The sequence below is a fragment of the Bradyrhizobium sp. FW305-F6 genome, assembly GCF_058782905.1.
Map to the genome: position 1 here is coordinate 1,449,458 of NZ_JBYSYD010000002.1, position 55,170 is coordinate 1,504,627.

The following is a 55,170-nucleotide window of genomic DNA, read 5'->3' on the forward strand; positions in this document are numbered from 1 at the left end:
ATTGCCGCCGCGGCGGGTCCGGGGAACGCTGACGACGTCGAAGCGGACGTTGCGGCACAGCGGGTGACGGGCCAGCGCATGGGCCACCCGGACGCGGATTTCATCCAGCGTCGCGGCTGTCTTGCTGTTGAGATAGTCAAAATCCATCGCCTGTCCCCCTCTCGTCCTGATTGGCGGCCGTGAAGGGATTCTTGGCGGGCGATGGTTAATCTGCCGTTAAATGGGCGAGGCCGGAGAGCGCGGAATTAACCGTGATCGGGAGATGGCGGCTGGTCACGCACGGCCTGCCGTCCCCCCGCCTCACGATATTCGGCGGCTGTCCGCGCGACGAGTTCGCCGACGGCGAGCACGTCCGTCACCCCCGATGCGGAGTGGCCGGCGCTCCAGATGTCGCGCCAGCGCTTCGGCCGATTCTCGCGTGCGGCGACGTCGATGTCCTTGGCGATGTCGATTGCGCCGCGCGCCGGCAGGTCGTCCGGATCAAGCCCGGCCGCGACGATCGACGGCCTCAGCATGTTGGTCTGCAAGCCCGTGAACGCGGTGGTGAGCAGGACATCGTCGGCACTGCTGTCGACCAGCATCCGCTTGTAGCGGTCATCCGCCATGCTCTCCCGCGTCGCGATGAACTTGGTCCCCATATAGGCGAGATCGCAGCCCAGCACTTCGGCGGCATGCAGCGCCTGGCCGTCGCTGATGCCGCCTGCAAGCACGATGATGCCGTCATAGAATGCGCGGACCGCGCGGACGAAGGCGAATGGATTGAGCCAGCCGGTCTGGCCGCCGGCGCCGGCGGTCAGCAGCACCAGCCCGTCGGCGCCCGCTTCGGCCGCACGTTCGGCGTGACGGATCGAGGCGACATCCGCCAGCACCAAAGCGCCGACATCATGCAGCGGCTTCAGCACCGGCGCGGGTGAGCCGACCGAGGTGATGACGATCTCCGGCCTGTGCCGCAGCAGCACGGCGAGATCCTGCCCCAGCCGCGGGTTGGAATGGTGCACGATCAGGTTCGGGCAGAGCGGCGCGGCCTTGCTGCTGGTTTGCTCCTCGTGCTGCCGCAACCGCGTCTCAATCTCCGTGAGCCATTCCTCGAGCTGTTCCGTGCCGCGGCAATTCGCAGTGGGAAAGCTGCCGATGACCCCGTTGCGGCAGGCGGCGACCACGAGCTCGACGCCCGAGATCAGAAACATCGGCGCCGCGATCAGCGGCAGACGAAGACGGTCGCGAACGCGGTGCAGTCGATCCGGCGGCATGCATGCCTCCCTCTCGCGGGCTTTGTCGTTTGCTCCCGCATTCTCTGTGCTAGCGTGGCCCGCAACATTGGCACGCAAGAAGCCGGTGACAAAGCGACGAGGAAACATATGTCTGATCCGCTCCACGCATCCTCCCCGGCTTGTGCGCAGACGCTACGTGCACTGTCGCGCTATCCCGGCCGCACCGCGTTCGCCTGGCCCGGGGGATCGCTGAGCTGTCAGGGCACGCTCGATCTGATCGGCCGCATCCAGGGCGTGTTCATGCGTCTCGGCCTGCAGCCCGGCGCGCGCGTCGCCTTCCTCACCGCGAACCGCGCCGACACCTGGTGTGCCGGTGTCGCCGCGCAATTGGCGCGGCTCTGCATCACCTGGCTGCATCCGCTGGGATCGCTGGAGGACCAGCTGTTCCAGCTCGAGGATTCCGAGGCCGAGATGCTGGTGGTGGATGCCGCCGCCTTCCGGGATCGCGGCGGCGAGCTCGCAGCGCGGGCGGAGCGGCTGAAGGCGGTCTTCACCATGGGACCGGCCGGCTACGGCGTCGATCTCCTGGCCGCGATCGAGACCGCGGGACATGCGAGCCCGCTGTGCCTCGCCGGCCCCGACGATCTCGCGACGCTGAACTACACCGGCGGCACGACAGGCAAGTCCAAGGGCGCGCTGCGCTACCACCGCGAGAATGCCGGCGCGGCGGGCGCGATCCTCGCCGACTTCGAGATCCCCGAGGCCGCCCGCTATCTCACGGTGGCGCCGATCAGCCACGTCGCGGGCACGAAGGTGCTGCCGACCCTGATGCGCGGCGGCACCGTGCACATGCTGAAAGGCTTCGACCCCGAGGCGGTGCTGACGACGATCGCACGCGAGCGCATCAACTTCACGCTGTTCGTTCCGACCATGATCTACGTGCTGCTCGATCAGCCCGCGCTCGGCAAAACCGATCTCTCCTCGCTCGAGCTGGTGCTCTACGGGGCATCGGCGATGTCGCCGAGCCGGCTGCTCGAAGGCATCGAACGCATCGGCCCCGTGTTCTCGCAGCTCTACGGACAGACCGAATGCTATCCCGTCTCGGTGCTGCGCAAGGCCGATCACGATCCGAACACCCCGGAGCTGTTCCTGTCCTGCGGCTTCCCGATCGCGGCCTGCGAAGTCAGGATCCTCGACGACGACGACCAGGAGGTGAAGACGGGCGAGGCCGGCGAGATCTGCGTGCGCGCGCCGCACGTGATGGCGGAGTACTGGAAGCGGCCCGACATCACCGCCGAGACGCTGAAAAATGGCTGGGTCCACACCGGTGACATCGCGCGCAGGGACGAGCGCGGCTACATGTTCATCCTCGACCGCAAGAAGGACATGATCGTCAGCGGCGGCTTCAACATCTTCCCGCGCGAGGTCGAGGACGTGCTGTCGCAGCACGCTGATGTCGCGATGGTCGCCGTCGTCGGCATTCCCGACGAGAAATGGGGCGAGGCGGTCACCGCCATCGTTGTGCCGCGCGAGGGCGCAAGGCCCGACCCGGACGAGCTGATCAATCTGGTGAAGGCGCGAAAAGGCCCGGCGCATGCGCCGAAGCAGATCCAGTTCGTCAAGCAATTGCCGATGACCGGCGTCGGCAAGGTCGACAAGAAAGTGCTGCGCGCTGGCTTCTGGAGCGGGCGGGACCGGATGGTGGGGTGAGCGCCGTTACCTCTTCTCGATCACCAGGCTCTGCACCGCGCGCCCGAAATAGCCCAGCCTGTCCGCCAGCCGCGACATCGCAAGGCCGGCGCCGTCGGGGCCGATCCAGGATTCGCCGTCGAGCAGGATCCACTCGCCGACCGGCTGGCGCGCGAAGCTCACGGTGAGGTCGGCGTTGATGTAGGTCCAGGCGCGGAAGTCCAGCGTCGAGGCGGTGCCGTTGGAGAAGTCGGCGGCGACCACGGCGCGCATCGCCTGCGAGATGGCCTCGCCCTCGATCAACGGATGGTCGACGCGAAACCAGATCGCCCCGGAGCCGGCTTGGCCGAAGCGGCCGCGCGCGGCGCGCATCGAGACCGATCGCACGAACGGGCTGGTGGCGGCGTGGGCGTCCTCGACCAGCGAGTCCTCCGGCAAGGGCAGCGTGACCGGCAGCTCCTTGACATGGTCCGGCAGCGGCTGCCTTTGGCGTTTGATCTTGAGCACGGTGGCACCAACCACCTGCACGCCGTCTGCGAGCAGCTTGATCTCGCAGAGCTGGATCTTGCGGCCCTCGCGCAGTACCTCGGTCGCGATCGTGAGCGGCGCCACCGGCACCGGGCGCATCAGATCGATGGTGACGCGCGCGATCTCCATCGGCGCCGCTGTCGGGATGCGTTCTGCCGCCCACGTCACCAGCGAAGCCGGGGCCGAGCCGTGCTGCATGCGCCGGTCCCAGGGACCGGCCGCATCAGGGCTGGTGACGACGCTGTTGCCGTCGACGCGGTAGATGGCGGTCATATGTTCTCTGTGATGCACGATCGGAGTTCAGAAAAAAGTGTCGTCCCCGCGAAGGCGGGGACCCATATTCCCAGGGAGAAGTGGCGGCGCGAAACCAGTATCCACGAGTCTTCGCCAAACTACTCCCTGTGGTTATGGGTCCCGGATCTGGGCTTCGCTTGTCCGGGACGACAATAGCTCATAGCGGCGGATCGATCGCTTCCTCGTACTCCTTCTTGAAGCGCGCGATCAACTCGGCCGCCGGCACGACCTTGTCGATGCTGCCGATGCCCTGGCCGCTTCCCCAGATTTCCTTCCAGGCCTTCGGCTTGGCGCGCTCGCCGGAAGCGTCGGTGCCGAAATTCATCTTGGACGGATCCGAGGTCGGCAGGTTTTCGGGATCCATGCCGGCCGCGAGGATCGACGGCTTCAGGTAATTGCCGTGCACGCCGGTGAAGAGATTGGAGTAGACGATGTCGTCGGCGCTGGAGCCCGCGATCATCTCCTTGTACTTCTCGACCGCGTTGGCCTCCTTGGTCGCGATGAAGGCCGAGCCGATATAGGCGAAGTCGGCCCCCAGGATGCGCGCGGCGCGGATCGCCTTGCCGTTGCCGATGGCGCCCGACAGCGCGATCGGGCCGTCGAACCACTGTCGCGTCTCGGCGACGAAGGCGAGCGGCGAGATGGTGCCGGCATGGCCGCCGGCGCCGGCCGCAACCAGGATCAGGCCGTCGGCGCCCTTCTCGATCGCCTTGTGCGCGAATTTCTGGTTGATCACGTCGTGGAAGACGATGCCGCCCCAGCCGTGCACCGCCTGGTTGAGCTCCTCGCGCGCACCGAGCGAGGAGATGACCATCGGCACCTTGTACTTGGCACAGAGCTGCATGTCGTGATCGAGCCGGTTGTTCGACTTGTGCACGATCTGGTTGACCGCGAACGGCGCCGACGGCCTGTCGGGATGCGCGCGGTCATAGGCCGCGAGCTCCTCGGTGATCCGTGCCAGCCATTCGTCGAGCAGCTCCGGCGGCCGCGCATTGAGCGACGGAAACGAGCCGACCACACCCGCCTTGCACTGCGCGATCACGAGATCGGGCACCGAGATGATGAAGAGCGGCGAGCCGATCACGGGGATCGACAGGCGCCCTTTGAACAGGGCAGGCATGGACATTGCGGAGCGATCCTCTGTTGGCCGGTCAATGGAAGGTTGAGCACCATACCAACAAGGCAATCTTTCCACTGTCAAGTATTGCGTTTTGGCGTCGGGGCGAAGGCGGCCGCCAATTCCTAGCTGCGGAATTCGCCTCTCGTCATTCCGGGACGGCGCGAAGCGTCGAGCCCGGAATCCATTGGGCGTCAGCACATGCGGCAAGATGGATTCCGGGTTCGCGCTTCGCGCCCCGGAATGACGAAAGGGAGACCAGCCCCTAGTCGATCAGATCCGGATTGATCAGCCGCTCGAACGAGAACATCTCGTCCCACTTCTCCTGAGTCAGCAGCTTGCGCTCGACCACCACGATCTGGTGCAGCGACTTGCCCGTCTTGTAGCCCTCGCGCGCGATCTCGGCGCATTGCTTGTAGCCGAGCAGCGGCTTCAGCACCGTGACGATGCCGAGCGAGTTCAGCACCATGTTGCGGGTGTGCTCCTCGTTGGCGGTGATGCCGACGACGCAATTTTCGCGCAGGCTGTTGACCGCGCGCTCCATGGTGAGGATCGAGAAGAACAGCGCGAACGAGATCACCGGCTCCATCACGTTGAGCTGGAGCTGGCCGGCCGAGGCCGCGAGCGTCACCGTGGTGTCGAGCCCGATCACCAGGAAGCTGGTCTGGTTGACCACCTCGGGGATCACGGGATTGACCTTGCCGGGCATGATCGACGAGCCAGGCTGCAGCTGCGGCAGGTTGATCTCGTTGAAGCCGGCGCGCGGGCCCGAGGCGAGCAGGCGGATGTCGTTGCAGATCTTCGTCAGCTTGCTCGCCGTGCGCTTGAGCACGCCCGAGAGCTGCACATAGGCGCCGGTGTCCGAGGTCGCCTCGACGAGATCGCCGGCGAGGATGAAGTCGACGCCGGTCAGCGCGCTCAGATGCCGGACCGCGAGCCTGGGGTAACCGGCCGCGGCCGTGACGGAGGTGCCGATCGCGGTGGCGCCGAGATTGATCTCGCGCAGCAGCGCGCGGGCTTCCGAGATGCGATCGACCTCCTCGCCGATCGTGGTGCCCCAGCCGCGAAATTCCGCCCCGAGCGACATCGGCACGGCATCCTGCAGATGCGTACGCCCCATCTTCAGCACGCGGTCGAACTCGCGGCCCTTGGCGAAGAAGGCCTCCTGGAGCTGGCGCAGCGCGGTCATGTAGCTCTCGAGCCGCAGGATCAGCGCCAGGCGAAAGGCGGTCGGATAGGTGTCGTTGGTCGACTGGCCGTAATTGACGTGATCGTTCGGACTGACGTGCTGGTAGTCGCCCTTGGCGAAGCCGAGCGCTTCCAGCGCGAGGTTCGCGATCACCTCGTTGGCGTTCATGTTGGTGGAGGTGCCGGCACCGCCCTGGATGAAATCGGTGACGAACTGATCCATCATGTCGCCGGCGATGACGCGGTCGCAGCCGAGGATGATGGCATCCGCGATCCTGGCGTCGATCGCGCCGAGATCGCGATTGGCCATGGCGGCGGCCTTCTTGACGTAGCCAAGCGCCTTCACGAAGTAAGGCTCCTGGTTCATCGGAATGCCGGTGATGTGGAAGTTCTCCTTACCCCGGATGGTCTGGACGCCGTAATAGATGTCGTCGGCGATCTCACGCTGTCCGAGGAAGTCCTGCTCCGTCCGGCTCATTGGCGCTCCTTGCTGCTTGCGCGCGCGACCATCACGTCAGTTCTGACATAGTGCACTGGTCACGAAAGTATCGGTGCGGCAGTCGTCCGGCTTACGCTGCCGGCCTGGGATCAGGACCTTGGCCGAGCATTTTTCGGAGGAGTCGGCGTTCAGGGACTTGCCCTCCCTGTACCCCTTGCCCTGGCAGAGTTGATCGGCCGCCTGCTTGCAGTCGGGCGCGCCGTTGGAGGAGACCGGGCAAGCCACCCGCCCCGACACCATGGTCGAGGGCTTGGCCAGCCGCGACAGGTCATTCATGGTTTCGCTGGGGCTTTTGATCGGCGGCAAGAGCGAGGGCAGCTTGTCGAACAGCTTGCCCATCTCGTTGATCAGTCCGGGATTCTCCGCTGCCGCCGGCGGCGCAGAGGGAGCGGGTGAAGATGGTGGCGGCGCGGCCTGCGTCCCCTGCTCCCGGAGGCCGAGCGAGGGCGGCGCAGATTGCGTCCATCCCGCCCCGCCGGCACCGAGCAGGAGCGAAAGCATCGCAAGCGTCAGTGTTGCCGGTCGCAGGACCGGATGGCCGGATCGATCCGTCATGACCCCAACCGTAGCCGAACCGGATGCAGCGGCAAAGCGCAGAGCTTTAGATCAGCTTGATCGCCACGACGAAGCCGAGCACCAGCACCGCGGCGCCGACCGCCACGACAAGACCGAGATGCCGTTCGATCCGGACCCGGATCCAGTCGCCATAGCGGTTGAGCAGGATCGCCACGAGGAAGAATCGAATGCCGCGGGCAACGATGGAACACAATATAAACAGCCAGATGTTGTAACCAGCAAAGCCCGACGCAATTGTAATGAGCTTATATGGGATCGGCGTAACACCCTTACCGATAATGATAAGGGCGCCGTACGCGGCGTAGGATTCGCGAAACGCATCCATTTTGCCGCCAAGCCCATAGAAGTGGATCAACCACTGGCCGACAGAATCGTAGAGCAGCGCGCCGATGGCATAGCCGACCACGCCGCCGAGCACGGAGGTCGCGGTGCAGACCGTGGCATAGAGCCAGGCGCGCTGCGGACGCGCCAGCGACATCGGAATCAGCATCACATCCGGCGGGACCGGAAAGAAGGAGCTTTCGGCGAAAGACACCATGCCCATAATCCAGAGTGCGTAGGGTTTATGGGCGGCGTCGATGCACCAGTCGTAGATACGTTTCAGCATGGCGCCGCGATGAAGCACCACGGGACGGATTTGTCCATGCCGAGATTGAGGCGAAACGTGAGGATTCTAGTGGCGCTTGCGCGCCGCGCGCCCTTCGAGCGCGACAATTGGCCGCCTGGCCGCAACGCGCGGTGACGCGACTTTGGGCAACTTCATGGGTGATTTCGGCAGCTTCTCCGCAATGCCGAGCATGTCTTCACGCCGGCTCATCTCGCGCCAGACGTCCTCGGGCCGCACTCCGGCCGAAGCCCACAGCACGGTGAGATTGTAGAGCAGATCGGCGCTTTCCCGGATCACGGCCTCGCTGTCGCCGTTGACCGCATCGATGACGACTTCAATGGCCTCTTCGGCCAGTTTCTTCGCCATTTTGGAAGGCCCGCGCTGAAACAGCCGGGCAGTGCGCGATGTTGCCGGATCAAGATGCCTGGCCGCGAGCACAGCCAGGTAAAGCCGCTCAAGCGAATCACTCATGTACTCAAACTACTCTAAACAAATGGCGGGCGTGTTAACGCACGACAATAAAAGCAGAAAACGGGCCGCCACGGCAATCGCGACGGCCCGTTATGGTCAACCCATGAATTACCGGGGTTAGTAGCAGTTCTGATAGTAGCCCTGGCCGCAATACTCGGACGGAGCGGTGCCGCCATAGCGCTGATACTGGAAGTTCGGGCCCGGACCGTAATAGGGACCGTAGGCAGGGCGGCTGTAATAGACGGGACCACCGTAGCCATAGCCCGGACCGTAATCATAGGCGTAGGCGTCACGGGACGCGGCGATGGCAAGACCGGTGCCGATGGCAGCGAATGCCGCAGCCGCGGCCGCGCCGCCGCCGCCGCCGTGCCAGTGGCGGCCGCCTGCATAGGAAGCGGTCGGGGCAATTGCGGTCAGCGCAAGCGCCGCCGCGGTGGCCAGAACGGCCTTTCGGCCCGCAAACTTGGAGAATCGCTCGAACATGTCTTGGGCCCTCCTTTGGGACCTGAAATAGACGCCTGCGGACAGGCTCATGCCTCTCAAACCCGCATGACCTAATTTGGGTTCCCCACCCCCAACACAAGCTGAACGGGGTTGCGTAACGATGCCGCAACGCCGCTCATCCGCCGTTCATGTTGGTGCGCGCACGCTCGTTGCGGGCCGGCGCTGCGAGCGTCACGAAATCATAACAATGCGGACCGGCGCTATCGATGGCAGGATTCAAGACGATCGCCCTTCACGGCCTGCTGGCCCTCGCAATCTCGCTCGCCGCATCGACTGCGCACGAGGCCATTGCGGCCGAGAGCGTCAGCGCGGTCCAGTTCACTTTCGACCGTCCGATCGATGCGAGCGTGGCGCCATTCTTCCTTGCAGCAAAAGACGGCCGCTTCGGCGCCGAGCATCTCAACGTATCCTTCACCACCGCGTCCGGATCGCCGGAAGCGCTCGCACGCGTCGCCAAAGGCGACAGCGAGCTTGCGCTGGTCGACATCAACGAGCTGATCCGGTTTCGTGACAAGGACGACGCCATGCCGGTCAAGGCGGTGTTTGTGCTGTTCAACCGCGCTCCTTACGCGATCATCGCGCGCAAGAGCCGCGGCATTCACCTTCTGACCGATCTCGACGGCAAGTCCGTCAGCGTCGCCGATGGCGATCTGTCGATGCGGCTGTGGCCGGCGCTGGCGCAGCACAACGGCATCAACGCATCGCGGATCAAATTCCACAAAATCAGTGCGGCGGTGCGGGAGCCGATCCTGTCCGCGGGACAGGTCGATGCCGTGGCCGGCTTCAGCTATCTCTCGGCGGTGAACCTGCGCGATCGCGGCGTGCCCGGAGCCGATCTCGTCGTGATGCGCTTTTCGGACTATGGCTGCGAGGCCTACGGCTTTGCCGTGGTGGCCAGCCCGGCCTTCGCCGCAGCAAAGCCGGATGCCGTGAAGGGTTTCCTCCGCGCCCTGGTCGCCGGCATCAACGCCGCCGTCAGGGAGCCGGCGCGCGCGGCGGAAGAGGCCGCGAGCCGCATCGAGGGCGGCGACCGCAACCTCGAGCTTGACCGCCTGCGCACTGTCCTTGCCGATAACATCCTGACCGACGAGGTCAGGCGCAATGGCCTCGGCGGCATCGACCCGGCGCGCCTCGAGCGCTCGATCGGCCAGATCGCGCAGGACTTCAAATTCCGCAAACGCCCGGTCGCGCGCGATGTCTTCGACGGGCAATTCCTGCCGCCGGTCGGGGAGCGGCTGCTCAACTGAGCAAAACCAAAAGCTTCCGCTGTATGCGGCCGCGATCCCTGTTTAGACTAAGGGCTCCATTGTCCACCGATTCCTCGTCCGCATGTCCATCCTCCGTCTCTACACCCGCGTCATCGAGCTGCTCGGCAAGGAGGCGCGGCTGGGCTGGCTGCTCGCGGTCGCCAATCTGCTGCTCGCAGGCTCGCAATTCGCCGAGCCCGTGCTGTTCGGCCGGATCATCGACGTACTCTCGGGCAAGACGGTAGCAGGCTCCAACTCGGCCTGGCCGTTCCTGGCCGCCTGGGTCGCGTTCGGGCTCTTCACCATCGCGTGCAGCGCGGTGGTGGCCTTGCAGGCAGACCGGCTTTCGCACCGCCAGCGCCAGGCGGTGCTGACCGATTATTTCGAGCACATCCTGCAACTGCCGTTGACGTTTCACTCCGGCACTCATTCGGGCCGGCTGATGAAGGTGATGCTCAACGGCACTGACGCGCTGTGGCGGCTGTGGCTCGGCTTCTTCCGCGAGCACTTTGCCGCGATCCTCTCGGTCGTGGTGCTGCTGCCGTTGTCGCTCTATTTGAACTGGCGGCTCGCGATCCTGCTATTCGTGCTCTGCATCGTCTTCACCGCGCTGACGACCTTCGTGGTGCGCAAGACCTTCGGCATGCAGATGGAGGTCGAGGAGCGCTACAGCGAACTCTCCGCGCGCGCTTCGGATGCGCTCGGCAACGTCGCGCTGGTGCAAAGCTTCGTGCGCGTCGAATCCGAGGTCAAGGGGCTGCGCTCTGTCGCCGACGAGCTGCTCGCCGCGCAGATGCCGGTGCTGTCCTGGTGGGCGCTGGTGACGGTGATCACGCGCGCCTCGACCACCATCACGGTGCTGGCGATCTTCACCTTCGGCATCGCACTGCACGGCCAGGGGCTGACATCCGTCGGCGAGATCGTGATGTTCGTGAGCTTCGCGACGATGCTGATCCAGAAGCTCGAGCAGGTCGTGAGCTTCATCAACAACGTGTTCATGGAAGCCCCGCGCCTGCGCGAGTTCTTCAACGTGCTCGACGCCGTGCCCGCGGTGCACGACCGGCCCGACGCGATCGATGCCGGAAGGCTGTCGGGCCTCGTCGAGTTCAACGACGTCACGTTCTCCTATGACGGCAAGCGGCCGGCGATCGAGGACCTCACCTTTACCGCGCTGCCCGGCCAGACCATTGCACTGGTCGGCCCGACGGGCGCCGGCAAGTCGACCGCGATTGCGCTGTTGCACCGCGCCTTCGATCCGCAATCGGGCGTCATCAAGATCGACGGCATGGACCTGCGCGGGGTGACGCTGGCCTCCCTGCGGCGGAACATCGGCGTGGTGTTCCAGGAAGCGCTGCTGTTCAACCGGTCGATCGCGGAGAATCTGCGCGTCGGTAAGCCGGACGCGACCGAAGCCGAGATGCGCAAAGCGGCCGAGCGGGCGCAGGCGCTCGAGTTCATCGAGCGCAGCGGCAGCTTCGAGACCAATGCCGGCGAACGCGGCCGCATGCTCTCCGGTGGCGAGCGCCAGCGCCTGTCCATCGCCCGCGCGCTGCTGAAGGACCCCCCGATCCTGATCCTTGACGAGGCGACCAGCGCGCTCGACGCCGTCACCGAGGTCAAGGTCAACGCCGCTCTCGACGAAGTGATGAAGGGCCGCACCACCTTCGTGATCGCCCATCGCCTCTCCACCATCCGCAACGCCACGCGGATCCTGGTGTTCGAAAATGGGCGCGTGATCGAAAGTGGAACTTTCGATGAACTCGTGGCCAAGGGCGGCCATTTCGCCGAGATGGCCAAGGCCCAGTTCATGGTGCAGGAGAACGCACGGGCCAGTGTGACGGCCGCCGAGGCTGCCGCGACAGCCGTCAATTCCCCCTAGCAAGTCCCGGGAGGACCGTCGAAATTCGGCCTACTTCGTTGCGGAATACCGCACAGATCCCCTATTCTCGACGCACCAGCCGGTATAGGTTTGCGGCGCCGCAAGCGGCGGCGCTGGATTTCAGAACCGACACTCAGACCACGAGAGCCGGCCTCATCAGGCGGATCTCCAAGGACCGGAATCGGATAGTGCACGCCCTTCGCCCGCTGCTTCGCAAATCCCTATTCAACCTTTTCGCCGCGGGCCTCGCATGTGCCGCGTCGCTCGCGCCGCGTATGGCGAGCGCCGAAGCACTGCTGCTGATCGAGGCCGACAGTGGCAAAGTGCTGCAGGCCGAGAACGCGACCATGCCCTGGTACCCGGCCTCCGTTACCAAGATCATGACCGCCTATGTGACGCTGAAGGCGGTCAAGGACGGCAGGCTGACGCTCGATTCGCTGCTCACGGTATCGCCGACGGCGGCCTCGCAATCGCCGTCGAAAATGGGGTTCCGCCCGGGAACGCAGGTCACCGTCGACAACGCGCTGAAGATGATGATGGTGAAGTCGGCCAACGACATGGCCGTGGTGCTCGCCGAAGGCGTCGGCGGCTCGGTCGACGGCTTCTCCGCGATCATGAACGACACCGCGAAGAAGCTCGGCATGACGCAGACGAGCTACGTCAATCCGAACGGCCTGCCCGCCGACGGCCAGATCACGTCGGCGCGCGACCTCGGCATTCTGGCGCGCTCATTCCTGCGCGACCTGCCGGAATACGAGTACTTCGTGCACATCCCGGCGATCCGCTTCGGCAAGCGCGTCACCGGCAATTTCAACAAGCTGATCGGCCGCTATCCCGGCGCCGACGGATTCAAGACCGGCTTCATCTGCGCCTCCGGCTACAACCTCGTGGCATCGGCGACGCGCAACGGCCGCCGGCTGATCGCGGTGGTGCTCGGCTCCAGTTCCGGCACCGCGCGCGCGGTGAAGGCCGCACAGCTGTTGGAGCGCGGTTTTGCTCAGGACAATCTCACCTGGCTGCGCCCCTCGCTCGGCACCGTCGAAAATCTCGTGCCGGTCGACGCCTCACCGCCGAACCTCCGCGACGAGACGTGCGGACCGCACCGCAAGCGGCCGGCCAGCGACGACGACGGCGGACTGATTGCGGCCAATGGCAGCGCGCCCGGATCGGCCTCGGCCACGGGCGGCGAAGCCCAGATCACGTTCTTTACCGCCGGCCTCCAGCCGCCCCTGATGAGGGCTTCCGAGCTGATGGCCTCGGCCCCCGCGGCGACGGAGCCCGTGCTGGTCTATACCGGCCCGACCCGCACCGGCACCGCCCTGATCGCGGCGGTTGCCGCCGACGCCGACCAGCAGGCCGCGTCCAAGCCGCGTGGCAAGAAGTCGCGCGTCGCCAAGAAGCCCGACGCCGCCGAGACTGCGGCGGCCAAGCCGGATGCCAAGCAGACTGACGGCAAGGCGGCCAAGCCGGCCACGCCTCAATCGGCCGCAATCAAGCCTTCCTCAACCACGCCCGCCGCAAGCAAGCCGGCTGGCGCCAAGCATGCCGCGACCAAGCCGGATGCGGCGGCGAAGCCTGCAGAGAAGCCTGCGGCCGGCGATCAGGCGGCGAAGCCCGCCAAGCCCAAGGCGGCCACCAACCCCGCCGCGACGAAGCCTCCCGCCGCGGCCAAGCCGGCCAACAACAGTTAACGCCGCCCGGCATTGAACCACAGCTCCGCTTTCGCACCTGCGGCAGCGGGATTTGCGATGATTCCAGTGGCTACGCCCCGACCTTTGCCCTAAGTCACGACGGCTTGCCACCTGTTCCGGCAAGCTGGATACTGGCGGTAACGAGGCAAGCCCGAGACGCAACGGGCTCAGTGAGATGAGGGGAGTTTCCATGGAGCGCATCTGGCTCAAACATTATCCGCCCGGCGTGCCCGCCGATATCGAGCCGACCCAATACGCATCGCTGGTCGATCTGCTGGAGGAGAGCTTCACCAAGTTCGCCGACCGCAAGGCGTTCATCTGCATGGACAAGTCGATCAGCTATCGCGACCTCGACCAGATGTCGGTCGCGCTGGCTGCCTATTTGCAGGGCCGCGGGCTCCAGCGCGGCGCGCGGGTCGCGCTCATGATGCCGAACGTACTGCAATACCCCGTCGCGACCGCCGCCGTGCTGCGCGCCGGCTACGCGGTCGTGAACGTCAATCCGCTCTACACGCCGCGCGAGCTCGAGCACCAGCTCAAGGATTCCGGCGCCGAAGCCATCATCGTGCTGGAGAACTTCGCCCACACCGTCGAGCAGGTGATCGCGAAGACGCAGGTCAAGCACGTCATCGTCGCCAGCATGGGCGACCTGCTCGGCTTCAAGGGCGTGATCGTCAATCTCGTCGTCCGCCGCGTCAAGAAGATGGTGCCGGCATGGTCGTTGCCGGGCGCAGTGGCCTTCAACGACGCTCTCTCGGCGGGCCGCGGCATGACGTTCAGCAAGCCGAAGCTGTCGCCGGGCGACGTCGCCTTCCTGCAATATACCGGCGGCACCACCGGCCTCTCCAAGGGCGCCACGCTGCTCCATCGCAACATCGTCGCCAACGTGCTGCAGAACGACGCCTGGCTGCAGCCGGCGCTCGCCGCGCCGCCGCATGTCGATCAGCTCATGATCGTCTGCGCGCTGCCCCTCTATCACATCTTCGCTTTGACGGCCTGCTACCTGCTCGCGGTGCGCGCCGGCGGCTGCAATCTCCTGATCCCCAACCCGCGCGACATTCCCGGATTCATCAAGGAGCTGGCGAAATACCAGGTCAACAGCTTCCCGGCCGTGAACACGCTCTACAACGGCCTGATGCACCACCCCGACTTCAAGAAGCTCGACTTCTCCAAGCTGAAGATCTCCAACGGCGGCGGCATGGCGGTGCAGCGTCCCGTGGCCGATCAGTGGAAGGCGGTCACCGGCTGCTTCATCGCCGAAGGTTACGGCCTGTCGGAGACCTCGCCGACGCTGACCTGCAATCCCGCGACCGCAACCGAGTTCACGGGCACGATCGGCATCCCCGTGCCGTCGACTTACATCTCGATCCGCGACGACGACGGCAACGAAGTCCCGCTCGGCCAGGCGGGCGAGATCTGCGCCAAGGGCCCGCAGGTCATGTCGGGTTACTGGAACAGGCCTGACGAGACCGCCAAGGTGATGACCGCCGACGGCTACTTCCGCACCGGCGACATCGGCATCATGGACGAGAAGGGCTACACCAAGATCGTCGATCGGAAGAAGGACATGATCCTCGTCTCCGGCTTCAACGTCTACCCGAACGAGGTCGAGGAAGTGATCGCGAGCCATCCCGGCGTGCTCGAATGCGCGGTGATCGGCATCCCTGATTCCAAATCGGGCGAAGCGGTGAAGGCCTTCGTGGTGAAGAAGGACCCGAACCTCACCGCCGACGCGGTGATCACGTTCTGTCACGAGCAACTCACCGGCTACAAGATACCCAAGCACATCGAATTCCGCAGCGACCTGCCGAAGACCAATGTCGGCAAGATCCTGCGCCGGCAGCTGCGGGACGAGAAGAAGGCCGAAGCCGCGTAAGGCAATCTGCCGGTCAGTCCGAAGGGGCGCCTAGCGCCCCTTCGTCATCGCCGGGAGCGCTTGCGACGAAGTCATCCTCCGCAGCGACATGTGTCGATGCTTCGCTTTGCTCGCAATGACGAGAAATTAGCCAACCGGCCCCTATCACCGCCCGTTTGATGCCGTTTACCTCCTGCGGTAAAATGCTCTAGAACAGCTCCGGCCCTTTCCGAGGAGAAACGAACGATGGCGATCCAGATTGGCGACAAGCTGCCCGAGGCGAAATTCCGCGTGATGACGGCGGAAGGCCCGCAGGTGAAGACCACCGACGATATCTTCAAGGGCAAGAGGGTGGCGCTGTTCGCGGTCCCCGGCGCCTATACCGGGACCTGCCACAAGATGCATCTGCCGAGCATCTTCCTCAACGCCTACGCCATGAAGGACAAGGGCGTCGACAGCATCGCCATCGTCTCCGTCAACGACGCCTTCGTCATGAACGCCTGGAAGCGCGACACCGACCAGCGCGACGAGGCCATTTTCCTCGCCGACGGCAACGCCGATTTCACCAAGGCGATCGGCATGGAGCTGGACGCCTCCGCCAACGGTCTCGGCATCCGCTCCAAGCGCTATTCGATGCTGATCGAGGACGGCGTGGTCAAGAAGCTGAACCTCGAGGCGATGCCCGGCAAGGTCGAGGTGTCCGGCGGCGATACGCTTCTGGAGCAGCTGTAGGCTTTTGGCCCAACTCCTCCAAAGGATGACGTCATGCCCGGGCTTGTCCCGGGCATCCACGTTCTTGATTGCGTGAAGAAGGCGTGGATGGCCGGGTCAAGCCCGGCCATGACGAGTGGAGAGGCGAGCGTCCCCTACTCCCGCACCCGCTGCTGCAACCGCGCCTGCACGATTCCGTCCCGCGCCAGCTGGTCGGCGCGCTCGTTTTCGGGGTGGCCGGCATGGCCCTTGACCCAGTGCCAGCGAACCTCGTGCTGCTTCAGCGCGGCGTCGAGGCGCTGCCATAGCTCGACATTCTTCACCGGCTTCTTGTCGGCGGTGCGCCAGCCGTTGCGCTTCCAGCCGAAGATCCAGCCGGTGATGCCTTGCCGGACATACTGGCTGTCGGTGTAGAGATCGACCGAGCACGGCTTCTTCAGCGCTTCGAGCGCGGAGATCGCCGCCATCAATTCCATCTGGTTGTTGGTGGTGTGCGGCTGGCCGCCGTTCAGCTCCTTTTCCTTGTCGCCGAACCTCAGGATGGCGCCCCAGCCGCCCGGACCGGGATTCCCGGAGCAGGCGCCGTCAGTAAAGATGGTGACAACGGGACGCTCGCTCACGCCACCAGCCCCGACGGAATCAGCCCGTAGTCCCGCGCGCTCGTCACGCTCTGGTGGAAGCGCAGCTTGCGGGCATATTCCAGGGGGTCCTTCGGCTTGACCAGCGCGCCCGCGGGCACGTTGAGCCAGTCCACCAGCCGCGTCAGCAGGAAGCGGATCGCGGCACCGCGCGCCAGCAGCGGCAGCGCAGCCTCTTCCGCTTCGCTGAGCTTGCGCACCCGGCCATAGGCGTTGAGGAAGGCGCGCGCCTTGGTGACGTTGAAGGAATGATCCGGCTCGAAGCACCAGGCGTTGAGGCAGATCGCGACGTCATAGGCCAGCATGTCGTTGCAGGCGAAGGTGAAGTCGATGATCCCCGAGAGCTTGTCGCCGAGAAAGAAGACGTTGTCGTTGAAGAGATCGGCGTGGATCACGCCTTCGGGCAGATCGGTCGGCCATATGCCGCTCGAGAGATAGTCGAGCTCGGCCGCGAGAAAGTCGCGCAGCCCCGGCTGCACCTCGTCGGCGCGGCTCGACGCCGCATCGAACAGCGGCCGCCAGCCCGCGACCGAGAGCGCATTGGCGCGCCGGATCGCAAAATTCGCACCGGCCAAATGCATCTTCGCCAGCCCCTCGCCGACCCCCGCGCAATGGGCGGCGATCGGTTTGCGCGGCCAGACGCCTTCGAGAAAGGTGATGATCGCGGCCGGCCGGCCGGCCAGTTCGCGCAGCGCCTCGCCGTCGCGCCCCCTCACCGGGAGCGGACAGTTGACGCCATGCTCGGCCAGATGAGTCATCAGCGCGAGGAAGTATGGCAGGTCGCTCTTCGCCACGCGCTTTTCATAGAGCGTGAGGATGAACGATCCTGTCGTCGTGTGCAGCAGGAAGTTGGAATTCTCGACGCCCTCGGCGATGCCCTTGTAGGAGAGCAGTTCGCCGAGCTCGTAGTGTTTCAGGAAATCCGCGAGTTCGTCGGCGGCGACGTCGGTGTAGACCGCCATAAAGGTCTACTCGGCGGCGGCTTCGGGGCGCACCTGACGCGGCAGCGGGAAGAACTCGTTCTCCTCCGCGGCCGATACCGTCTCCACGTGCAGCGTGTAGCGCTCGGCGAAGGCGTCCATGATTTCCTCGACGATCACCTCGGGCGCGGACGCACCGGCCGTGATGCCGAGACTCTTGATGTTGCCGAACTTGCTCCAGTCGATGTCGGTGGCGCGCTGCGCCAGCACCGCGATCTTGCAGCCCTCGCGCTCGGCAACCTCGCGCAGGCGCTGCGAGTTCGACGAATTGGGCGCACCGACGACGATGAGTGCATCCACCACGGGTGCCACCTTCTTCACCGCGAGCTGGCGGTTGGTGGTGGCGTAGCAGATGTCCTCCTTGTGCGGCCCATTGATGTTCGGGAAACGCTCCTTGAGCAGCGCCACGATCTCGGCGGTATCGTCGATCGACAGCGTGGTCTGGGTCACGAAGGCGAGGTTGTTGGGATCCTTCGGCGTGATGGTCTTGGCGTCCTCGGCGGTCTCGATCAGGGTCACGGCGCCGGGCGGAAGCTGGCCGAGCGTGCCGACCACCTCGGGATGGTGAGAATGGCCGATCAGGAAGATCTCGCGGCCGCGCTTGAAATGGATCGCGGCCTCGCGGTGCACCTTGGTCACCAGCGGGCAGGTCGCATCCAGCGAAAACAGATTGCGGGACTGGGCGTCGGCCGGAACCGATTTCGGCACGCCGTGGGCCGAGAACACCACCGGTGCGGTGGCGTTTTCGGGGATTTCAGCCAGTTCCTCGACGAAGATGGCGCCCTTCTTCTTCAACCCGTCGACGACATACTTGTTGTGCACAATCTCGTGGCGAACATAGACAGGCGCGCCGTATTTATCGAGCGCCCGTTCCACGGTGTCGATCGCCCGGACCACGCCGGCACAGAAGCCGCGGGGAGAACAAAGCACGATCTTGAGGTCTGGCTTGGCTGACATTGAGCGATCTCGTGACCGAATCACCCGTTTCGCCTTCTGGCGGGGGCGATCGGGATGGGAATGGGCTTAAAACTGTCGGCTTGAACGTTACAGCGGTTCAAAGGGAATTGGGCCCCCTTTCGGGCGGTGTCAAGGCACTATCTATAGCAGAAGCATTGCATGGCTACCCCCTCCGGGCTTATATAGCCCGAATTCCCTGTCATCGCTGATGACCACCGGTTTCGCCTCCAGAGGGGTGGGCGAAGCACAAAGGAGATTTGCCATGAGCAACGCACCTCTGATGCCCAAGGCGACCGCCGTCTGGCTGCTCGACAACACCGCGCTGACCTTCGACCAGGTCGCCGATTTCACCAAGATGCATCCCCTCGAGGTGCGCGCAATCGCCGACGGTGACGCCGCCCAGGGCATCAAGGGCATGGATCCCCTCTCCAATGGCCAGCTGACCCGCGAGGAGATCGAGAAGGGCGAGAAGAACCCGGATTACCGGCTCCGCCTGCAGGAGAGCAAGGTGGTGCTGCCGCCCCAGCCCAAGCGCAAGGGCCCGCGCTACACCCCGGTTTCGCGCCGTCACGAGCGCCCGAGCGCCATTCTCTGGCTGCTGCGCAGCCACCCGGAGCTGAAGGACGCGCAGATCATGCGGCTCGTCGGCACCACCAAGAGCACCATCGCCAGCGTGCGCGATCGCACCCACTGGAACACGTCCCAGCTCACCCCGATCGACCCCGTCACGCTGGGCCTCTGCTCGCAGATCGAGCTCGATTTCGAGGTGCAGCGCGCCGCCAAGGAAAAGCCGATCGACGCGGCCTATGGCGGCGCCACCCTGCTGCCGGCCTCAGAGACCACCCGCAAGGACGAGTACGAGCCCGCGGAGAAGTCCAGCGACGACCTCAATGTCGATGCCGTGTTCGCCAAGCTGAAGACGCTCGGCGGCAAGAAACACGAGGAAGAGGAGGAGTAATTTCCTCCTTCGACGATCGACCGCGCGAAAAAAACGCGGCAGGGAAACCTGCCGCGTTTTTCGTGTGAGATCGCAGGCGTCGAGACTAACGCCGCAAGCGCCTCAGAACTTGTAGGTCACACCCGCACCGACCAGCCACGGATCGATGTGCGCGGTACCGGTGACCGGGATCGCGCCGTTGACCGTGGCCGAGTAGTTCGGCTGGAGCCACAGCTTCTTCACGTCGACGTTGAGGCCCCAATGCTTGTCAAGCATGTAGTCGAAGCCGAATTGCACGGCGCCGCCCCAGGCGTTGCTGACATGCAGGTTGGTAACAGTGAGGCCGCCGAACGGGATGTTCGACGCCGAATTGTTGAAGAACACGGTGTAGTTCACGCCGGCGCCGATATAGGGCTTGAAGGCGCCGAAATTGGTGAAGTGGTATTGCAGGGTGAGCGTCGGCGGCAGCAGCGTAGTCTTGCCGATGTCGAGCCCCTGGAGCGTGCCAGATCCGGTGAGGTGATGCCGCGTGACGCCGAGGATCAATTCGGCCGCAATGTTCGGGGTGAAGAAATAGGAGATGTCGAGCTCGGGGACGACCTGGTCGCTGATGTGAAGGCCCGAGTTCGGCGACGACAGGGCGGGCACGCCCGTCACATTGACCGTGCTACCACCGCCGTCCGGCAAAACGCCGAGGACGCGCAGACGGATCATCCAGGGATTCCACGCCTCCACCTTCGGCTGCGCCTTGGTATAGACCGGCAGATCCGCGGCTTGCGCCGATGCAAGCGCGCCGCCGAACGCAGCGGCGAGCACTGCGATCCGTGCGGCATTTCGAATAGTCCTTCGCATTGAATTCCCCTTGAGAGCCATGCGCGCCCCGTTGCGCGATCACAGCTGTCAGAGCAGAAACAGGGCGTCTTCGGATTTGACCTGAATCAAAATTGGACTGACGCGCCATGAATCAGGTCCGGCGTTGCACATCTGCCACGGCAGACGACAATGCGAGGGACTTGCACGGTACTCGAGTGGGCGCGCGCGACATTGGCCGCGGAGAACCGCGATCGCTTCAGCTCGGCACGTGCAAACGCGCTTAGACCGCTACGGCCGCACGGGATTGTTCAGCATGTACTCGCCGAGATCGCGCTGCCGGCGGTCGGCGCGCGCGACGGCGCCGTTGCGCTGAACGTCGCGGTCCTTGCGGCAGGCCACGTATTCAGGCGAGCCTTGCGCGTAGCCCCGGCTCTGGCACACCGCGTCGTCATCGTCGCCGCCCACCGCCACCGGCGTCTGGTAGCGCGCCGAGCAGGCGGAGAGAGCGAGGGCGAGACCTAGGGCGGTCAGCAGGCGTGGCGCGGCGGCGAGTGGCATACAAGGTCCCCTATCGGCCGGCCCTGTTTAGCGCGGAATGCGGAGATTGTAAGTCCCCGGAGGCTGTTCCGCGCGCTGTCATTCCCAGCGAAGGCGGAGCATCCACTACGCAGCGGTGGTCATTGGGTCAGATCATTTCGGCCGCGGAGTACTGGATCACCCGCCTTCGCGGGTGATGACAGCGGGAACGGCGCGACAGCGTCCCACCAGACCAAGTTCACCTCACACCCGCCCCTTCAGCGCCTCGCCGATCTCGTCGAGCGCCTTGGGATCCTCGATCGTGGCCGGCATGGTCCAGGAGTCGCCGTCGGCGATCTTCTTGATGGTGCCGCGCAGGATCTTTCCGGAGCGCGTCTTGGGCAGGCGGCCGACGGTAATGGCGAGCTTGAAGGCGGCGACTGGCCCGAGCTTGTCGCGCACCAGCGCGATGATCTCCTTCTCGATCTCGGCGGGCGGGCGCTTCACGCCCGCTTTCAGCACCAGGAAGCCGCAGGGCACCTCGCCCTTGATCGCGTCCTTGACGCCGAGCACGGCGCATTCGGCGACGTCGGGATGCGAGGCCAGGATCTCCTCCATGCCGCCGGTGGAGAGCCGATGCCCGGCGACGTTGATGATGTCGTCGGTACGGCCCATGACGAAGACGTAGCCGTCATCGTCCTTGTAGCCGGCGTCGGAGGTTTTGTAATAGCCGGGGAATTCGCTCAGGTACGCTTCCTTGAAGCGCTCGTCCTGATTCCACAGCGTCGGCAGACAGCCCGGCGGCATCGGCAGCTTGATGACGATCGAGCCCATGGTGTTGGGGCCGACCGGCTTTGCCGCTTCGTCGACGACATCGACCTGATAGCCCGGCATCGGCACCGTCGGCGAGCCGTGCTTCACCGGCAGCATGCCGAGCCCGACCGGATTGCCGGCGATGCACCAACCGGTCTCGGTCTGCCACCAATGGTCGATCACCGGCACCTTCAGCTGCTGCTCCGCCCATTCCACCGTCGGCGGATCGGCGCGCTCCCCGGCGAGGAACAGCGTGCGGAATCTGGAAAGATCGTATTGCCGGATGAATTTGCCTTCGGGATCGTCCTTGCGGATGGCGCGGAACGCGGTCGGCGCGGTGAAGAATGCCACCGCCTTGTGCTCGGAGATCACGCGCCAGAACGCGCCGGCGTCGGGCGTGCCGACCGGCTTGCCCTCATACATGATCGTGGTCGCGCCCTGCAGCAGTGGCCCGTAGACGATGTAGCTGTGCCCGACCACCCAGCCGATGTCGGAGCCGCACCACCACACCTCGCCCGGCTTGACGCCATAGAGGTTGAACATCGACCATTTCACTGCGACCAGATGCCCGCCATTGTCGCGCACGACACCCTTGGGAATGCCGGTGGTACCCGAAGTGTAGAGGATGTAGAGCGGATCGGTGGCAGCAACGGGCACGCAAGGCGCGCTCTTGCCGTCGTTTAGCGCCTTGCGGCGCAGGCTGGCCCAGTCGTAGTCGCGGCTCGGCGTCATCTCGCAGGTGAGCTGCGGACGCTGCAGCACGATGCAGGCCTTGGGCTTGCTGCCGGCCAGCCTGATCGCCTCGTCGAGCAGCGGCTTGTAGTGCACGATGCGGCCGGGCTCGATGCCGCAGCTGGCGGAGAGGATGAGCTTCGGCTGCGCGTCGTCGATCCGTGTGGCGAGCTCCTTCGCGGCGAAGCCGCCGAACACTACCGAGTGCACAGCACCGAGCCGCGCGCAGGCAAGCATCGCGACCACCGCCTCCGGCACCATCGGCATGTAGAGGATGACACGGTCGCCCTTGGCGACGCCGAAATCCTGCATGATGGCAGCGAGCGCCTGGACCTCTTTCAGCAGCTCGGCATAGGTGAGCTTGGTGACCGATCCCGCCAGCGGTGAATCATGGATCAGCGCGACCTGGTCGCCGCGGCCGCGTTCGACGTGGCGGTCGAGCGCGTTGTAGCAGGTGTTGACGACGCCGCCGGCAAACCAGCGGCCGTAGGTGCCTTGCGCCGGATCGAAGATCTTCTTCGGCGGCTCGATCCAGTCGATCTCCTTGGCCGCCTCGGCCCAGAAGCCCTCGGGATCGGCCAACGAGCGCGCATGGACCTCGTGATAGAGACTCTTGCCCTGGATATTCATTCCCGCGCTCCCGTTCCCTTTATTCGCCTGGCTCCGACCCTTGTGGCAGGGCAGGCGCCCCGCCATGACCAGGATCAATTGCCGGCCTTCTTGTCAGCCTATTTTCGCGGGAACGGGCCGCGGTTCAAGCCGAAAAGGGCGGGTCTTTCCCCACCCTCCCCGCTCGCGGCAGGGCGATCGCATATGGAAGCGATATCGCCTGTGGCCATCCTTCGAGACGCCCGCCCTTGGCGGGCCCTCAGGATGAGGACCGAGTGCGTTGCGCCAGCTTCAAGGAGCACCGATGCGGCTTAGCCTCATCCTGAGGGCCCGCCGGAGGCGGGCGTCTCGAAGGACGAGGCGTGCGCTCAGCTCGCAAAGCACCCTATGCGATTGCCCCCCGCAGACGGGCAGAGGCGAAGAACGCCTAGCTGTCCATCGCATTCAGCTTCTGCAGGCGATCCTGCATGACCTTCTTCAGATCATAACCGGGACGACGGAAACTCGCATCGCGCGCGGCCAGGAATTCGCGCTGGGATTTTCGCAGACTGTTAGCGGAGCGCTTGCTCGCGGATTTAAGCGCACGCTCATAGGCCTCGGCGATCTGGCGGTCGAGCACGCCGAGCTGCGGATCGGCGCAGATCACCTTCTCGACTTCGCGTTTTGCGGTGGCGCAATCGAACGAGGGGTTGCTGGGGGTGGCGTTCAGCGCACGGGCCGGCTCGTCGCCGAACTTCGCGATTTCGGCGATCATCAGGCGGCGGCCGTTGGTCGCGTTTTCATTGGCGGGATCGAGCCGCAACGTCGCCTCGTAGTCGGCCAGCGCTTTCTTGCGCTCGCCCATCTTCTTGTAGAGCACGGCGCGATTGTTGTAGGTCTTTGCGAACTTCGGATCGAGTTTCAGTGCGTCGTTGTAGTCCGACAGCGCGGCCCCGAGTTCGCCCTTCATCTGGTAGGAGTCGCCGCGGTTGGTCAGGAAGTTCACCCGCTGTTCGAGGCGGATCGCCTGGTCGTAGTCGGCGATCGCCTTGTCGTACTCCTTCATGGCGGCATAGGTGAGACCGCGATTGTCGAAATACTCAGGCACCTTTGGATCGAGCCGGATCGCCTCGCTGTCGTCCGCGATCGCCTTGTCGAGCTCGCCGAGCTTCTTGTAGGCGGCGCCGCGGGTGGTGTAGCTGCGCGGCCGGTTCGGATCGAGGCGCAGCGCCTCGCTGAGATCGGCCACGGCCTTGGCGTAGTCGCCTTGCAGATAGAAGGTCGCTCCGCGGTCGGACCAAGCCTGGGCGAAATCGGCCTTCAGCTTGATGGCCTGATCGTAATCTGCGATGGCGCGGTCGTAGCGATGCTGGTTGGTGTAGACGACGCCGCGAAGCTGGTAAGCTTCGGCAGCCTGGGGCGCGAGCTCGATCGCTCTCGTCAGATCCGCCGCGGCACGATTGAGGTCGCCGCCGGCCGTGCGCAAGAGGTCGCCGCGCACGCGCCAGGCAAGAGCGTTCTTGGCATCGAGCGCGATGGCGCGGTCCAGATCGCGCAGCGCTTGCGACAGGCCCCCGGAGGTCCGGGCATTGGCTTCGGCGCGAGCGACCAGCGCCAGGGAGCGCTCCGATGCCGGGTTTGCCGTCTGGTCGATGATGGCGTTGCACGCGGATATCAGGTCTGCGGGAGCAGCCTTGCTGTCCGGCACGCAATCAGCTCCGGCAACGGCCGGTACGATGAAGGCAAGGCTCATCGCCGCGCCGAGGAAAATGGCGCGAAGAGAGCTTTTGGCAGGCGAAAGCGCTTGCGCGGAGGCTAGAGTACCGCACATGACATAGGGCTCCGTGACGTCGGGTTCTCACCGTTGTCGCAGCTCGCAGGGGATGGGTTCAAACCGGACCTGAGAGGGGGGTGCGAGCTCTCCCTCGCCTCGCACGCGGCAGGGCAATCGCATATGGTGTGAATGATGCTTCGGCGTTGGGACTGCGCTCCCTCCCCCGCTTGCGGGGGAGGGTTGGGGAGAGGGTGTCTCAGCGGCGGGATTGTCGAGAAATGCTATCCCTACGCGGCGAGAGCCCTCACCCGCCGTGCTCTGCGAGCGCGTCGGCCTCTCCCGCAAGCGGGAGAGGCGGAGCAAGCCCGCAGACCGCCCCTGTGAAAGCATATGCGATTGCCCTGCCCTACGCGGGGAGAGGCAAGGACTCAATACCCGTCCACGCCGTTGAGCCGCTGCAGGCGCTCCTGCATCGCCTTCTTCAGGTCATACCCCGGCCGCCCGAATTCTGCATTGCGGCGGGCGATAAACGCGGCCTGCTCGCGCTGGAGCGCCTTGGCCTCGTCCGGATTGCGCGCCTCCCCGACCGCGCGGGCATTGGCGGCAAAGACTTCGCGATCGAGGTCGGCAAGCTCGCGATTGGCGCAGATCGCCCTTTCCACCGCGCGACGCGCGCGCGCGCAACTGAAACTGGGCTTGCCGGCGAGCGCCATCTGCGCGCCGATCCGTTCGAGCTCGCGCGCCATCGCCTTGTGATTGGCCTTGGCCTTTGCGTGGTTGGGATCGATCCTGAGCGCCGCACCGAAATCCTGCACCGCCCTGGGCTTGTCGTCCTTCCTCAGCCAGAGCTCGCCGCGCGCGTTGAAGATATCGGCGAGGCCCGGATCGAGCGAGAGCGCGCGGCTGTCGTCGGCAATCGCGCGATCGATCTGGTCGTGCCGTGCATGGAGCGCGCCGCGCGCGATCAGCGCCTTGATCAGGTCCGCCTTCGCCGTCTTCTCGTTGTCGATCACGGCCGCGCAGGCCGCGGCGGCCTTGTCCACGTCGTCGGCAGCAGCCGCCGCGAGGCAAGACTCGAGATCGACCTGCACCACCGCAACCGGCTCGCCGCCGGTCGCAGCATCGGCGGGCGCGAGCGAGAGTGCGGAGAGCAGCCCGGCGCCGAACAAGGGAATGAGAAAACGCATGCTCGTTTGCAGTCGAAAGTCCTGTGTCGGGGCGTTTGTCTTGAGCTCTTGCTCTGGAACCGTACTATCCAGCATACGGCGGGATTGGTGCCGGCTTGTGGCGCCGCTCAAACCGGCTTCGGGGATTATCGTGTCGACATTCGAGTGGATCATCGCGCTGTTGCTCGGCGCCGTTGGCTTATCGGCGCTGGCGCGGCGGATCAAGGTCCCCTACCCGACCTTTCTCGCCATCGGCGGCGCGCTGATTGCCTTCGTGCCGTCGAGCCCGTCCTGGGTGCTGGAGCCGGACCTGGCCCTGGCCCTTTTTGTCGCACCGGTCCTGCTCGACGCCGCCTTCGACACCTCGCTGCGCGATCTCCGCAACAACTGGGTTCCGGTCTCGACTCTGGTGGTCGCCGCGGTCGGCCTGACCACGGCCGCCGTCGCTTTCGTCGCGCACCGGCTGATGCCTGACATGCCATGGGCGGCAGCGGTCGCGCTTGGCGCCATCGTGGCGCCGCCCGATGCGGCCGCTGCGGTTGCGATCCTGAGCCAGGTCAAGCTGCCCTATCGGATGGTCAAGGTGCTGGAGGGCGAGAGCCTGCTCAACGACGCCAGCGCGCTGCTGATCTACCGCATTGCCGTCGGCGCAGTCGCCACCGAGCACCTGACCTGGAGCCAGGTCGCACCGACCATGGCACTGGCTCTGGTCGGCAGCGTCGTCGCCGGCCTTGCCGCAGCCCGCCTGATCTCGCCCATCATGGAGCGCGTGACGGAAGCGCCGAGCGCGATCATCGTTCAGTTCGCCACCACCTTCATGATCTGGATCGCCGCCGAGCATCTCGGCCTGTCCGGCATCCTCACCATCGTCGTCTACGCCATCACTCTGGCGCGCACCGCGCCGGCGCGCATGCCGGCGCGGCTGCGGGTGCCGTCCTATGCAGTCTGGGAGACGATGGTGTTCGTGCTCAACGTGCTCGCCTTCATGCTGATCGGCATGCAGATGCGTCCGATCTGGACCCGGCTGGACGCGGACGTGCGCTGGGAATATTGCGTAGCCGCCGCCTGGATCCTGCTCACCGTGGTGCTGGTGCGGCTGTTCTGGGTGACGTTCTACCGCGCCACGCTGCGCGCACTGGTCGCGCGCGGGATCTACCATCCGAAGGATCCGAAGCAGGTCGCCTCGGCGAAAGGCGGGTTCATCATCTCCTGGTGCGGCATGCGCGGCCTCGTCACGCTGGCCACCGCCTTTGCCCTGCCGGAGAACTTTCCCTACCGCGACTTCATCGTCTTCATCGCCTTCGCGGTGGTGCTGGGGACACTGGTGATCCAGGGCCTGACGCTGCGGCCGCTGATCCTGGCCTCCAAGCTCCGGGACGACGATCCCGTCGGGATCGAGGTCGCCCGCGGGCGCGCGGCCGCCTATCGTGCTGCCCTCGAGGCGATCGAGAGCGATCCATCGGAGGAGGCGGAAATCCTGCGGCTCGAGTATCGCGCCATCCTGATGCAGGCCGAGGCCGATCCGACTGGCGGCATTGCGAACGGCGAATTGCCCGCCGATCCCCTGCGCCGCCGTGCCATCGAGGCCGCGCGCAAGGCGATCTTCGAGCTGCGCGCCACCGAGGTGATCGGCGACGACGCCTTTCACCGGCTCGAAGAGCAGCTCGATCGCGCAGAATTGAGCGCGGGGGGATGATGTCTCTCTGCGGTCGTCCCGAAACAAGCGCGCCTTAAGCGCGCAGATCCGGGATGACGGCGAACTTTGGGGCGTTCAGCAACGTGCGCCAGGTCACACAGAAACATCCCGAACTTTGAACCAAGCCCCGCCGACCCAGACTCACCCCTGATGACGACCCTGATCGACGACCGTCGTGTCCGCGCGCGTGATGCGTCGCCTGCACGATATTTTTATCTCAACATGGCGCTTGCCTGCGCCGCCACCGCCTTCCTCGGCTTCGCACCGACCTATTGGGTGCCGCTCGCTCACCGGACATTGTCCGCAAGCCCGGTGATTCATTTTCACGGACTCTTGTTCTTCACCTGGTCACTCTATTTCGTGCTCCAAACCTGGCTCGCGGCCTCGGGCCGCGTGGTCAACCACCGCTCGTTAGGCATTGCCGGCGTCTCGCTTGCGACCGCAATGGTCATATTTGGCTTCTTCGCGTCCGTAACCTCGATGAAGAACGCCGCGGCACTTGGGAAGGCCGATGCAGGCGTTGCCTTCTCGATCGTGCCGATGAGCGGCATCGCGTTCTTTGCCGTGGTGTTCGTGCTGGCGATCATCAACACGCGCAGGCCCGATATCCACAAGCGCCTGATGCTGCTGGCCGCGGTCTCGATCCTAGACGCTGCGATTGCGCGCTGGTTCCTAACCTTCCTCGCGCCGCCGGGACCGCCCGGCCCGCCGCCGGTGCCGGTGACGATCGCGCCGGCCGTCGTCGCCTCGCTTCTGCTCGTCGTCGCCATGGTGCGCGACTGGCGCAGCGAAGGCCGCGTGCATCCGGTCTACATCTACGGCACGCTGGCGCTGCTGGCGGTGAAGGTGCTGAACTGGCCGATCAGCGAGACGGCCGCTTGGCACACCTTCGCCGGCGGCATCCTGGCGCTGGCGCAATAGGCAGCAGCCAACACCTCCGCTGTCGTCCCGGGTTCGCGCGTTGCGCGCCCGGGACGACGGCGGAGATTGGAGCTACGCCCCCGCCTTGCAGGTGATGCCGCCATCGACCACGAGCTCGATGCCCGTCACATATTTCGCTTCGTCGGAGGCGAGAAACAGCGCGGCGTTGGCGACGTCGAAGGCATCGCCCATGTGGCCCATCGGCACCTGGGCGTCGCGCGCGCGCCACATCGCTTCGACATCGCCCTTGGCATAGCTGGCGGCAAGACCTGCGGAATGCTCGACCATCGGCGTCTTCATCAGGCCGGGCAGGATCGCGTTGACGCGGACATGATGGCGCGCAAACTCGATCGCGGTGGTGCGCGTCATCTGGTTCATCGCCGCCTTCGAGGCGCCGTAGGTGACGTATGAGATCCCCATGTGGCGGATCGAGGCGATCGAGGAGATGTTGATGATCGAGCCGCCGCCCTGCTTCACCATGACGGGAATGACGTGCTTCATGGCGAGATAGGCGCTCTTGAGGTTGACGCTGAAGACACGGTCCCAGCTCTCCTCGCTCACCTCGACCACGCTGCCCATCTCGGCGATGCCGACATTGTTGTCGAGCACGTCGATGCGGCCATGGGCCTTCAGGCACGCCGCCACCATCGCCTCGATCTCGCTCGCCCGCGACACGTCGGCCGTGAACGCCGTCGCCTTGCCGCCTTCGCCGGTGATGATCTCTGCAGTCTCCTTGGCCGCCGCACCGTTGCGATCGACGCAGAACACCTGCGCCCCCTCGCGCGCGAAGGTCACCGCGGTCGCCTTGCCGTTGCCCCAGCCCGGTCCGATCGAGCCGGCCCCCACCACCATCGCCACCTTGCCCTTGAGCCGATCCATTGGGTTTCTCCTTTGTTGTTATTCTTGTAGCCCGGATGAGCGAAGCGATATCCGGGGACAGGGGTCCCGCGTATCGCTCCGCTCATGCCGGCTACGGACTGTCGCAAATCTTCATCGTGGTGACGTTAGCACCGATGGGATGCCCGACAATCTCCGACAGCGTCCGGCACTTTCCGTCGTGGCACAGCCGCCATTCGCCGGCTGCGCCTGAATTGCCGAGCACGACCTCCTGCATGGCGGCTCGTTGCGGGCGCCATTGAAACCAGCCGTCGACCAGCCGCGCCTCGGGCGGCGGCTCCATGCCGGGGCCGGTGCCCTTGACGCGGGCCTGCACCAGTTCGAGCCCGGCAGGCGTCACGCGCCAGTCCTCCTGCCATTCGACCTTCGCGATCGAATGCGTCCAGCTGAGCGTGAACGCCGACAGAGCCAGCGCCTTCACGCCCGCTGCCGTTGCCAGGCAGAGGCTCACACCGCCTCGACCGGCGCCGGCGGTCGCTGCCGCCATTGCCACAGCACGAGGGCCGCAGCGAGCACGAACCCCGCGGTGTCGCTGAACGGGAATTCGCCGAGCAGGCAGAATGCGCCTCCGAGCGCGACCAGCCGCTCGATCAGCGTCAGCCGCGTGAACAGGAAGCCGATCGCGACCATGCCGAACAAGCCGATCGCCACCAGCGCCTTCAAGCTCGCCAGCGCCACTGCGCCATAGAAGCCGAGCTTGGCCGCCATGGGATCGCCCGCCTGCAGCATCAAGGCCGGCGAATAGACGAAGATGAACGGGATGACGTAGCCGGCGAGCGCGATGCGCATCGCCTCCCAGCCGATCTTGTCCGGATTCTCCTTCGCGATCGGCGCCGCCGCAAGCGCGGCCAGCGCCACCGGGGGTGAGAGGTCGGCCATGATACCGTAGTAGAACGCGAACATGTGGCTCGCGATTAGCGGCACGCCGAGTTTGGCCAGCGCCGGCGCGGCGAGCGCGGCGGTGATGATGTAGGTCGGGATGGTCGGAATGCCGGTCCCGAGCAGGATCGACAGCAGCATGGTCATGACCAGCGCCAGGAACAGGCTCTTTTCGCCGAGCCCGATCACCCAGCCGCCGAAGATGGTGCCGACGCCGGTCTGCGACATCATGCCGATGATGACCCCGACGATGGCGCAGGCCATGCCGACGGTGATGGCGGATTTCGCGCTCTCGGCCAGCGCATCGCGGCAGGCGCGCAACGCCGCAAAGCCGCCGCGCACGAAGGCCGTGATCACGATCAGGCCGACGACGACCGTCGCGACCGGCGCAATCTGAAGACCGTCCCGCGACAGCGCGGCGACGACGAGCGCGAGCCCGATCCAGAAAATGTAGCGGATCACGTTGGAGGAGGCGCCCGTCGTGATGGCGGTGCCGAGGATCAGCGTCACCGTCAGCGCAAGGCCCATGCTGCCGGCATAGAGCGGCGTGAAGCCCTCGAACAGCATGTAGACCAGCGCGGCGAGCGGCAGCACGAGGTACCAGCGCGTCACCAGCGCTCTCCACGCGCTCGGGATCTCCGAGCGCTTCATGCCGACGAGACCGTGCTTGCCGGCTTCCAGATGCACCATCCAGAACGCCGATGCGAAATAGAGGATCGCGGGGATCGCCGCCGCCTTGACGATCTCCGAGTACTGAACCCCCAGCGTTTCCGCCATGATGAAGGCGACCGCGCCCATCACCGGCGGCATGATCTGTCCGCCCATCGAGGCCGTGGCCTCGACACCGGCGGCGAAGGCGCGGCGATAGCCGAACCTGATCATCAGGGGAATCGTGAACTGGCCGACGGTGACGACGTTCGCAACGCCCGAGCCCGAGATCGTGCCCATCATGCCCGAGGCGAACACCGCGACCTTGGCCGGTCCGCCGCGGGTTCTGCCGAACAACCCGAGCGATACGTCGGTGAACAGCTGGATCATGCCGGCGCGCTCCAGGAACGAGCCGAACAGGATGAACAGGAAGATGTAGGTCGCCGAGACGTAGATCGGCACCCCGTAGAAGCCTTCCGTGCCGAACGACAGGTGGGTGATGACCTGGTCGAAATCATAGCCGCGATGGTTGAGCGGCGACGGCAGGTACTGGCCGAAGAACCAGTAGACCAGGCACGCGCCGCACATCAGCGGCAGCGCCGCGCCCATCAGGCGCCGCGTGCCCTCGAATATCAGCACCGCCAGCAGCGTGCCGACCACGAGATCGAGCCGGGTCGGATCGCCGTCGCGCGCGATCAGGTCGGCGTAGAAGATCCACTGGTAGAGGCCGCAGAAGAAGCCGGCGCCGCCGATCACCCAGCCCAGCGCACGGCCGACATTGCTCTTGGCCGTGAAGTTGGCGATCAGGCCGAAGGTGAGGAGAACGAGGAAGCCGACATGGACGCCGCGCACCACCTGGCTTGGGAGATAGTTGAAGGCGGCGACATAGAGCTGGAACGTGGCGAAGGCGATGCCGATCCAGTAGGCGAGCCTGCCCCACCAGCCGGGACCGAAGCCTTCCGGAAAACCATGCTCGAAATTGTCGAACTCGACTTTTACTTTCTCGGGCGCAGCTTCAATAGCCTCTGCCTGCGACATCGATATATCCCCGCGCCGTTAGAACAAGGGCACCGTCCCCGCACACGTCATGGCCGGGCTTGTCCCGGCCATCCACGGTTACGCTGCCTCCAAGAACGTGGATGCCCGGGACAAGCCCGGGCATGACGATACGGAGAGAACCGATCTTACTTGATCAGCCCCTTCTCCTTGTAATAGCGGATCGCGCCGGGGTGGAGCGGGACCGGGCTGCCGGCGGCCGCGGTCTCGAGCTTGATCTCCTTGCCGGCCGCATGCGCGTTGACGAGTTCCGGCAGCGATTCGTAGACCAGCTTGGTCATCTGATACGCGAGATCGTCCGATACCGCGGAACTGGTGACGAGATAGTTGATCACGGCAGCCGTCGGCACGTCCTTGTCCTGGCCGGCATAGGTGTTGGCGGGAATCGTCGCCGCGACGAAGGGCGGGCCGATCTTGTCGACCGTCTCCTTTGGCACCGACACCACGGTGATCGGGCTCGAGGTCGAGAGGTCCTTGAGGGAGGCGACGCCGAGACCGGCCGATTGCAGCGTGGCGTTGAGCTGCCGGTTCTTCATGAGATCGACCGATTCGGCGAAGGGCAGGTATTCGACCTTGCCGAGATCCTTGTAGCTCATCCCGGCTGCGGCCAGGATCGCGCGCGAATTCAGCTCGGTGCCCGACTTCGGCGCGCCGACCGACAGGCTCTTGCCCTTGAGATCGGCCAGCGTCTTGATGCCGGACTCAGTGGTCGCAACGATCTGGATGTAGTTCGGATAGATCGCACCGATGGTCCTGAGCTTGTCGAGCTTGGTCTTGAAGCCCGCCTCCTCCTCGCCTTCCCAGGCGGCTTTGAGCGAGTCGCCGAGCGTGAACGCCAGCTCGCCGCGGCCCTGCTGCAGCAGGATCAGGTTCTCGACCGATGCCTTGGTGGCCTGAACCTGCGTCTTGACGTTCGGAATCTTGTCGCCGTAGATCTTTCCGATCGCGACCCCCAGCGGATAGTAGACACCCGAGGTGCCGCCGGTCAGCACGTTGATGAAGGATTGCGCATGCGCGCAAGGTGCCGACGCCGCCAGAGCGAGAGCCGCGGCCACGCCGAAAATCGTTCGTTTCATGGTTGTTTTACTCCCCAAACCGGCGCCGAAATTGACCGGATGAGGCATGCGGGTCAACCCATCCAAAAGATAAAGCTGAGCTGCGGTAAACGGCCGATCCGATCGATTTTTCGGGAACTTCGCGGCTGCGGCGACGTGGCGCAGCGCTCACCGCTCCCGAGACGACGCCCCCCTCACTGGAACGTCATGTCCAGGCACTTGGAGATGTCGGAGCCGAGGCCGGAGGAGATGATGATGCAGCCGCGCACCTTCTGCGCAGTGACGTCGGCGGCCCAAACCGCATAGCCGCCAGGGCCGAAGAACGAGTTGGTGTTCGGCGGCTCGGTCTCGGTGGCGTCGAAATCGTATTTGCCGTCGGTGTCGAAGATGCGCGGCTTCTTGGTGCAGCCGCCGTCGGTCTGGACGTTGATGACTTCCTTGTTGTCGCGCGTCAGCGCCAGCGAGACCTGGCAGCGGAAATATTCCGAGGTCCTGGTGTTGAAGAGATAGGTGTAGGACTTGCAGGTCGCCGTGTTCAGCTTGCCCGGGGCAAGGCCGCGGCTGCACGAAATGCGCTGGTTATGGCTAAGTTGATAGTCATCTGCCCAGGCTGCAGGCGCCAGCGCCGGCATCGACACGACGGCAGCCCAGCAAAGCTTGATCACATGGCGCATTCGAATCATCCCTACCGATAATTTTGTCGAGTTGCGTTCTAGACGGAAAGCGGAACATAGTCGCGAGGGGACCAAGGGAAAATCACAAGCTGCTGGGCAAGACGTGATGCGCTGCGGCGCTTTCGCGAGTTGACCGGGACACGGCGTTCGTGATTTGTTCAATCCTGGAATGTCCCGACCGTGGGAGGATGGGATGACGGCATTTTCAATGGCATTTCCAATCAAGACATTTGCAATCGCCGCGGCGCTCGGCACCTTCGCAGGGCCGACGTTTGCGCAAAGCGTAGCGACGCCGTGGGAGCTCAAGCCGGACATGGGCTACGCCTATGACCGGGAAGGCAAGACCTACTCCTACAAGATGGGCACCAGCAATGCCGGCGAACTCTTTAAGGGCGCCAAGAAGGTGCCGAAGGGCACGCTGTTCTTCATCGGCCAGAACGGCCAGCTCTACATGCGCAGCGGCCCGTATCTGGAGGGCGACGGCAAGTTCAAGTTCGGGCCGGATCAGTAGGTGTGGGGCTAGCGGCCGAAGGTGCCGCCTCACCCTCGGTGTCATCGTCCGCGAAGGCGGACGATCCAGCATTCCAGAGGCCATTGGGATCCAGACGAGAAGCCGCGGCGTACTGGATGCCCCGGTCAAGCCGGGGCATGACCGCGTTGGATAGCAGGACAAGCTAAAACGCCCCCGCCAGCTCCCTTGCGCCGGGTTTGCCGCTGTTCACGTCCATGCGCTCGTCCGTCACCCGCAGCAGCTTCGCCACCGTGTTGTGGCGGATCGCGACCGGGTTGCGCTCATAGCCGCCGCGCTGGAAGAAATTCGAGGTCGGCACCTGCTCGCGCATCGCCTGCGGCATCGTCACCATGTCGAGGCCGGTGCCGTCGCCGGTGAGGTTCATCATCTCGAGTTCGGCGGCGGAGAGCGGGCGGGTGTGGCCCTTGGCGCGGGCAAAATGCACCGAGGTCAAGAGCTTGTGGGTTTGCAGCATCGGCCCGATGTCGACGTCGAGCACCATCGCGTGCATGGCCCAGCCTTGGGGCGTGCTGCCCATTTTCTCGTGCTCCGACCAGGTGTCGGGCACCGACTTCGCGTGGGCCACCATTTTCTTGAGGACACCGAACTTGTGCTCGAGCGCATGCCGCGCCGGCCCCGACGTTTTCGTCACCTTCTCCGAAAGCGCGCGGATCAGTTCATGGCCCTGCTCGGCCAGCAGCTCGACGCTGTTGGTGGTGAGCAGCTGATTGTAGCCCATCGCGGTCGAGATCGCGCGCTTGCCGCCGTGCTCGATGCCGGCCTGCACGTCGTAACTGCCGGTGCCGCCGGTCTCGAACGCATAGACCCGCACCGCCTGCTCGCGCGTCAGGCCGTGGGCCAACGCGTAGCGCGCATAGGCGCGCTTGAACTCGAGCTCGCTGGACGGGCGCTGCGGCGTGAAGTGGTAGAGCTCCTGCGCCGCGCGCAGGAAATCGGTGACGACGGGGATCGGCTTGCGGGGCGGCCGGTCCGGCGTTTCCTCCGGCTCCGGATTCACCGGCCGCTTCGGTCCATTGTATAGCGGCGGATGCTCCAGCACGTAATCGTCGAGCGTGACCTGCTGCCCGCTGCGCCGCTTGGCGTTGCGGCCGCGACGCTTCTCGGAGATCTGGCTCCAATAGGCGCTGGCCTCGGCGTCGAAGGCGGCACGCGCCGCCTGGTATTCCGCAAGCTTGCGGCGATATTCGAGCACGGCGGGCGAGGCGCCCGCGCCTTGCGCGAACAATTGCGGCAGCAGCTGGGCCTCGGCGTCGCGGACGGCCGGCGTGATCAGGACGAGCGCAAGTGGAACCAGCGCCAATGTATTTCGAATCGAATGATGCATGCTGCCCTCTTAGCAGGCATCCGGTAACCGTCACGTTAACGCGCCGTTTACCATCTCATTTCCAGGCGAACACCGGCTGTTCCAGATCGGTGACGCGGGTGTGCCGCCCCGCCAGCACCTCGCGGAACTGATAGATCAGCGCCGCTGTCGGCGCGTGGATCAGGCTCATCTGGTGATGGAAGCGGATGACGCGGCGCGCGCTCTCGGGGATCGCCACGAAATCGAAAGCGTCCTCGCGCTCAATGGTGGCGAGCGCGATGCGATGGACGGAAGCGACTTCGTCGGGATTCGGCCTGATCGCAGTGCTGTCGGCGGCCCAGACCACGACGGGAGTGATCAGATAGCCCGAGCGGGTCGGATAGTCGTCGAGCGTGCCGAGCACGTCCGCATCCGTCAGGCGAAGGCCGAGCTCCTCGTCGAGCTCGCGCAGCGCCGCCTCGATCGGCGTTTCGCCATGATCGCAGCGGCCGCCCGGCAAGGCCCATTGACCGCCATGCGCGCGCAGATGCGAGGCGCGCAGCGTGAGCAGCAGCGCCGTGTCGTCGCCTTCGCCTGCTGCGGTCAGCGCGACCGCCACCGCGGCACGCTTCAACGCCGCCGGCGCAGCGCCCTCCGGCAAACGCGCGAAGGCGGTGCAGGCTGCCGCGATATTCCGCCGTGTGGCATCGTCGAACGGTCTCATGATGCTTGACTACACCACGTCCCGCCTCGATGAAACGAGAACGCAAGCACAGGAATGGACGAGATGACCAACAAGACCGCCGCAAGGCTGAAATCGGAGGGCTGGAGCATCCTGGACACCACCGGCTTCCTGCACCTGATCGGCCCCTTGTGGGAGCGCAAGGTCGATGGCCATTACGAGTTCGCGCTCGCGACCGAAGACAAGCACCACAACCGCCGCGGCATGGTTCAGGGCGGCGTGATGATGACGTTCGCCGACCGGACCTGTGGCATGACCGCCCGCTACGTCTCCGGGAAGGACTACTTGGCGACGGTGCAGCTCGACACTCATTTCGTCGAAGCCGGCCAGATCGGCGACCTCCTGATCTCCCGTCCCCGCGTGGTGCGCTCGACACGAAGCCTGATCTTCATGAGCACGGAGGTGACGGTGGACGGCCGCTGTGTGGTCATGGCGAACGGCGTGTTCAAGATCCTGAAGGGGCCGGGGTAGCTGACGGCGAGCCCGGGGTAAGCCCACCGCATCCTCCGTCGTCGTCCCCGCGAAGGCGGGGACCCATAACCCCAGGGAGTAGTTGCCACACATGCTGCTTACTCCGAGTCTTCGCCAAACAACTCCCTGTGGCTATGGGTCCCGGATCCGCGCTCCGCTTCGCTATGCTGGTCCGGGACGACAAGAAGAGACGGCATTGCTGGATCGCGCTGTGCTCGCAATGACGAGATGACGCGACTATGCTGCTGTCCGAAACGCACCGAGGATCCGCCTATGCAATACCGTCAGCTCGGCCGCAGCGGCCTGAAGGTGTCGCCGATTTGTCTCGGCACCATGATGTTCGGCGGTCCCACCGATGAGGCCACCTCAAAACGGATCATCGACAAGGCACGCGGCGCCGGCATCAACTTCATCGACACCGCAGACGCCTATTCGAAAGGTCTGTCCGAGGAGGTCGTCGGACGCGCGATCGGCGGCAATCGCGACGCCTGGGTGCTCGCGACCAAGCTCGCCAATCCCATGGGCGACGATCCCAACCGCGGTGGCCTGTCGCGGCGCTGGGTGTTGCAGGCTGCGGACGAAAGCCTGAGGCGCCTCGGCACCGAGCACATCGACATCTACTATCTGCACAAGGAGGACCACGCCACGCCGCTCGAGGAGACAGTGCGCGCGATGGGCGACCTGATCCGCGCGGGCAAGGTGCGCTATTTCGGCGTCTCCAACTACCGCGCCTGGCGCGTTGCCGAGATCTGCAACATCTGCGACCGGCTCGGCATCGACCGGCCTGCGGTGAGCCAGCCCTACTACAACGCCATGAACCGCATGCCGGAGGTCGAGCACTTCCCGGCCTGTAGCTATTACGGCCTCGGCATCGTGCCTTATAGCCCCCTGGCGCGCGGCGTCCTCACCGGAAAGTACAAGCCCGATGCGGCTCCAGACACGGAGACGCGCGCGGGCCGCAATGACACCCGCATGATGCAGACCGAATGGCGGCCGGAATCGCTCCGCCTTGCGCAAGAGATCAAGGCCCACGCGGAGAAGAAGGGCATCACCGCCGGCCAGTTCGCGGTGGCCTGGGTGCTGAACTCCGCCTTCGTCTCGTCGGTGATCGCGGGTCCCCGCACCGGGGAGCAATGGGACGGCTACATCGGCGCGCTCGACTATCGCTTTACCGCCGAGGACGAGGCGCTGATCGACCGCCTGGTCGTGCCGGGCCATCCCTCGACACCGGGCTACAACGATCCCGCCTACCCAATCGAAGGGCGGTGGGCGCGGACGGCGTGAGGCTGGGAGACGACGATGTCACATGAAGACCGCTACGGCCTGCCGCTCTCCACCTCCTCGCACGAGGCGGCGGCCGCCTATCGCGACGGCATCGACCTCATGCTCGCGGGCTGGACGGGCACGGCGGAGATGCTGGAGCGAGCGATTGCGCTCGATCCGGATTTCGCGATGGCCCATATCGCCCGCGCCCGCGTGCATGCCTTCTACCAGCAGGGCGATCTGGCACGGCAGAAGGCGACGCTCGCACGCGAACTGGTGGCCAGGCGCGGCTCGATGCGCGAGCGTTCGCATGTCGAGACGCTGGCGCTCGCGATCGAGGGCCGGCTGCCGGACGCCATCGCATCGACGCTGACACATGTCGACGCATGGCCGCGCGATGCGGTGGTGCTGTCGCTGCCGCTCGGCGCGTTCGGCCTGTTCGCCTTCTCAGGCATGGCCGACCATGATCGCGCCCGTCACGAGCTGTGCGAGCGCGTCGCGCAGCATTACGGCGAGGACTGGTGGTTCCTCACCATGTCCGGCTGGGCGATGACGGAGAACGGCGACGTCGTGCGCGGCCGCGCCGTGACCGAGCGCGGCTTCAACCTGCGCCGGCAGAACGCCCACGCCGCGCACGCGGTGCTGCATGCGATGTTCGAGGATGGATCAATCGAGGCGGCCGATCGCCTCGTCGACGAATGGATCCCGACTTACGACCGCGACGGAATCCTGCACGGCCACATTCGCTGGCACCAGGCGCTCGGCGCCCTCGAACACGGCGATGCGGCGCGGGCGCTTGCGATCTACGCCGACGTGCTTCAGCCGTCGGTCACGCAGGCGCCGCCGCTCAACGCGGTCACGGACAGCGCCTCGCTGCTATGGCGCCTGTCGGCTTACGGCCACGCCGTGCCGAAGGCGCTGTGGGTCGAGGCCGATGCCGCCGCGCAACGACTGTTTCCAAAATCGAGCCTGTCCTTTGCGGACGTGCACATGGCGCTGTTCGCGGCCGCGACACAGAACCGAGAGGCGCTGGCCGAGCGCCTTGCGGTGATCGAGCAGCGGCTCGCCGACGGCAAGCTGCCGGCCGGCCCGGTGGTGCCGGCGATCTGCCGCGCGCTCGCGGCCTTCGCCGACGAAGATTACGTCTCGTGCGTGCAAGCGCTCGCGCCGGTTCTCGGTGAGGTCGTGCGGATCGGCGGCAGCCATGCCCAGCGCGAGCTGATCGAGGACACCTATGTCGTCGCGCTGATGCGAAGCGGCGAGCTGCCCCGCGCCCGCGCCCTGCTGGACGCCCGCCTGCACCGCCGGCCGTCGCTTCGTGACACGCGCTGGCAGATGGCGACCGGCTAGCTTTGCCACGAAAAAAACACCAGTCTGGCGGCAAGTGCCGGCCGGACGGGGTAGGCGATTGGGGCGAATCGCCGTTGGGGGTATGACGCGGTGGTATTCCAGACGGGTGTTGCTGAACAAACGGGATCGCAACCAATTTGCGGTTCGATGGTTATGGTGCGGGAATTTCCCCCCGCCGCGGCCCCCTGGCACACGAGCCTGACCATGCGCCTCTGCCGACCGGTCCTCGCCGTCCTGGCCATCAGCTTGGCAAGTCCTTGTTTTGCCGAAACTTCCGAACCGATCCGGGTCAACAATCCGCCGGCGCAGCAGAACGCCTTCATCGACCTGCTGGCGCTGATGTCCGGCCATTGCAAGACGCTTGAGGTCGCCGGGCGCACCTATGCCTGCAAGACCGTCGCTTACGCCCATGGCGACAAGGGCCGGGTCAATTTCGCGGTCGCGGTCGACGATCCCTCCGACGACAGCCATGTGGTGTCGTTTTCCGGCGAGAACGGCAAGCGCGCCGACGACAATTCCTACGAATTGCCGATCGACCGCATGCTGCTCAACTCCAAGCACCGCCCGAGGGTCGACGGCCTGCCCGTGCCGGCCGAGCAGACATCCATTGGAGTCTGCCGCCAGACGGGCAACTTCGCCGCCAGGAAGGTGAAAGACGTCACCTGCTCGGCGACCGACAACGAGGGCCGCAAATACGAGCTCCTGTTCGTCTCCGACGGCTCCCCGGTCAGCGTGCGACGCATCCGCCAGTCGGCACCGTCGATCCAGGACCCCTTCAAGTAGCTCCATCCATCACGCGAACGCCTTCTCCAGCGTCGCGAAGATCACGGCCAGCGACTTGTCGTGCCGCGTCACCGGCGGCACCGGGCGCTCGATCTTCATGAGTTGATAGACCGCCATCTGCGCCGCACGCACCGAATATTCGACGGTGAACACGACGTCGTCGGGGATTTCGACGAACTGGCTGACGAAGGCGAGATTGACGGAATTCTTGGGCACCGGCAGCGGCCGATCGGCCAGGTTGCGCGGCATGAACATGCTGGTGATGTAGGGCATGCGGCAGGGGATGCAGATCGCATCTTCGAAAACCGCGGGATCGAAGTTGAGATGGCCGCAGAGCTCCTTCAGGATTTCGGCGCCGCCGCAGTCCGACATCGGCTTCGCCACGAAATTGCCGACGCGATCGGGATGCAGCGCATAGCCCCAGAACACCTGGACGTTGTTCGGTTGTCCCGCGAAATGCGGCTGGCGATAGAGCACGACCGATATCAGCCAGTTGGAGTCCTTGAACGTGACGAGACCGCCGGTGCCGGCCCTGTTTCCGGAGAACGCTTCCATCCGGTCGAAGAAGCCGGGATCGCGGCAGGTGACGGTGAAGGACAGCCAGTAGGATTCGGGGATCGAAGTGTTGAATGCTGAGGGATTGCCAAACTCCGGCCGTCCTTGCGCGATCGTCTCCCACAACGCCCAGCCCTGGCTGTCGGCCTTGGTCAGGCGCGGCGGCGGCTCGGTCATCGTGCCCAGGCTGGAGGCGTCCGTCATCGACCCGTTCTGGAAGAAGACGATGTCGTCGTCTTCGAGCCGGACATTGGCGGTGCGGCTGTCGCGGTCGAGCGTAAGCTGACGCACGCGCAAGCGCGCGCCGTCGGCCTCGAACGCCATGTCGGTGACGCGCGTGCCACGCACGAATTGCACGCCTTGGCGCTTCAGCCAGTCGGTCAGCGGCCGAACGATCGCGTCATACTGATTGTAGACGGTGCGCTTGACGCCGCCGAGCGTTTCGATGCGCGGAAACTCGTTCATGAAGCGGTGCAGATAGCGCTTCAGCTCGACCGCGCTGTGCCAAGGCTGGAAGGCGAACGTGGTCTGCCACATGTACCAGAAATTCGATTCGAAGAATCCGGGCGACAGCCAGTCGGTGATACGGCTGTTGCCGAGCGTCTCCTCCGAGGCCTCGGTGAGCCGCAGCAGCTCGAGCCGGTCGCGCGCGGAGAAGCCCATATGCGAGACATCGATCTTGAAGCGGTTGCGATCGACCAGACGTGCCCTCGAATGCGCCGGATTCTCCACGTTGAACGCGACCGTCTCGTCCCGCACGCTGAGGCCGGGATGTTCGAGCGAGGGAATGCTCGAGAGCAGATCCCAGGTGCATTCGTAATGGTCGGTGGTGAGCATGCGCCCGCCGCGGAGCGAATAGGCGCCGTTCGCAAGCTGCGCGCCGTCGAGGCTGCCGCCGACCAGCGGCTGCGCCTCGTAGATCACGATGTCGCGCCCGGGCAGCTGCGCATCGCGAACCAGAAACGCGGCGCCCGCGAGCGACCCAATGCCGCCACCGATGAAATACGCCTTCATGACCTGCCTCGATTGCATTTCGAATGTCGCGTCGACAGTGCATCCGGCGACGACGATCAAAGTTGCGCTGGATCAAGCGCGACATGCATGCAGATCACGTTCAGGTGAGTCGCCGTCGCTGCTCGTGCTCGCGCGACGCGACGTTTCATTGCATTGAATCGACGCGCAGCAGCCCATCGCCGAGGAGAGGCTGCGCTGTGTTCTGAGCTCGAGCTCGCAATAGCTCTTCATGGCGACGATGGACGCGGGAACGTTCAGTCGTTCACACACGTTAACAAACGTTCAGCTTGGAACTGTATCTGCGTCGTTTCGACGCCCGCCAGGGCCGGAACGTGCTGCACGCTCATCTGTTGTCGCACGACATTCAACTGGAGTGATGACATGAAGTATCTTTTTGTCGCGATGGGTTTGGGCGCTGCGGTTCTTGCCGGCGTATCCTCTGCCAATGCGGCCGACCGTCCCAGCGCGAAGCAGACTGCCCAGACCGAGCAGTCCACCGACATCAGCGCGCAACGAAGGCACCACCATCACGGCCATCGCCATCATCACTGGCGCCACCACGGCCACCATCGTCCGCACTACCGCAGCTACGGTTACTATCCGCGGCACCATGGCTACTATGGTGGCGGTCCGTACGGCTACTACCGCGGCGGTGGTCCCGGCGTGACCTTCAGCTTCGGCGGTGGACGCTGGTAAGATAGACACTAGACTTGCCGAGATAAAAAAGGCCCGCAGCGATGCGGGCCTTTCGTTATTCCTGCAAGATCGCCAGCGCCGCCTCCTGGCCGCTTGCGAGTGCCGCCTCGACGGTGCCCATGTCGCGGCCGCGATAAAGTGCTTCGCCGGAGAACAGCAATGGCCCGTCCGCACGTCCGAGAAGCTCCTGGGCGTTGCGCGTCCGTGGTGTTGCCCACGAATAGGCGCCGCGCGCGAAGCGGTCATGCGCCCAATTGATCGCAGCCGCCGCCACCAGCTCACGCGCGATGTCGTTGCGCGGCAGGCCGAAGATGGCAGCGAGCGAGCCAAGCCCGGCATCGATCAGTGCTGGCGGGTCGAGGCTTGCCAGCTCCGTCGTGCGCGGGCCGCCGAACCAACCCGTGAGGACGGGATGCTGGTCCGGGTAGCGTGTCCACCACACGGGAATGCTCTCATCAGACAGCAGGAAGGTCATGCTCGCGAGGTCGTGCTTACGCTCGCGCCACCATGGCCGGGCGAAGCGCAGCAAAATCTTGATGACGTTGCCGAAGCCGATGTCGTCGGCAGCCGCAAGCTTGGCACGCGCACTCTCCGGCAAGGAGATGTCGCGTAGCAGAGGCAATGGCACTGTGAGGATCACGCGACCGCAGGCGTGCACTTCGCCTTCGGCGCAGCGAACGACCACCGCGCCGCCCTCCTCCGAGATCGCCGACACGACGCAGCCGAGGCGGATGATGACGCCGCGCCTGCGACAGTCGGCCGCCAGGAAATCGATCATCGCACCGTAGCCGCCATCGATACGCGCCTGCGGCGCGTGCCCGCCGTCCATCCATTCTGCTCGCAGTGCCAGCGTGGAGGCGCGTTCGGGATCGGCCGCGTCGTAGCCTTCGACCATTCGCTCGATCGAATGGCGCATCGGCGCGTAGTTGTCGCCTGCAAAATGCCGGCGCAGGAAGTCGGCGACGGTGAGGTCGTCCTTCAAGTCCCGCAGTTTGGCGTGAAGCTCCGCTTCGTGGGGATCGTGACGATCCTCGCGCGCGAGCTTCTTGCCGTCGAAGCGCCACCGCTCACCTTCGATCTCTTGAAATGACAGTCCAGCCTGAAGCAACAGTGCGCGCGTGACCGGCGCCTCGCCATGAACGAACTCGGCGCCGCCATCGGCGGGATAGCCGAACTCCGAGGCCGGCAGCGGATGGATGCGGCCGCCGCAGCGCTGGCGCGCCTCCAGGATCGTCACCTTGCGGCCTGCACGCGCCAATTCGCGCGCCGCCATCAGGCCGGCTGCGCCCGCACCGACGATAACGATGTGCTTGGATTGATCTGACATGCCGGCGCTTCACCTCGCCGCTGCTGGCGGAGCGTTCTCGATCAGGTATCGCAACAGCAGGCCGAGCTGCCGCGTGCTCGCCAGCGGACGCCAGCGGCTGGGATGCGTACGGCCGTCGCGGCTCGAGTGCATCAGGCAGATGACGCAAGGCTTCACGAGATTCTCCGTCTCTCAGGCCGCCGATCCGCCGCCGGCTGTTTCCTTGGCGGGATCGCTCGCGATCACCGCCAACGGGTTGAGCCTTGGCGGCGCGACGAGCTGGAGCGTGTTGGTGTCGCGGTGATTGAAGGGCGCGCCGCGCACGAACAACTCGGTCTGGATCAGATAGGTCCAGCTGCCGTCATTGTTGAAGGTGATGTCGCAACGGTAGGCATCGGTGCGAAAGGCCTGCTCCAGGAAATCGGTCGAGCAAATCCCGTAGGCGGTGTCGCCGCGCTTCGCGCTGACGGAGATCGTCCTGTCGTCCGGCCCGGCCTTGCCCGAGGCCAGCAGCACCTGCCCGCGCGGTATGGCAAGGGTCTGCATGATCAGCCCGGTCGCGGGCTCCCACAACCAATAGCCGACCTGGTCGTGGAAGGTGATGTCCTCCTCCGGTGTATTGATGTGGATGTGATAGCGCAGCCCGTAGAGCAGCTGCGGTCCGTTGGCCTGCGGATCGATCGGATCCATGCGGATGCGCTCGATAAAGGTCCTCCGCTCCGGACCGTCCGCCTTCGGATTGACGTCGATGCCCTTGTCCGCCTGCCAAGTGCCGGCAAGACGCCGAAGCGGGCCGAGATTGGCGAGGCTATCGGGCGAGACGTCCTCGGGCTCGGTGAAGATGTCGGCTGGAATGGGAAGCATGGCTGTCCTCGCGGGGAAGGCTACGAAGAACAGCCATAGCACGCAGGCGCGACTGCGGCGCGTGCGCGCGCCTGACAGTTGCGAATGGACTTAGGCGCTACGTGCAGGCGGCAGCCGGCACAGAGAGAGGCTGCGCAACTGAGCTCGCGCCAGAGCCCCGCGCTCAGGCCGCTTCGGAAACCGATTTCGCACGCTGCTCGAGCACGCCGATCGTCGCGACCAGATTGTCGCGTCGGGCGCGAAGATTGGCCGCAAGCAGCGGATAGGTCGGCTGGTTCGGGTCAAACATCCCGGCACGAGCCTCCTCCTCGAGAATGTCGGTGTTGATCAGCCGAACGCGCCACCACAAATCGGCGATCAATGCGTCGAGCCTGAGTTCATCAGCAGCACCAGAACGGGACACTTTTTGCATCACTTGCCTCAACCTGAAACGGCCCCTCCGCGGAGGCCAGAGCTTGGATCCTGACTGAGCAAGCGGGATGCCAGGGATGGAGGGACGCACGGGCGGGCGCCTTCGGAGGCGGGTAATGGCCATTTCGCAGTGATCCGGCGCCGGTTCCCACTCGTTCTAGCCCCAGAGGTCGCTTGTCGAGGCGCTATGATCGCTGCTATCCGGGCTATAGAGGTGCCAATCCGGGCTGAGGCGGGTTACCCCCGGAGGCTTCCGGCGCGGCCGTCGATTGGTGCGAGCAAAGGGCCGAAGGCAAAGGTGGACTGGGCTGATTTGATCGGGCGCGTGGCCTCTCACCACGACAAGGAGGCTTTCAGGCGGCTGTTCGAGCATTTCGCACCCCGGATCAAGGGGTTGATGCAGAAGGCCGGGTGCAGCCCCGACGAGGCCGAGGAGATCGCACAAAACGCCATGATCGCCGTGTGGCGGAAGGCGGGCCTGTTCGATCCTGCCACCGCGGGCGCGGCTGCCTGGATATTCACGATCGCGCGCAATCAGCGGATTGACCTGCTCCGCCGCAGGGCACGGACGGGCCGCCTGGAAGCCGTGTCTGATCTGCCCGATGCACCGGACCCCGCCGAACCGGCCGATGCGGTCATGTCCCGCGTACAGGACGCCGCACGCATCGAGTCCGCCATCAAGCAACTCTCGGCAGAGCAGATCGCCGTCGTCAGGTTGTCGTTCATCGAGGAGAAGGCGCACCCTGAAATCGCGAGCCTGCTCGGCATCCCGCTCGGGACGGTCAAGTCGAGAATCAGGCTGGCGATGAACCGGTTGAGAGACGTATTGGACGAAGAAGCATGACGATCAGCCACCATCCGCCTGAAGAACTTCTGGCCGATTTCGCGGCCGGCAAGCTGGAAGAGGCCCATCAGCTGGTCGTCGGCGTGCATGTTGCGGGATGCCCACGATGCGCCCGCTTCGTGCGCGCCATCGAGCAGCTTGCTGGCGCGGCGCTGGAAGAGGCCGAGCCGGTGCCGACCGCCCCAGATGCGTTCGACCGCATCATGTCGCGAATTGATGAATCTCCGGCCGACGCAAAAGCGCCGCCGCTTGCGGCCGACATGGACCACGATGTTCCGCCGGCCCTGAGAGGCTATCGCATCGGCAAGCGTCGGCGCGTGGCGCCGGGCCTCAGCATGCGGCCGATCGAGCTTTCCGGTTCCGGTACGGCGCGCGCCTTCCTGCTTCGGTCTGCGCCGGGCTCGCGCATGCTCGAGCACACCCACACCGGCACCGAGCTTACGCTCGTGCTCGAGGGCAGTTTCAGCCACGAGGGCGGACGCTTTGGTCCCGGCGATTTCGACTATGGTGACGACGAGGTCGACCATCGTCCGATCGTCGGCGACGAAGGCCCCTGCCTCTGCCTGGTCGCGATGACCGGCGACCTGCGCATGAACGGCTTGCTCGGCCGTTTGATCGGGCCCTTTGTGCGGCTGTAATTCTCGTCCGCCCCTTCCTCAGGAGTGATCTGGGCCTGCGCCCAAAGCGTTTTCAAAGAAACGCAAGGGATACAGGACATGGCCTGTTCGAGCCTGGCAAGTCAGGTGCAAGGCGAGAAATTGCCCGAACTGCTGGCGCGCGTGGCCTCGGGTGAGGCACGAGCCTTCGCGGAACTTCACACCCTGACACGAGGCAGACTGCGCCGCATTGTGCTGGCCGTTGGAGCTTCGCCTCATGACGTCGACGATATTCTCCAGGAAAGCTTTCTGAAGGTTTGGCGCAACGCGGACCGGTATGATTCCGGACGGGCTCCGGTCATGGCCTGGATGTCCACGATTGCCCGGCACGCCGCGATTGACCATCTGCGGGCGCGAAGACAGCCGACCTTCGAGCTGGACGAGGCTATTCTGGTTCCAGCGGTTTCCGGCCCGTCACCTGTCGGGGATTTCGACTACGCCAGCGCCGAACCGATCGCACGGGGGGCGTTGGCTCGCCTGCCGGAAGATCGCCGCAGGCTGGTGGCCTTGGCCTACCTCGAAGGCGAGAGCCGGGCGAGCCTGTCACGGCGCTTCGGCGTACCGGTCGGCACCATCAAGACGTGGTTGCACCGAACCATTATGGCCGTGCGCAAGGATTGCCTCGCGGCATCTGCCGCAGCCTGAATCCGGAGGATGCGCGCATGGCCGCGAAAATCATTGAATTTCCCGAGCGTAGGCACGAGGACCGGCTTGTCGCCTCGATCGCACGGCTGGAGGCCATTGTCAGAGAGGTGGAGCGGGTTGCGGCCGACGATCCAAAAGCCGGCCTCGATGCAGTCCTTGCTGCGATGGAACGCATGGGCCATCGGCTGGTCGATCTCGCATGCCTGTTGCTCGACGAAGAGAAGAGAGCGCAGGCTCAGATGGCGTTCATATGCCTGACCGACAAGATCGCGGAAACCAGAGACACTTTCGAGCGACCTGACCGGGGATCATCGACCTGATTGGCCGGGTATCGTTGCCCGGATCAACGCCACTTCGCTCCGTCGAGCAGCGCCTGCTCAGTGGGCCAGCTTATGCGCGACGAGGTATCCGACCCAGGAACTGAAGCCCGCGAGCAGCGATCCCCAGCAGACGTCCGCAAGCGTCAGCCCGGTCGACCAATTCCGCAGGGTCGCCTGATTGGTGAGATCATAGGTTGCATAGGTGAAGCAGCCGAGCAGCACGCCGGAGGTCAGGGCGCGCAACGCGCTTCCGTCTTGCTGCGCCGGCAGCACGGCGAACCAGAGCAGACCGATGGGATAGAGCAAATAGAAGACCGCGGCGGCGGCGAGGTTGGGCTCGGCCCGCAACATGTCGCCCAGCACCGGCCGGTAAAGCCGCTCGACCATGATGTTGAGCCAGATCATATCGACTACGACGAAGGTCACGGCCACGGAGAGGTAGGTGAAGAGAAGATTCATGTCCGCGGTCCCCCGTGCGGTTGCTTCTTGCCGATTGTCGCGCCGGCAGCAGGTAACGCGCGAGGCGCTATGCCGGATCACGTCCGGGCGCTCACTTCCGCGGCCATGGGAAGAATGCGTTGGTCCGCGCCTGATATGCCCGATAGAGATCGCCGCGCGACTTCAGCATCTGTTCCTCCAGCGGCGGTATCCCCGTCACGTGCACGAGGATCCAGTACATGATCGCCGGCGCGGCCAGGCTGGCCCAACCCCAGGGGTATCCGGGCGAGAGCGCGATGACCGGGTAAGCCAGCCACCCCAGCCATTCGAAGAAATAATTCGGGTGTCGCGACCATCTCCAGAGGCCCACGTTACAGACCAGCCCGTGGTTGGATGGGGAGAGCTTGAACCGGTGCAATTGCTGATCCGCCAATCCCTCGCCCGCGATAGCCGTGAGAATGATGAACGCTCCGACATAGTCCTGCAGCCGCAATCCAGGCTCGGGCGCGTGGGCCGCGAGGAAGATGGCGAACGGCAGCGGCACCGAAACCAGCGCCTGCGATTGCAGGAACAGGAACATTCGGCGAGGGGCCGCCGCCCCCCATTGGCGCGCATAGTTGGCATAGCGCGGATCGTCGATGCCTGCCGCCGCGCGGCGTGCAATGTGCGTACCCAATCGCACCGACCAGAGCAGCGCGAGGCCGGCCACGAGCACACGGCGTGCCGGCGAGCCGTCCTCCAGAGGCCACAGGGCGGCGACCGCACCAACGAGGCCGTTCGCATAGGACCAGATCGCATCGACCCATCCGGAATTTCCGGTGCGCTGCTGAACGACCCAGGCCAGTCCCATCAGGAGACACAGGGCCAGCGCAATGCCGCCGATCGCCTGAAGATGCACAAGAATCATGCCGACACCAACATTAACCTCCCCTCGATACGTCCGCTGCGGGAGCCGGTTTCGCTTCGGCGGCAGGTATGTGCGTCAAGGGTAAGGTGATCCGCATCATCGCGCCAAACGTTTCCAGACCGATGGTTTCACCGACCGTGGTAGACGGTATTGCAGTGGGGGCGACAGCGAATGCGTTTGGCCGTGATCGGGACGGGGATTGCCGGCAATGCTGCCGCGTGGCTCCTGTCGAAACGCCACGCCGTGACAGTCTACGAGCGCGAGCTGCAGCCGGGGGGACATAGTCATACCGTTCGCGTCCAATATGACGGAGAGCCCGTCGATGTCGACGTCGGCTTCATCGTGTTCAACGAGGCGAATTATCCACAGCTGACGGCGCTGTTCGCCCATCTCGGCGTGACCACCGTCGAGACCTGCATGAGCTTCGCCATGTCGGCCGATCATGGCCGTTTCGAATGGCGCGGCGGCGGCGAGACCCTCTTGCAGACGGCCTGCGGCCTGTTTGCACAACCGAGCAACCTCGGGTCGCCCTCCTATTTTCGCATGCTCGCCGAAGTCCTGCGGTTCAACCGTCAGAGCGTGACGGACTTGCGCGCGGGCCGCCTGCACGGGCTGACGCTCGGCGAGTATCTGAGCAGGGAATCGTTCGGGCCGCGCCTGTTCTCCGACTATCTCGGACCCATGGGAGCGGCGATCTGGTCGTCCTCGTCGGCCGACATCCTGTCCTTTCCGGCGGAGAACTTTGTCGCCTTCTTCGACAATCACAAGCTTTTGCACCTGGGCCGGCCGCGCTGGCGAACGGTCGAAGGCGGCAGCCGGCGCTATGTCGACAAGCTCACCGCTTTGTTCAAGGACAACATTCGGCTAGGCTGTGCCGTGACGTCGGTCAACCGGGCGGAGCATGGCGTGACCATCCGCGACAGTCATGGCGGTGTTGAAACCTACGATGCCGTGGTCATGGCCTGCCACAGCGATCAGGCCCTGGCGGCGCTGTCGGATGCCGACGCCCACGAACGGTCCATCCTCGGCGCGATCAAATACGCTCCCAACACCGTCTATCTGCATCGCGACCGCAATCTCATGCCGAAGCGCCGCCAGGCATGGGCGTCCTGGAACTTCCTGCAATGGCCGCGGCAGACGGCCGTCCAGAACGACGTGGCGGTGACCTATTGGATGAACCGGCTGCAGGGCATCGACGACCGCAAGCCGTTGTTCGTCAGCCTCAACCCGCCTTTCGAACCGGCACCTCATCTGACATTTGCGAAATTCAGCTTCGACCATCCCCAGTACGACATGGCTGCGTTCGCGGCGCAGCGACGGCTCCCGGCCATTCAGGGTCGGCGCCGGACCTGGTTCTGCGGTGCGTGGACCGGCTACGGCTTTCACGAGGATGGCTTGCAGGCCGGCATCTCCGTTGCCGAAGCACTCGGTTGCGCGGTTCCATGGCGGCAGCCGGACTCGTTGCTGGTCCAGGCAGCCGAGTAGCGTGATGGCCCGCACGAAAACTGCCGAAGCCGAGAATGCGACAGCACCAGCGGCGCTCTACTGGGGAAAAGTGATGCACGCGAGGTGGCGGCCGGTGCAACACCGGTTCACCTACCGCGTGATGAACCTGTTGATCGACCTCGATCGCTTGAACGAAGCGGATCGCCAGTCCCGACTGTTCGGCGTCAATCGAGCGGCCCCCTTCAGCTTCCACGAGTGCGATCACGGCGACGGTAAAGGCGCGTGCCTGAGCCAGCACGCCCGACGATTGGCGGCGGAGCGCGGCGTCGACCTCTCGGGCGGTCGCGTTCTCCTGCTCTGCTATCCCAGAGTCCTGGGCTACGTGTTCAACCCGCTTTCGGTCTACTTCTGCTATGCGGCATCCGGCGATCTTGCGTTGTTGATCTACGAGGTCCGCAACACCTTCGGCGAGACGCATTCCTATGTCGTGCCCGTGCAAGACGCGCCACCGGGCCGCGCCATCAGACAGGACCAGGCGAAAGAGTTCTACGTTTCTCCCTTCATGGAGATGGGAACACATTACCGCTTCAGCATTTCTCCACCCGGCCAGGATGTGACGATCCGGATCGTGCAGACGGGGGAGCAGGGCGCGATGTTCGCGGCAGCATTTTCTGGTCGACGTCGTGCTCTGACCAGCCGCTCGCTACTGGCGGCGCTCTTCGCTCTGCCCTTCCTCACGTTCAAGGTCATTGCAGCCATTCATTGGGAAGCGATGCGGCTTTGGCTGAAGGGGGTCCCCTACCTGCCCCGCTTGAAACAACGCGAGACTTGACCATGGACCTCGCCGCCGCTCGTCACTCTCTTCAGTTCGATGGGGTTCCATTCCTGGGTCGCCTCGCCTTGCGCCTGGCATCGCAGCTCAAATGCGGCACCGTTCATGTGCACCTTCCTGACCGGAGGCTTGTGACGTTGCGCGGCGAGCTTCCGGGTCCGTCGGCCACGATCGAACTTGGCAATTACAGGTTCGCGCGCAGCCTTGTCCTGGGCGGGGACATCGGCATGGCCGAAGCCTACATCAGAGGCGATTGGACCACGCCCGATCTCACCCAGCTTCTTTATCTCTTCTGTCTCAACGAAGACCTGGTCGACAACGCCTTTGCCGGGAACCTGCTCGTCCGTTTATGCCGGCGGGCGCTTCATCGGCTGCGCCGAAACACGAAAGAGGGCTCGAGGCACAACATCCACAGGCATTATGATCTCGGCAACGAGTTCTTCGGGGCGTGGCTGGATTCCAGCATGACCTACTCGTCGGCCCTGTTCTCGGCCGAGACGGCCGACCTGCCCGCTGCTCAACGCCACAAATACGAACAGCTGGCAAAGGCGATTGAACTGCAGCCCGGCCAGAGCGTGCTCGAGATCGGATGCGGTTGGGGCGGTTTCGCCGAGTTTGCCGCAAAGACTTACGGCGCCAACGTGCTGGCGCTCACCATCAGCGAGGAGCAGCACGAATTTGCCCGCCGGCGGATTCACGAAGCCGGGCTCGCGGAAAAGGTCGAGGTGAGGTTGCAGGATTATCGGGACCAGGATGGCCGCTTCGACCGCATCGCTTCCATCGAGATGATCGAGGCCGTCGGCGAGCAATTCTGGCCGGCCTACTTCAGCCAGCTGTCCCAAAGGCTGAAACCGGGTGGGCTGGCAGGCATCCAGGCAATCACGGTCCGCGACGAGCTGTTCGACAGCTACCGGCAGCGCGTGGACTTCATTCAGCGCTACATCTTCCCGGGCGGGATGCTGCCTTCGGCCACCATCCTGCGCTCGCTCGGCGAACGCTTCGAGATGCCTGTGGTTCGCGAGCGCGTCTTCGGACAGGATTACGCGAAGACGCTCGCACTTTGGCGCGACAATTTCAGCCGGGCCTGGACCGACCTCACCTCGCTCGGCTTCGACGAGCCGTTCCGCCGGCTCTGGGAATATTATCTGTGCTACTGTGAGGCCGGGTTCAGGGCCGGAAAGATCGACGTCGGGCAGCTGGTGTTTGCAAGGCGGGGATGAGGCGGGCTCAGGGCGGCGGACATGGAGACGTCTGCCACGAGGGAATTGGACGCACCGGCCATATTTTAAAGCGAGGTCGCGCCGGCAAGGGGGCGATCAATATTCCCGGACGCGGCATCCGACTGCAGCAGACGAGCTCCGGGCCAATCCCCGCTGCGAATGAGGCGTTCGACGACGTCGCGCAGGAGATCGCCAACCTTGCGGACCGGGCGGCCGGGATTGCTCCTGGTGGCCACATAGCTGCGCAATTTGATCGATGGCTCGATCGGCAGAATTTGCGCACGTTCCGTCGGTTCTTCCGTTGCGAGCGCCACGCGCGGGAGAATGGTATGGCCGCGGCCTTCGCGCGCGAGGGCTTTGAGCTGCCCCACGGAGTTGATCTGCGCCCCGAATTTCAGAGCGAGATGATGAGCCTTCGCGGTCTTGCTCAGCAATGGGCGCACGGGGTGCTCGCCATCGGTCGTGTAGATGAGCCAGCGGGGGAGTTGCTCCAATGCAATGCTCTGGCGCCCCGCTGCCTCTTCGCCAACTCGCCCGAACAACACCAGTTCGTCCTCGGCAAGCTCCGTCAGCGACAGGCCGTCGGCCTGGTCATCGCCATAGAGGATGCCGGTGTCGATCTTGCCCGACCGGAGCCAGCCGCGCAGGTCGCCCGTCAGACCTTCGAACACATGGACTTGCGCGCCTGGAAACTTGAGCTCGAGAGCCTGCAGCAGCGGCAGCGTCAGCACCGAGGCCATGCTCACGGGAATACCGATGGTGACTTCCCCCGCCACGTCGGCGGCTTCTTGCACCTCGCGGCGAGCCAGGTCGAACTGGGCACGGATCTGGCGGGCATGATCCAGCAGGATCTCGCCGCAGGGGGTCAGCGTCACACCGCGCGCGTGACGGAACAAGAGCTGGACCCCCAAATCGGCTTCCAGGGCCGCAATCTGGCTCGAAAGCGCCGACTGGGCGATGTTGCCACGCGCAGCAGCCGTCGTGATGCATCCATGAGTCGCAACATTCTGAAAATGCACGAGCTGTTTGAGATTCATGGGTGCGCCATTGCAGCCGGACCGATCCGTCAGCGATCTTAAAATCAGATCGCAGTCAGCGCAATTTACTGTTTGATGAATTTTAAGGCAGGCCCGAAGATTGCCTCGCCGGTTAGCAGACCGTTCCAGAGGGAATATGACGAGCAGCAGAAATCACAACGGCCGGTGGAGCCGTCGCGACGTCGCCAAGGGGTTGCTGGCCGCACCCTTCATTCTGTCCACCGCGGCCCAAGCCCAGTCGTCCGCGAAGTACGAGTTTGGCGTGGCCGGCATCGACCCGATCTACAGTGCGCCCTATGTCGCGTTCAAAAAGGGATACTTCAAGGAAGCCGGCATCGATGTGGGCTATTTGAATTCCCAGAGCGGACCGCGCACCAAGCAGATCCTCACGGCGGGGCAGGTGCTGGTGGGATGCAGCGGCGTCAACGACGCCCTCGCCACCACCGTCGCCGGCAAGCCCACCACGGTCGTGTTCGGGCTTGATCGCAGAATTACCTACGCGAACATCCTGATCCGCAAGGAAGACGCCGGCAAGTTCAAGTCGGTCGCCGACCTCAGTGGTCAGCGCCTGGCCGTGACCCAGCTGCAATCGGCCACTTGGCTGATGGCCGTCTTCATCACCGAGAAGGGCGGCGCCAAGGATGTCGATATCCGCGGCCTCGGCGACTTTGCGACCATGCTCGGTGCGCTGAAATCGAAACAGGTGGCCGCGACGATCGCGACCTCGGCCATGCTCGAACAGATGAAGGGCGAGGACTGGGCGGTGCCGCTGTTCAGCATCGGCGACGATGCCAGCTGGAAATCGACCTTCGGCGGCGATGTCCCGGGGATCGGCTGCTACGTCCTGCAGGAACAGATCGAGAAGAATCCGGCAGCGATCCAGGCGGCCGTCACCGGCCTCGTGAAGGCGCAGAACCTGATAAACTCCAGTACGCCCGAGGAGCTCGCCGAGCTGCTGCACGAAGACTACATGAACTCGCTGCCGAAGGAGACCGTGAAGAGCGGCCTGACCTTCTACAAGCAGAACGTCTTCTCGCCGGACAACATCATTTCCGAGGCCAGCTACGCGCTTCTCTCCGACATCATCAAGGATCGTCAGTTCACGCCCGACCAGATGGCGAAGATTCCTTACAAGTCGGCGATCAACATGGAGTTCGTGCGCAAGGCGCGCGCGGCATGAGCGCGATGATCGAGCTTCGTCACGTCGGCAAGTCGTTCGAGAGCAAGAGCGGCGAGATCGTGAAGGCCGTAGGCGACGTCTCCCTGACCATCGAGAAGGGAGAGTTCGTCTGCATCGTCGGACCGTCCGGTTGCGGCAAGAGCACGATCCTCAACATGATCGCGGGCTTCATGCCGCCGACCGCAGGCGAGATCCATGTCGACGGCGCGCGCGTCGATCGCGACGTGCCGGCTTCGCTCGGCTACATCTTCCAGAAGGACACGGTGCTGCCCTGGTACACGGTCCGGCAGAATGTCGGCCTCGGCCTCAAATTCGCCGGCGCGGCCAGGAAAGACACCGACAAGAAGATCGACCGGCTGCTGCGGCTCGCGCATCTCAGCAACTTTGCGGACGCTTATCCGCATCAGCTGTCCGGCGGCATGCGCCGCCGGGTCGCGCTGTGCATGAGTCTGGCGGTAGATCCGAAGATCCTGTTGCTCGACGAACCGTTCGGCGCCCTCGATACCCATACGAAGACACATCTGCACAGCGAGCTGCTCGAGATCTGGCGCGAGCTCGGCCAGACCATC

At 64.9% G+C, this 55,170-nt stretch carries 55 protein-coding genes and 1 pseudogene (2 of these 56 only partly in view); 24 read left to right on the top strand and 32 right to left on the bottom strand.

Annotation, left to right across the window (positions count from 1 at the left end; all coding sequences use genetic code 11):
• On the bottom strand, positions 1–147 hold the 5' portion of the coding sequence (locus tag AC3WLX_RS18125) for a hypothetical protein (RefSeq protein WP_291621610.1). The gene continues 102 nt to the left of window position 1, outside the view; only the first 147 of its 249 coding nucleotides appear in the window; the start codon lies at positions 145–147; its stop codon lies beyond the left edge, outside the window.
• Positions 148–245: 98 nt separating this feature from the next.
• Positions 246–1,250, bottom strand: a complete 1,005-nt coding sequence (locus tag AC3WLX_RS18130; protein WP_492336960.1) for an NAD(P)H-dependent flavin oxidoreductase — start codon at positions 1,248–1,250, stop codon at positions 246–248.
• Positions 1,251–1,358: 108 nt separating this feature from the next.
• Between AC3WLX_RS18130 and AC3WLX_RS18135 the strand changes: the two genes are divergently transcribed.
• Complete coding sequence (locus AC3WLX_RS18135) at positions 1,359–2,921, top strand: AMP-binding protein (RefSeq protein ID WP_492336961.1); 1,563 nt, start codon at positions 1,359–1,361, stop codon at positions 2,919–2,921.
• A gap of 6 nt (positions 2,922–2,927) precedes the next feature.
• Here AC3WLX_RS18135 and AC3WLX_RS18140 read toward each other — a convergent pair whose 3' ends face one another.
• The 7 genes from AC3WLX_RS18140 to AC3WLX_RS18170 form a co-directional block, all read right to left on the bottom strand.
• The gene (locus AC3WLX_RS18140) at positions 2,928–3,701 is read right to left on the bottom strand and encodes a thioesterase family protein (protein WP_492336962.1); all 774 of its coding nucleotides are present in this window, start codon (positions 3,699–3,701) and stop codon (positions 2,928–2,930) included.
• A 178-nt stretch (positions 3,702–3,879) separates the two neighbouring features.
• Positions 3,880–4,848: an NAD(P)H-dependent flavin oxidoreductase gene (locus tag AC3WLX_RS18145; RefSeq protein ID WP_291628926.1), complete on the bottom strand. Its 969-nt coding sequence runs from the start codon at positions 4,846–4,848 to the stop codon at positions 3,880–3,882.
• A 256-nt stretch (positions 4,849–5,104) separates the two neighbouring features.
• Complete coding sequence (locus AC3WLX_RS18150; RefSeq protein WP_492336963.1) at positions 5,105–6,505, bottom strand: aspartate ammonia-lyase; 1,401 nt, start codon at positions 6,503–6,505, stop codon at positions 5,105–5,107.
• Between the two features lie 36 nt (positions 6,506–6,541).
• Positions 6,542–7,081 carry a hypothetical protein gene (locus AC3WLX_RS18155; protein WP_492336964.1) on the bottom strand — a complete coding sequence of 180 codons (540 nt, stop codon included), beginning with the start codon at positions 7,079–7,081 and terminating at the stop codon, positions 6,542–6,544.
• A 46-nt stretch (positions 7,082–7,127) separates the two neighbouring features.
• Positions 7,128–7,709 (bottom strand): YqaA family protein, encoded by a 582-nt coding sequence (locus AC3WLX_RS18160; RefSeq protein ID WP_492336965.1) that lies wholly within the window; start codon positions 7,707–7,709, stop codon positions 7,128–7,130.
• A gap of 66 nt (positions 7,710–7,775) precedes the next feature.
• Positions 7,776–8,180, bottom strand: a complete 405-nt coding sequence (gene hisE / locus AC3WLX_RS18165) for a phosphoribosyl-ATP diphosphatase (RefSeq protein WP_492336966.1) — start codon at positions 8,178–8,180, stop codon at positions 7,776–7,778.
• 117 nt (positions 8,181–8,297) lie between these two features.
• The gene (locus AC3WLX_RS18170) at positions 8,298–8,663 is read right to left on the bottom strand and encodes a hypothetical protein (protein WP_291628937.1); all 366 of its coding nucleotides are present in this window, start codon (positions 8,661–8,663) and stop codon (positions 8,298–8,300) included.
• A 227-nt stretch (positions 8,664–8,890) separates the two neighbouring features.
• On the opposite strand from AC3WLX_RS18170, the gene AC3WLX_RS18175 reads away from it, so the two are divergent.
• The 5 genes from AC3WLX_RS18175 to AC3WLX_RS18195 all read left to right on the top strand — a co-directional run bounded on the left by AC3WLX_RS18175 (position 8,891) and on the right by AC3WLX_RS18195 (position 16,088).
• Complete coding sequence (locus AC3WLX_RS18175) at positions 8,891–9,931, top strand: ABC transporter substrate-binding protein (RefSeq protein WP_492336967.1); 1,041 nt, start codon at positions 8,891–8,893, stop codon at positions 9,929–9,931.
• Between the two features lie 82 nt (positions 9,932–10,013).
• Positions 10,014–11,810, top strand: coding sequence for a glucan ABC transporter ATP-binding protein/ permease (locus tag AC3WLX_RS18180; RefSeq protein ID WP_492336968.1), 1,797 nt, complete (start codon positions 10,014–10,016; stop codon positions 11,808–11,810).
• Between the two features lie 188 nt (positions 11,811–11,998).
• The gene (locus AC3WLX_RS18185) at positions 11,999–13,501 is read left to right on the top strand and encodes a D-alanyl-D-alanine carboxypeptidase family protein (RefSeq protein ID WP_492336969.1); all 1,503 of its coding nucleotides are present in this window, start codon (positions 11,999–12,001) and stop codon (positions 13,499–13,501) included.
• A 190-nt stretch (positions 13,502–13,691) separates the two neighbouring features.
• Positions 13,692–15,377 carry a long-chain fatty acid--CoA ligase gene (locus AC3WLX_RS18190; protein WP_291629375.1) on the top strand — a complete coding sequence of 562 codons (1,686 nt, stop codon included), beginning with the start codon at positions 13,692–13,694 and terminating at the stop codon, positions 15,375–15,377.
• Between the two features lie 225 nt (positions 15,378–15,602).
• Positions 15,603–16,088, top strand: coding sequence for a peroxiredoxin (locus tag AC3WLX_RS18195; protein WP_492336970.1), 486 nt, complete (start codon positions 15,603–15,605; stop codon positions 16,086–16,088).
• A gap of 134 nt (positions 16,089–16,222) precedes the next feature.
• Here the strand turns inward: AC3WLX_RS18195 and rnhA are convergent, their stop codons facing one another.
• The 3 genes from rnhA to ispH are packed head-to-tail and all read right to left on the bottom strand — an operon-like array spanning position 16,223 to position 18,642.
• The gene (gene rnhA / locus AC3WLX_RS18200; protein ID WP_492336971.1) at positions 16,223–16,687 is read right to left on the bottom strand and encodes a ribonuclease HI; all 465 of its coding nucleotides are present in this window, start codon (positions 16,685–16,687) and stop codon (positions 16,223–16,225) included.
• Positions 16,684–17,667: a homoserine kinase gene (locus tag AC3WLX_RS18205; protein ID WP_492336972.1), complete on the bottom strand. Its 984-nt coding sequence runs from the start codon at positions 17,665–17,667 to the stop codon at positions 16,684–16,686. The genes rnhA and AC3WLX_RS18205 overlap by 4 nt, the downstream gene beginning before the upstream one ends.
• Before the next feature lie 6 nt (positions 17,668–17,673).
• On the bottom strand, positions 17,674–18,642 hold the full coding sequence (gene ispH, locus AC3WLX_RS18210) for a 4-hydroxy-3-methylbut-2-enyl diphosphate reductase (RefSeq protein ID WP_291630436.1): 969 nt from the start codon (positions 18,640–18,642) through the stop codon (positions 17,674–17,676).
• Between the two features lie 262 nt (positions 18,643–18,904).
• Between ispH and AC3WLX_RS18215 the strand changes: the two genes are divergently transcribed.
• Positions 18,905–19,600, top strand: coding sequence for a DUF1013 domain-containing protein (locus AC3WLX_RS18215; protein ID WP_492336973.1), 696 nt, complete (start codon positions 18,905–18,907; stop codon positions 19,598–19,600).
• Between the two features lie 102 nt (positions 19,601–19,702).
• Here AC3WLX_RS18215 and AC3WLX_RS18220 read toward each other — a convergent pair whose 3' ends face one another.
• The 5 genes from AC3WLX_RS18220 to AC3WLX_RS18240 all read right to left on the bottom strand — a co-directional run bounded on the left by AC3WLX_RS18220 (position 19,703) and on the right by AC3WLX_RS18240 (position 26,002).
• A complete protein-coding gene (locus AC3WLX_RS18220) occupies positions 19,703–20,431 on the bottom strand; it encodes an OmpW/AlkL family protein (protein WP_291630431.1) in 729 nt (242 codons plus the stop codon).
• Between the two features lie 249 nt (positions 20,432–20,680).
• A complete protein-coding gene (locus AC3WLX_RS18225; protein ID WP_492336974.1) occupies positions 20,681–20,950 on the bottom strand; it encodes a hypothetical protein in 270 nt (89 codons plus the stop codon).
• A gap of 222 nt (positions 20,951–21,172) precedes the next feature.
• Positions 21,173–23,083 (bottom strand): propionyl-CoA synthetase, encoded by a 1,911-nt coding sequence (locus AC3WLX_RS18230; protein ID WP_492336975.1) that lies wholly within the window; start codon positions 23,081–23,083, stop codon positions 21,173–21,175.
• A 406-nt stretch (positions 23,084–23,489) separates the two neighbouring features.
• Positions 23,490–24,872 carry a tetratricopeptide repeat protein gene (locus AC3WLX_RS18235; protein WP_492336976.1) on the bottom strand — a complete coding sequence of 461 codons (1,383 nt, stop codon included), beginning with the start codon at positions 24,870–24,872 and terminating at the stop codon, positions 23,490–23,492.
• Positions 24,873–25,243: 371 nt separating this feature from the next.
• The gene (locus AC3WLX_RS18240; protein WP_492336977.1) at positions 25,244–26,002 is read right to left on the bottom strand and encodes a hypothetical protein; all 759 of its coding nucleotides are present in this window, start codon (positions 26,000–26,002) and stop codon (positions 25,244–25,246) included.
• Positions 26,003–26,099: 97 nt separating this feature from the next.
• Here AC3WLX_RS18240 and AC3WLX_RS18245 point away from each other — a divergent pair, with 97 nt between their 5' ends.
• On the top strand, positions 26,100–27,677 hold the full coding sequence (locus AC3WLX_RS18245; RefSeq protein ID WP_492336978.1) for a cation:proton antiporter: 1,578 nt from the start codon (positions 26,100–26,102) through the stop codon (positions 27,675–27,677).
• 150 nt (positions 27,678–27,827) lie between these two features.
• A complete protein-coding gene (locus tag AC3WLX_RS18250) occupies positions 27,828–28,598 on the top strand; it encodes a hypothetical protein (protein ID WP_492336979.1) in 771 nt (256 codons plus the stop codon).
• Between the two features lie 72 nt (positions 28,599–28,670).
• Here AC3WLX_RS18250 and AC3WLX_RS18255 read toward each other — a convergent pair whose 3' ends face one another.
• The 5 genes from AC3WLX_RS18255 to AC3WLX_RS18275 form a co-directional block, all read right to left on the bottom strand.
• Positions 28,671–29,477: an SDR family NAD(P)-dependent oxidoreductase gene (locus AC3WLX_RS18255; RefSeq protein WP_492336980.1), complete on the bottom strand. Its 807-nt coding sequence runs from the start codon at positions 29,475–29,477 to the stop codon at positions 28,671–28,673.
• A gap of 91 nt (positions 29,478–29,568) precedes the next feature.
• Positions 29,569–29,982: a DUF1850 domain-containing protein gene (locus tag AC3WLX_RS18260; RefSeq protein ID WP_492336981.1), complete on the bottom strand. Its 414-nt coding sequence runs from the start codon at positions 29,980–29,982 to the stop codon at positions 29,569–29,571.
• Positions 29,943–32,060, bottom strand: a complete 2,118-nt coding sequence (locus AC3WLX_RS18265) for a TRAP transporter permease (protein WP_492336982.1) — start codon at positions 32,058–32,060, stop codon at positions 29,943–29,945. The genes AC3WLX_RS18260 and AC3WLX_RS18265 overlap by 40 nt, the downstream gene beginning before the upstream one ends.
• A gap of 146 nt (positions 32,061–32,206) precedes the next feature.
• Positions 32,207–33,154: a TAXI family TRAP transporter solute-binding subunit gene (locus AC3WLX_RS18270; RefSeq protein WP_492336983.1), complete on the bottom strand. Its 948-nt coding sequence runs from the start codon at positions 33,152–33,154 to the stop codon at positions 32,207–32,209.
• Positions 33,155–33,327: 173 nt separating this feature from the next.
• Positions 33,328–33,807: a hypothetical protein gene (locus tag AC3WLX_RS18275; protein ID WP_492336984.1), complete on the bottom strand. Its 480-nt coding sequence runs from the start codon at positions 33,805–33,807 to the stop codon at positions 33,328–33,330.
• Between the two features lie 208 nt (positions 33,808–34,015).
• On the opposite strand from AC3WLX_RS18275, the gene AC3WLX_RS18280 reads away from it, so the two are divergent.
• Entirely contained in the window at positions 34,016–34,318 is a 303-nt protein-coding gene (locus AC3WLX_RS18280; RefSeq protein ID WP_291624750.1) for a hypothetical protein, read from the top strand.
• A 163-nt stretch (positions 34,319–34,481) separates the two neighbouring features.
• Here AC3WLX_RS18280 and AC3WLX_RS18285 read toward each other — a convergent pair whose 3' ends face one another.
• On the bottom strand, positions 34,482–35,663 hold the full coding sequence (locus tag AC3WLX_RS18285; protein WP_492336985.1) for a hypothetical protein: 1,182 nt from the start codon (positions 35,661–35,663) through the stop codon (positions 34,482–34,484).
• 55 nt (positions 35,664–35,718) lie between these two features.
• Positions 35,719–36,345: an NUDIX hydrolase gene (locus AC3WLX_RS18290; protein WP_291624743.1), complete on the bottom strand. Its 627-nt coding sequence runs from the start codon at positions 36,343–36,345 to the stop codon at positions 35,719–35,721.
• 63 nt (positions 36,346–36,408) lie between these two features.
• Between AC3WLX_RS18290 and AC3WLX_RS18295 the strand changes: the two genes are divergently transcribed.
• The 4 genes from AC3WLX_RS18295 (at position 36,409) to AC3WLX_RS18310 (ending at position 40,230) form a co-directional block, all read left to right on the top strand.
• Positions 36,409–36,834 (top strand): PaaI family thioesterase, encoded by a 426-nt coding sequence (locus AC3WLX_RS18295; protein ID WP_492336986.1) that lies wholly within the window; start codon positions 36,409–36,411, stop codon positions 36,832–36,834.
• 273 nt (positions 36,835–37,107) lie between these two features.
• On the top strand, positions 37,108–38,118 hold the full coding sequence (locus tag AC3WLX_RS18300; protein ID WP_492336987.1) for an aldo/keto reductase: 1,011 nt from the start codon (positions 37,108–37,110) through the stop codon (positions 38,116–38,118).
• A gap of 15 nt (positions 38,119–38,133) precedes the next feature.
• Entirely contained in the window at positions 38,134–39,447 is a 1,314-nt protein-coding gene (locus AC3WLX_RS18305; RefSeq protein WP_492336988.1) for a tetratricopeptide repeat protein, read from the top strand.
• A 204-nt stretch (positions 39,448–39,651) separates the two neighbouring features.
• A complete protein-coding gene (locus AC3WLX_RS18310; protein ID WP_291630758.1) occupies positions 39,652–40,230 on the top strand; it encodes a hypothetical protein in 579 nt (192 codons plus the stop codon).
• A 9-nt stretch (positions 40,231–40,239) separates the two neighbouring features.
• On the opposite strand, the gene AC3WLX_RS18315 is transcribed toward AC3WLX_RS18310, so the two are convergent.
• Entirely contained in the window at positions 40,240–41,817 is a 1,578-nt protein-coding gene (locus tag AC3WLX_RS18315) for an oleate hydratase (RefSeq protein WP_492336989.1), read from the bottom strand.
• A 363-nt stretch (positions 41,818–42,180) separates the two neighbouring features.
• Here AC3WLX_RS18315 and AC3WLX_RS18320 point away from each other — a divergent pair, with 363 nt between their 5' ends.
• Positions 42,181–42,495 (top strand): hypothetical protein, encoded by a 315-nt coding sequence (locus AC3WLX_RS18320; RefSeq protein ID WP_291630754.1) that lies wholly within the window; start codon positions 42,181–42,183, stop codon positions 42,493–42,495.
• Positions 42,496–42,550: 55 nt separating this feature from the next.
• Here AC3WLX_RS18320 and AC3WLX_RS18325 read toward each other — a convergent pair whose 3' ends face one another.
• The 4 genes and pseudogenes from AC3WLX_RS18325 to AC3WLX_RS18340 all read right to left on the bottom strand — a co-directional run bounded on the left by AC3WLX_RS18325 (position 42,551) and on the right by AC3WLX_RS18340 (position 45,077).
• On the bottom strand, positions 42,551–43,822 hold the full coding sequence (locus AC3WLX_RS18325) for a flavin monoamine oxidase family protein (RefSeq protein ID WP_492336990.1): 1,272 nt from the start codon (positions 43,820–43,822) through the stop codon (positions 42,551–42,553).
• A gap of 84 nt (positions 43,823–43,906) precedes the next feature.
• A pseudogene (locus AC3WLX_RS18330) lies at positions 43,907–43,978 on the bottom strand (2-hydroxy-3-oxopropionate reductase); the annotation flags it as partial.
• Positions 43,979–43,993: 15 nt separating this feature from the next.
• Entirely contained in the window at positions 43,994–44,665 is a 672-nt protein-coding gene (locus tag AC3WLX_RS18335) for an FABP family protein (RefSeq protein ID WP_492336991.1), read from the bottom strand.
• A gap of 163 nt (positions 44,666–44,828) precedes the next feature.
• Positions 44,829–45,077 (bottom strand): hypothetical protein, encoded by a 249-nt coding sequence (locus AC3WLX_RS18340; RefSeq protein ID WP_492336992.1) that lies wholly within the window; start codon positions 45,075–45,077, stop codon positions 44,829–44,831.
• A 297-nt stretch (positions 45,078–45,374) separates the two neighbouring features.
• On the opposite strand from AC3WLX_RS18340, the gene AC3WLX_RS18345 reads away from it, so the two are divergent.
• The 4 genes from AC3WLX_RS18345 to AC3WLX_RS18360 all read left to right on the top strand — a co-directional run bounded on the left by AC3WLX_RS18345 (position 45,375) and on the right by AC3WLX_RS18360 (position 47,541).
• Positions 45,375–45,920 carry a sigma-70 family RNA polymerase sigma factor gene (locus AC3WLX_RS18345; RefSeq protein WP_291621684.1) on the top strand — a complete coding sequence of 182 codons (546 nt, stop codon included), beginning with the start codon at positions 45,375–45,377 and terminating at the stop codon, positions 45,918–45,920.
• Positions 45,917–46,558 (top strand): ChrR family anti-sigma-E factor, encoded by a 642-nt coding sequence (locus AC3WLX_RS18350; protein ID WP_492336993.1) that lies wholly within the window; start codon positions 45,917–45,919, stop codon positions 46,556–46,558. Before AC3WLX_RS18345 ends, AC3WLX_RS18350 begins: the two co-directional genes overlap by 4 nt.
• Before the next feature lie 78 nt (positions 46,559–46,636).
• Positions 46,637–47,221: an RNA polymerase sigma factor gene (locus tag AC3WLX_RS18355; RefSeq protein ID WP_492336994.1), complete on the top strand. Its 585-nt coding sequence runs from the start codon at positions 46,637–46,639 to the stop codon at positions 47,219–47,221.
• A 17-nt stretch (positions 47,222–47,238) separates the two neighbouring features.
• Positions 47,239–47,541 (top strand): hypothetical protein, encoded by a 303-nt coding sequence (locus tag AC3WLX_RS18360; protein ID WP_492336995.1) that lies wholly within the window; start codon positions 47,239–47,241, stop codon positions 47,539–47,541.
• A gap of 57 nt (positions 47,542–47,598) precedes the next feature.
• On the opposite strand, the gene AC3WLX_RS18365 is transcribed toward AC3WLX_RS18360, so the two are convergent.
• Together AC3WLX_RS18365 and AC3WLX_RS18370 are read right to left on the bottom strand one after the other, a co-directional pair.
• Positions 47,599–48,000 (bottom strand): DUF2177 family protein, encoded by a 402-nt coding sequence (locus AC3WLX_RS18365; RefSeq protein WP_492336996.1) that lies wholly within the window; start codon positions 47,998–48,000, stop codon positions 47,599–47,601.
• Positions 48,001–48,091: 91 nt separating this feature from the next.
• Positions 48,092–48,886, bottom strand: coding sequence for a DUF1295 domain-containing protein (locus AC3WLX_RS18370; RefSeq protein ID WP_492336997.1), 795 nt, complete (start codon positions 48,884–48,886; stop codon positions 48,092–48,094).
• Between the two features lie 171 nt (positions 48,887–49,057).
• Between AC3WLX_RS18370 and AC3WLX_RS18375 the strand changes: the two genes are divergently transcribed.
• Genes AC3WLX_RS18375 through AC3WLX_RS18385 form a run of 3 tightly spaced genes read left to right on the top strand, consistent with a single transcriptional unit; the run spans position 49,058 to position 52,384 of the window.
• Positions 49,058–50,371 (top strand): NAD(P)/FAD-dependent oxidoreductase, encoded by a 1,314-nt coding sequence (locus tag AC3WLX_RS18375; RefSeq protein ID WP_291621672.1) that lies wholly within the window; start codon positions 49,058–49,060, stop codon positions 50,369–50,371.
• 4 nt (positions 50,372–50,375) lie between these two features.
• A complete protein-coding gene (locus AC3WLX_RS18380) occupies positions 50,376–51,164 on the top strand; it encodes a DUF1365 domain-containing protein (protein WP_492336998.1) in 789 nt (262 codons plus the stop codon).
• Positions 51,165–51,166: 2 nt separating this feature from the next.
• On the top strand, positions 51,167–52,384 hold the full coding sequence (locus AC3WLX_RS18385) for a class I SAM-dependent methyltransferase (protein WP_492336999.1): 1,218 nt from the start codon (positions 51,167–51,169) through the stop codon (positions 52,382–52,384).
• Between the two features lie 65 nt (positions 52,385–52,449).
• Here the strand turns inward: AC3WLX_RS18385 and AC3WLX_RS18390 are convergent, their stop codons facing one another.
• Positions 52,450–53,421 (bottom strand): LysR family transcriptional regulator, encoded by a 972-nt coding sequence (locus AC3WLX_RS18390; RefSeq protein WP_492337000.1) that lies wholly within the window; start codon positions 53,419–53,421, stop codon positions 52,450–52,452.
• A 136-nt stretch (positions 53,422–53,557) separates the two neighbouring features.
• On the opposite strand from AC3WLX_RS18390, the gene AC3WLX_RS18395 reads away from it, so the two are divergent.
• Positions 53,558–54,601 carry an ABC transporter substrate-binding protein gene (locus AC3WLX_RS18395; protein WP_492337001.1) on the top strand — a complete coding sequence of 348 codons (1,044 nt, stop codon included), beginning with the start codon at positions 53,558–53,560 and terminating at the stop codon, positions 54,599–54,601.
• On the top strand, positions 54,598–55,170 hold the 5' portion of the coding sequence (locus AC3WLX_RS18400) for an ABC transporter ATP-binding protein (protein WP_492337002.1). The gene runs 210 nt beyond the window's last position; 573 of the gene's 783 nt are visible here — the first part of the coding sequence; its start codon is at positions 54,598–54,600; its stop codon lies beyond the right edge, outside the window. Before AC3WLX_RS18395 ends, AC3WLX_RS18400 begins: the two co-directional genes overlap by 4 nt.

Coding starts and splice junctions, on each gene's coding strand:
- AC3WLX_RS18280 (WP_291624750.1), top strand. CDS start 34,016: ATGGCATTTCCAATCAAGACATTTGCAATCGCCGCGGCGCTCGGCACC.
- AC3WLX_RS18175 (WP_492336967.1), top strand. CDS start 8,891: ATGGCAGGATTCAAGACGATCGCCCTTCACGGCCTGCTGGCCCTCGCA.
- ispH (WP_291630436.1), bottom strand. CDS start 18,642: ATGTCAGCCAAGCCAGACCTCAAGATCGTGCTTTGTTCTCCCCGCGGC.
- AC3WLX_RS18150 (WP_492336963.1), bottom strand. CDS start 6,505: ATGAGCCGGACGGAGCAGGACTTCCTCGGACAGCGTGAGATCGCCGAC.
- AC3WLX_RS18295 (WP_492336986.1), top strand. CDS start 36,409: ATGACCAACAAGACCGCCGCAAGGCTGAAATCGGAGGGCTGGAGCATC.
- AC3WLX_RS18195 (WP_492336970.1), top strand. CDS start 15,603: ATGGCGATCCAGATTGGCGACAAGCTGCCCGAGGCGAAATTCCGCGTG.
- AC3WLX_RS18375 (WP_291621672.1), top strand. CDS start 49,058: ATGCGTTTGGCCGTGATCGGGACGGGGATTGCCGGCAATGCTGCCGCG.
- AC3WLX_RS18370 (WP_492336997.1), bottom strand. CDS start 48,886: ATGATTCTTGTGCATCTTCAGGCGATCGGCGGCATTGCGCTGGCCCTG.
- AC3WLX_RS18290 (WP_291624743.1), bottom strand. CDS start 36,345: ATGAGACCGTTCGACGATGCCACACGGCGGAATATCGCGGCAGCCTGC.
- AC3WLX_RS18160 (WP_492336965.1), bottom strand. CDS start 7,709: ATGCTGAAACGTATCTACGACTGGTGCATCGACGCCGCCCATAAACCC.
- AC3WLX_RS18305 (WP_492336988.1), top strand. CDS start 38,134: ATGTCACATGAAGACCGCTACGGCCTGCCGCTCTCCACCTCCTCGCAC.
- AC3WLX_RS18205 (WP_492336972.1), bottom strand. CDS start 17,667: ATGGCGGTCTACACCGACGTCGCCGCCGACGAACTCGCGGATTTCCTG.
- AC3WLX_RS18215 (WP_492336973.1), top strand. CDS start 18,905: ATGAGCAACGCACCTCTGATGCCCAAGGCGACCGCCGTCTGGCTGCTC.
- AC3WLX_RS18320 (WP_291630754.1), top strand. CDS start 42,181: ATGAAGTATCTTTTTGTCGCGATGGGTTTGGGCGCTGCGGTTCTTGCC.
- AC3WLX_RS18270 (WP_492336983.1), bottom strand. CDS start 33,154: ATGAAACGAACGATTTTCGGCGTGGCCGCGGCTCTCGCTCTGGCGGCG.
- AC3WLX_RS18190 (WP_291629375.1), top strand. CDS start 13,692: ATGGAGCGCATCTGGCTCAAACATTATCCGCCCGGCGTGCCCGCCGAT.
- AC3WLX_RS18250 (WP_492336979.1), top strand. CDS start 27,828: ATGACGACCCTGATCGACGACCGTCGTGTCCGCGCGCGTGATGCGTCG.
- AC3WLX_RS18220 (WP_291630431.1), bottom strand. CDS start 20,431: ATGCGAAGGACTATTCGAAATGCCGCACGGATCGCAGTGCTCGCCGCT.
- AC3WLX_RS18140 (WP_492336962.1), bottom strand. CDS start 3,701: ATGACCGCCATCTACCGCGTCGACGGCAACAGCGTCGTCACCAGCCCT.
- AC3WLX_RS18170 (WP_291628937.1), bottom strand. CDS start 8,663: ATGTTCGAGCGATTCTCCAAGTTTGCGGGCCGAAAGGCCGTTCTGGCC.
- AC3WLX_RS18340 (WP_492336992.1), bottom strand. CDS start 45,077: ATGCAAAAAGTGTCCCGTTCTGGTGCTGCTGATGAACTCAGGCTCGAC.
- AC3WLX_RS18385 (WP_492336999.1), top strand. CDS start 51,167: ATGGACCTCGCCGCCGCTCGTCACTCTCTTCAGTTCGATGGGGTTCCA.
- AC3WLX_RS18135 (WP_492336961.1), top strand. CDS start 1,359: ATGTCTGATCCGCTCCACGCATCCTCCCCGGCTTGTGCGCAGACGCTA.
- AC3WLX_RS18360 (WP_492336995.1), top strand. CDS start 47,239: ATGGCCGCGAAAATCATTGAATTTCCCGAGCGTAGGCACGAGGACCGG.
- AC3WLX_RS18255 (WP_492336980.1), bottom strand. CDS start 29,477: ATGGATCGGCTCAAGGGCAAGGTGGCGATGGTGGTGGGGGCCGGCTCG.
- AC3WLX_RS18260 (WP_492336981.1), bottom strand. CDS start 29,982: ATGGCGGCAGCGACCGCCGGCGCCGGTCGAGGCGGTGTGAGCCTCTGC.
- AC3WLX_RS18235 (WP_492336976.1), bottom strand. CDS start 24,872: ATGTGCGGTACTCTAGCCTCCGCGCAAGCGCTTTCGCCTGCCAAAAGC.
- AC3WLX_RS18395 (WP_492337001.1), top strand. CDS start 53,558: ATGACGAGCAGCAGAAATCACAACGGCCGGTGGAGCCGTCGCGACGTC.
- AC3WLX_RS18285 (WP_492336985.1), bottom strand. CDS start 35,663: ATGCATCATTCGATTCGAAATACATTGGCGCTGGTTCCACTTGCGCTC.
- AC3WLX_RS18230 (WP_492336975.1), bottom strand. CDS start 23,083: ATGAATATCCAGGGCAAGAGTCTCTATCACGAGGTCCATGCGCGCTCG.
- AC3WLX_RS18310 (WP_291630758.1), top strand. CDS start 39,652: ATGCGCCTCTGCCGACCGGTCCTCGCCGTCCTGGCCATCAGCTTGGCA.
- AC3WLX_RS18335 (WP_492336991.1), bottom strand. CDS start 44,665: ATGCTTCCCATTCCAGCCGACATCTTCACCGAGCCCGAGGACGTCTCG.
- AC3WLX_RS18265 (WP_492336982.1), bottom strand. CDS start 32,060: ATGTCGCAGGCAGAGGCTATTGAAGCTGCGCCCGAGAAAGTAAAAGTC.
- AC3WLX_RS18275 (WP_492336984.1), bottom strand. CDS start 33,807: ATGCGCCATGTGATCAAGCTTTGCTGGGCTGCCGTCGTGTCGATGCCG.
- AC3WLX_RS18315 (WP_492336989.1), bottom strand. CDS start 41,817: ATGCAATCGAGGCAGGTCATGAAGGCGTATTTCATCGGTGGCGGCATT.
- AC3WLX_RS18225 (WP_492336974.1), bottom strand. CDS start 20,950: ATGCCACTCGCCGCCGCGCCACGCCTGCTGACCGCCCTAGGTCTCGCC.
- AC3WLX_RS18180 (WP_492336968.1), top strand. CDS start 10,014: ATGTCCATCCTCCGTCTCTACACCCGCGTCATCGAGCTGCTCGGCAAG.
- hisE (WP_492336966.1), bottom strand. CDS start 8,180: ATGAGTGATTCGCTTGAGCGGCTTTACCTGGCTGTGCTCGCGGCCAGG.
- AC3WLX_RS18365 (WP_492336996.1), bottom strand. CDS start 48,000: ATGAATCTTCTCTTCACCTACCTCTCCGTGGCCGTGACCTTCGTCGTA.
- AC3WLX_RS18390 (WP_492337000.1), bottom strand. CDS start 53,421: ATGAATCTCAAACAGCTCGTGCATTTTCAGAATGTTGCGACTCATGGA.
- AC3WLX_RS18350 (WP_492336993.1), top strand. CDS start 45,917: ATGACGATCAGCCACCATCCGCCTGAAGAACTTCTGGCCGATTTCGCG.
- AC3WLX_RS18155 (WP_492336964.1), bottom strand. CDS start 7,081: ATGACGGATCGATCCGGCCATCCGGTCCTGCGACCGGCAACACTGACG.
- AC3WLX_RS18145 (WP_291628926.1), bottom strand. CDS start 4,848: ATGTCCATGCCTGCCCTGTTCAAAGGGCGCCTGTCGATCCCCGTGATC.
- AC3WLX_RS18380 (WP_492336998.1), top strand. CDS start 50,376: ATGGCCCGCACGAAAACTGCCGAAGCCGAGAATGCGACAGCACCAGCG.
- AC3WLX_RS18325 (WP_492336990.1), bottom strand. CDS start 43,822: ATGTCAGATCAATCCAAGCACATCGTTATCGTCGGTGCGGGCGCAGCC.
- AC3WLX_RS18240 (WP_492336977.1), bottom strand. CDS start 26,002: ATGCGTTTTCTCATTCCCTTGTTCGGCGCCGGGCTGCTCTCCGCACTC.
- AC3WLX_RS18130 (WP_492336960.1), bottom strand. CDS start 1,250: ATGCCGCCGGATCGACTGCACCGCGTTCGCGACCGTCTTCGTCTGCCG.
- AC3WLX_RS18355 (WP_492336994.1), top strand. CDS start 46,637: ATGGCCTGTTCGAGCCTGGCAAGTCAGGTGCAAGGCGAGAAATTGCCC.
- AC3WLX_RS18300 (WP_492336987.1), top strand. CDS start 37,108: ATGCAATACCGTCAGCTCGGCCGCAGCGGCCTGAAGGTGTCGCCGATT.